A 55,251-nucleotide genomic window follows, 5' to 3' on the forward strand; every position below is an offset into this window, starting at 1 on the left:
CGCGAACTGCTTACGCACTTTCTGGAACTCCGCAAGCCGGCAACCCGAAGCCAGCTGCTGAAACTCGCCGCCGCCAACCCGTGCCCACCGGAGCGTGCCGCGCTGACCGCTCTGGCCGACGACCCGGAGGCACGCGCCCTGAACATCACCGATTGTCTGGCGGAGTTCCCGGCCACCAAGCTGAGCCGCGAAGAGTTGCTGGAACTCTTCGAGCCGATGTCGCCACGGCATTATTCGATCGCCACTTCGTCCCGCCGCCGGGTCCGGGAAGTCGAGCTGGTGGTCGGGGTGCTGGAAGGACCGGCCCGCTCGGGTTCCGGCGTGTTCCGCGGCGTCTCGTCCAGCTATCTCGCGGATGCTGTTCCGGGACAGCAGATTCGGATGCGGGTCGACCCGGCTCGGCAGGCGTTCCGGGCCGGCGCCGATCCGACCCGCAACGTCATCCTGGTCAGCGCCGGCACGGGCGTGGCTCCCTTCCGCGGATTCATCGGAGACCGGCTGGGCGCGCTGGAAGCGGGGGAGCCGTTCACCGCGGCGCTGTGCTTCTTCGGCGTGCGGCACCCCGATGTGGACTACCTGTTCCGCGACGAGGCCGAGGACGCCGAACGTCTCGGCATCGTGCGGATGCGGCCGGCGTTCTCGCGGGCCGGTGACGAGGTCAGGTATGTGCAGGACCGGATCGCCGCCGACGCCGACGAGGTCTGGGACATGCTCGGAAACCCCGACAACGACACCCATGTCTACGTGTGCGGCGACGGTGCCCGGATGGCGCCCGCCGTGCGCGGGGCATTCCAGGACATCTATCGCAGCCGGACCGGTGCCGACGACGACGCGGCCCGTGCCTGGCTGGCCGGCCTCGTCAGCACCGACCGCTACGTCGAGGACGTCTGGGCGGGCTGACGGGTCCCGCGGGCGGCGGTCAGCCCACGCATGCCGTGGTAGATCACCAGCGCCGCAACGGAACCGAGCGCGATACCGGTGAACGTCAACGGCCCGGCCTGCCAGGTGAAATTCGCGATACCGATGATCAGCGGGATGGCGGCGGTCATCTGGTTGATCGGCTGCGAGAAATCCACGTGGTTGGTCAGCCAGATCCGCACCCCGAGGATGCCGACCAGCCCGTAGAGCACGATCGTCGCCCCGCCCAGCACGCCGGGCGGAATGGCCGAGATGGCCGCACCGACCTTGGGACACAACGACAGAGCGACGGCCACGGCAGCGGCCACCCAGTACGCGGCGGTCGAGTAGATGCGCGTCGCGGCCATCACCCCGATGTTCTCGGCGTAGGTGGTGGTGGCCGAACCACCGCCCGCACCGGCCAGCACGGTGGCCACTCCGTCGGCCGCCAGCGCCCGGCCCATCAGCGGATCCAGGTCCCTGCCGGTCATCTGGCCCACTGATTTCACGTGTCCGATGTTCTCGGCGATCAGCGCGATCACCGCCGGCAGGAACATCGGCAGGACGGCCAGGCTGAACGACGGGCCGTGGAATTCGGGCAGCCCGATCCACGGAGCGGCAGCGATCGCCGCGGTGTCGACATCGCCGAGAGCCAGCGCCAGCAGGTAGCCGATGACCACGGCCAGGAAAATCGCCAGCCGGCCGATGATGCCGCGGAAGAACGCCAGCGTCGCGACCAGCAGCACCAGCGTCACGAGCCCGACGAGCGGCCCCTTCTCGAAATTGTTCTTCGCCGCCGGCGCCAGATTGAATCCGATCAGGGCGACAATCGCGCCGGTGACCACCGGCGGCAGCGTCACATCGAGCCAGTGCGTGCCGACCAGATGCACGACCCCGCCGACCAGGATCAGCAGCGCGCCCACGGCGATCAAACCGCCCAGGGCGCTACCGGTTCCGTGTGCGGCGACCGCGGCGGTGACCGGCGCGATCACCGAGAAGCTCGACCCGAGATAACTTGGCAGCCGGTTTCCGGTGATCAACAGGAACGCGATGGTGCCGATGCCGGAGAACAACAGCGTCGTGGCCGGCGGGAAGCCGGTGAGCACCGGCACCAGGAACGTCGCGCCGAACATCGCCACCACATGCTGGGCGCCGATGCCGATGGTGCGCGGCCAGCTGAGCCGTTCCTCGGGGGCGACGACAGCGGCGTCCGGCCCGACCGGCGTCCAGGAGAGCGGAATCATCCGGTCATATTGCCGGATGGCGATCACGTTCGCTGGTCGTCGCCGAAACCGCATTCCAGCAGAGAAAGTCCGAGAAGGGGCCTGCTGGAATGCCGTTTCGGCGGAAGGTTAGCCGAATTCGAGCAGCGTCATCGCCGGGCGCACCGGGTCGAACAGCGAAAACCGTTGTGCCGTTCGCATGATGGCGTTGAGTACCCGACTGCGGGTTGCGGGGGACTCGACGTCGTGGACCTGGCGAATTCCCGGAATGGTGTCGACCAGTCGCGCGGCCTGGCTTGCCGACAGGGTGAACGGCATGGGAGGCACCCGGTAGCGCAAGGACGTCCGCATTCCGCGCCCGACCAGCCGGGCGAACAGCGCGGGCGGCGAATCGAACATCATGCGTCCGCCCGGAAACCGCTTGGCGCACTCGGCGATCAGTCCCAAGGACTCCTCGGGCTGCAGGTACATCAGCAGGCCTTCGGCCGTGATGAAGACGCCTTTGGTGGCGTCAGCCTGGTCCATCCAGCTGTAGTCCAACGCCGACTGTGCACACACCGAAACCCGGTCCGCAGGGGGCAGCAGCTTGCTGCGGACCTCGATCATCGGCGGTAGATCAACTGTCAGCCAACGGCATCTGGTTCCGACATCGCTGGCCGAGATTCGATAGAACTGGTCTGCAGGCCCTCGGCCAGCGCCACCACGGTGGCCTCCGGGTGGTCCCGCAGATAGGCGAGGGTGGCGCGGTCGAACGCCAACGCGCGCATCGCCATGTCGGAGCGCCTCGAGTAGCCGAACTTGGCGAAATCGAAGTCGATGCGGTCCACCAGCTCGACCGCGACCGGATCTTCGATGATGCCGTCGGGTCGGCGCGCTTCGCTTGCCCGGACCTGCAGGGTCATCAGTGCGGTCTCCGATACGCCGGTCAGCGTGGAGCCGTCGATCTTCTGCGGTGAACTCATGGTTTCGAAGCTACCGAAGTTGGCACTCTCTCCGAGGAACCGCAGTTGCGCCTGGTCATAGTGGCGGACCGGCTGAGGTTATGAACTTTAAGTGACTTTAGGGAAAATGGCTAAACTACAGGTTTGGGAGTTTTGGAAGTTTAGGAAATCTGGCTAAACCATGGTGTATGGTCGTTAGGAAAGTTAGGGCGGTTTAGCCGCGGCGGCTAAACCGGTAGAGAGCAGGTCTTGGTTGGACCCCATACGCAACCCGTACACGCCGAACGCTGGTGCTCAGCCGACAACGCTCGTCGGTCGCAGCCCGCAGCTTGACTCCTTCGACTTGCTCCTGGGGCGACTCAAGCTTGGCCGTCCAGAGCAGTCGATGATCATTAAGGGGCTTCGTGGGGTCGGTAAGACCGTCCTGCTTGGCCAGTTCAGGCAGAAGGCACTCGAGGCGAATTGGGTCGTGCTTGAACTTGAGGTTCAGAAAAACGATGACACCGAGTTCCGGCGGACCATCGCTTCTCGGACTCGCACGGCTTTGCTCGAACTGTCACCGAAGGCCAGGTGGACTGAGCGGGCGACCGCAGCCGCAGCAGTTTTGAAGTCGTTCTCGCTGTCTATCGATCCCTCCGGAGCACTGCAGCTCGGGTTCGATGGTGCTCCGGCAGAAGGGCAAGCGGATCACGGTGAGCTGAGCCTCGACTTGACTGATCTTTTCGTGGCTGTCGGGGAAGCCGCTCAGTCGGCCGGCCGCGGCCTGGTTCTTCTGTTTGACGAAGTGCAATTCCTTACCAGATCTCAACTGGAAGCAGTGATTGCGGCGATGCACAAGACAGTGCAGCGGAAGCTTCCGATCACGATGGTGGGGGCGGGGCTACCTCAGGTGGCGGAGTTGGCGGGGGACGCGAAATCGTACGCAGAGCGCCTATTCAAGTTCCCGACGATCGGCAATCTTGAAGAGGATGACGCGCGAGAGGCGCTTGCTGGGCCGGCTCGAATCGAGGGTGTGGTGTTTCAACCTACGGCGCTTGACCTGGCCCTCGAAATCACCGGCAGCTACCCATATTTCCTGCAGGAATTGGGATACGCGGCCTGGGGCGTGGCGGAAGGTACCGCCATAAATCGGACCGATGTCCAGCAGGCTGAAGAGGTGTATCTCTCGAAACTTGATGAGTCGTTCTTTCGGGTGAGATTCGATCGGTGTACAGAACGGCAAAAGCAGTACTTGCGAGCGATGGCTGAACTCGGGTCAGGAAAACAAAAAGCGCAGGATGTGGCAGCGATCCTCGGCAAGCAGTCGCCGCAAGTTGCGCCGTTCCGGTCGGAACTTATTGCAATGGGCCTGCTCTACACTCCCGACCACGGTTACGCGGACTTCACGGTGCCGCACTTTGACCAGTACATGAAGCGCGTGATGCCTGAGCTGTCGGAAATGTCTTGATTTTCTCGTGAATTCATTGCCGGTCGGCGGATTTCTTGGCCGGCCGAACTCATGCGGCAGCCAGCACTTTCTCGACGGTCCGCAGATTGCGGGTGGTGGTGGACGACTTGTAGCGCTTCTTGCCCATGGTTTTGCTGATCGCACTGCCCAGGGTGTCGCCGCGGGCCACCTGCCAGTACAGGACTCCGTGACCGCGGCTGATCAATTCGTCGCCGACCGGTTCGAGCGCGGCGAGTTCGTCGAGCACATCGGGGTCGCTGACGAACGTGATGTATGAATGGTGGCCCTCGACCTCACGCTCGAACGGGTAGTCCGCCGAGATGGTCTTCAGTTCCGACATCGGGTACACCAGCACCCAGGCGTCGTACCCGAACGATTCCCGCAGCGCCGCTTCGGCTTTCGTGCGTACCGTCGCGGCCCTCGCCGCACTCGACAGCACGACGTTGCCACTGGCCAGCAGCGTCTTCACATCGTCGAAGCCGGCCTGTCGGAAGGTGGTCGCGACGTCGGCCATCTTGAGATTGACCCCGCCGACATTTACCCCGCGCAGAAATACCGCGTAGCGCGTCATACGAACTGCCTCATGACGCCCAATCGTAGGCAGTTGCACCGTACGCTGGGTGCCATGACCCGTCAGGTCTTCGAAGACAAGCTGCTCGCGCTGATCAGTGACAATTCGCTGGGCGTGCTGGCCACCATCAAGCGCGACGGACGACCACAGTTGTCGAACGTGTCCTACTACTTCGACCCACGGGCCGTCACCATCGGGGTGTCGGTCACCGAGCCCCGGGCCAAGACGCGCAATCTGCGGCGCGACGCCCGGGCATCGATCTACGTCCGATCCGATGACGGCTGGGCGTACGCGGTGGCCGAGGGCGACGCGGTGCTGAGCCCGCCCGCTGCAGCACCCGATGACGACACCGTCGAAGGGCTGATTGCCTTGTACCGCAACATCTCCGGTGAGCACCCCGACTGGGACGACTACCGGCGGGCAATGGTCGCCGACCGTCGGGTCCTGCTCACCATGCCGATAACCCACCTGTACGGGCTGCCGCCGGGCGTGCGCTGAACGCGCTAGTCTGCGTGCATGGCCGAGAACTCCGCCGAAGGTTCAGCATCGTCCGACGAGACCAAGCGTAAGTTCCGCGAGGCGCTCGAGCGTAAGAAGGCCGGTTCTGCCGGCGGCACCGCCCACCAGGACGGCGGGGCCAAGAACTCCAAGTCGCACGGCGCCGTTGGCGGTGGCCGTCGCGAGTTCCGCCGCAAGAGCGGCTAGTCCCGCCAGCAGACGTAAAACTGTCGTTTTGGGGACCAAAACGACAGTTTTACGTCTGCTCACGGTTAATCCCGGGCCAATGCCCTGGCCGCGACCAGCGCCACCAGCATCACCGAAACACACTGCAACCCGGTGTCTTTCAGGCCCCAGCCGACGGACGCCAGCGTCGCGCCGCCGGCGACGACCAACAGCGTCCCGACAGCCGCACTGCGCCAACCGGTTTCCGAAACGCGACCGCCGTCCCACAGTGGCAGCGGGTTGTTCTCCAGCGGACGCAGCAGCAGGAACAGCCCGGCGACCAGGGCCGCCATGATCGTCATCTGGTAGACGCTCAGCACCAGGAAATGCGGCTGGCCGGGGTAGCGGGGCAGACCCGCGAGATCGAAGGCCAGGTGCATGCCGAGCAGCGCGGGCATGTGCCACAGATACAGCGTCATGGCGCCGGTGTTGCCGATCACCGCGAGGCGCCAGACCTGCGGCCGGGCAGCCCAACGACTGATGGCGGGTGCGGCCGCAATGGCAAACGCGCACATCATGATTGCGTGACCGGCGAGCAATAGCGACGGCGGCGTCATGTTCTTGATGTGCTGGGTCTCGATGCCGACCAGGCTCAGCTCGTACGGCCCGACCCACACCAGAGCGATGTTGACCGCCAGCATGGCCAGCCCGACCCGCAACGCCGCCGCCGCACTCAGCAGCCCCCGCCGGTAAGCCGCACCGAACATGCCGGGGATCAGCCACACCACGAAGTTCACGTAACCCAACGCTGACCAGGCGTGGTCGTTGATGCGGATGGCATCGACCAGCGCGACCAGGGCGTAGGTACCGGCCACCGCAGCGATGAGCTGGCCACCCGTGGTGATCCGCACCAGCAGCGGCACCGCGGCCAGCACCAAGACGTAGGCGCCCAGGAACCACAGCAGCTGGATGCTGATGCCGGCGATGGGTTCGTAGACGTGAATGGGCAGCAGCGGCTTCAGGACCAACAACGCCGCGGCCCAGAACGCCAGGTAGTAGAACACCGGCCGGTACAGCCGGGTGCAGCGCTTGAGAAGCCAACCACCCCAGCTCATTCCGCTGCGATACGACGTGGCCGACGCCGCGACGCCGGCGAAGAAGAACAGCGGCATGATCTGGAAAATCCAGGTCAGCGCCTGGAACACCACCGACGTGGTGAGCAGGTTGCCCCAGCGGAAGACGTCGTTGTCGATGATGCTGGTCGCCATGACGGTGTGGCCGGCGACGACGCCGATCAACGAGACGATGCGGATGACGTCGATGGCGCGGTCACGGTCGGCCGGCGTGCGCTGCGCGATTTCGGCAGCAGAAGGAAAGACGCGGGTGGTCATGCCTTCGACCGTATGGGCCCGACCCCTAGGTAGTGCTACTCAAATTCACGCTGACCTGCGGCGTTCCTGCCGGAGGACGGCCGCCAGGCAGACGGCCGCCAACACCGCGATGATGACGGCGAAACTGACCCCGGCCTCCTGCAAGCCCCAGCGCTGGGCCGCGAAGCCGAGGCTGACGACCGGCAGCGAGATGGCCACGTAGGCCACGACGAAGTACGTCGAACTGACTTCGGCGCGACGCTCCGTCGCGGTGCCTTCGACGACGGCCGCGAGGCCGCGGCTGAAGCTGATGCCCTGCCCGATGCCGGCCACGACAGCGGCCGTCAGGAGCCCGGCCAGTGAGCAAAAGTGCAGTGCGGCAGCCAGAATCGTCATGCCCACGACCAGGATGGCGCAGCCCAGTGCGACGGCCCGCGGGGGATGGATGCGACGACCGGCCAACTGGGCGACGGCGGAGGCGACGAAGATCGACGCCGCCACCGCGCCGCCGACGGCATGATTGTCGATCCCGATGACACTGGCGACGAACGACGGCGCCACCGCAGTGAACAGGCCCATCACCGCGAAACCGGCGAAGGCGGCGGTTGCCGCGAGGACGAACGTCGCCCGGACCTCGGCGGGGACCGACAGGCGCTGGAAGCCGATCCGGCCGGTGCGGCTCGACGTTTCCGGGACCAGCCACACCGCGGCGATGGCCAGCGTGGCCAGCACGATGTGCACGAGGAACGGCAGCTGCAACGGATGCGGTGCGTACTGCACCAGCAGACCGGCCACGACCGGCCCGGCGCCCAGCCCGCCGATGTTGGCGATGGTGGCGCCTGCGGCGGCCTGCTCGCGCCGGTCCTCCGGCACGGATTCGACGACAGCGGCCGTCGCGGTGCCGGTGAAGATGCCCGCAGACAACCCGGACAGCAGCCGGCCCACCAGCAGCAACGGCACGCTGTCGGCGTAGAGGAAGACGACGGCGCTCGCGATGGCGGCGACCGCGCCCGCGATCAGCACCGGCCGTCGGCCGACCGCGTCGGACCAGCGGCCGAACAGCAGCAGCGCGGCCAGCACGCCGATGGCGTAGGCCGAGAAGATGACCGTCGTCGTCAGGACCGCGAAGTGCAGGTTGTGGCCGTACAGCGCGTAGATCGGCGTCGGCAGCGTGGTGCCCAGCATGATGGCGGCGAAGGCGTAGGCGAGCAGCGGGAAGCCGAGGCGCGAGGTCACGGTTCGAGTCTGGAGCACGGGTAGGGCAACACGCGCGGGACCCGCTGGCATTCCTCTCAGCGGCGCGGTGCGGGACACGTCACGACGATCACTTCGGCGGTCTCGTCGCCGACCTGGCGGAGCTTGTGCTGCGTGGCGGCGTCGAAATAGGCGCAGTCGCCCGCGGACAGTTCGACGAGGCGGCCGTCGTAGTTGAGTTCGACGGTCCCGGCGTGGACGAACACGAACTCCTGACCGGGATGCGTCGGGTGCGCATGGGCGGCGAACTGACGGCCCGGGCGGACGACGAACGGCGACATGGCCTTGCCGAGCATGCCCGCCGCGATCGCGTGATTGCGGGCGGCGCCGCGGTCGGCGGCGCGCTCGACGGCGAACGTGCTGACTTCCGGGTCATCGGAAAAGAGTTGCGCCACATCGACATCGAGGGTTCGTGAGATCTTCAGTGCGGCGGCGATCGACGGCACGCTCTGGCCGCGCTCGACCTTGGACAGGTAGCTCTTGGTCAACCCGGTGCCGGCTGCCAGCTCTTCCAGCGTCATTCCGCGTTGCTGGCGCACCGCACGCAACAAGCCACTCACGCCGCTCAGGATACCTCATTGACTGCATGACACCTTGTGTCCTACAGTCTGCAATGTGTCATCGAATGCGATTACGCACGAGGACGAGAGGAGTTCCGAATGACCGACACCATGCATGACTCCAAGAGCGAACTGATGCAGCGCGCCGAGGAGGGCTTGAACCGCCATATCGCCGAATCCGCCCTGACGGTCCGCGAGAAGCTGGCGCTGACCTGCCGGGCGCTGTTCGACGCCGGACATGATTCGGGCCTGGCCGGGCAGATCACCGCCCGCGCCGAGGAGCCGGGCACCTACTACACGCAGCGGCTCGGCCTGGGCTTCGACGAGATCACCGCGGGCAACCTGCTGCTCGTCGACGAGGACCTCAACGTCCTCGACGGTGGCGGAATGGCCAACCCCGCCAACCGTTTTCACTCGTGGATCTACCGCGCCCGGCCGGACGTGAACTGCATCGTGCACACGCACCCCTTCCACGTCGCGGCGCTGTCGATGCTCGAAGTGCCCCTGACGGTGTCACAGATGGACATCGCACCGCTGTACGACGACTGCGCTTTCCTGAAGGACTGGCCGGGCGTGCCGGTGGGCAACGAAGAAGGCGAGATCATCTCCGGCGCGCTGGGGGACAAGAAGGCGATCCTGCTGGCGCACCACGGTCAGGTGGTGGCCGGCGCCAGCGTCGAGGAAGCCTGCTCGCTGGCCATGCTCATCGAACGCGGGGCGAAGCTCCAGCTGGCCGCCATGGCTGCCGGCACCATCGCGCCGCTGCCCGACCGGCTGGCCCGCGAGGCCCACGACTGGACGCTGACGCCCAAACGCAGCGTCGCCAACTTCGCCTACTACGCGCGCCGTGCCCTGGTGCGCCACCCCGACGCCCTCGACCACTGACCGACAGTAGAAAGCAGACACCCATGACTGAGTCACCCAGGATCCACGGCATCATCGCCTACCCGATCACCCCGTTCACCGCTGACGGCGACAACGTCGACACCGAGACGCTGGCCGCCGTCGTCGAGCAACTGGTCAGCACCGGCGCCCACGCGATCGCGCCGCTGGGCAGCACCGGCGAATCGGCGTACCTCACCGAGGCCGAGTTCGACGCCGTCGTCGACACCACCGTGGCTACCGTCGGCGGCCGCGTCCCCGTCATCGTCGGAGCCTCGGATCTGACCACTGCCAACACCATTCGGCGCGCACGGTACGCACAGCAGGCCGGCGCCGACGCGGTGATGGTGCTGCCGATCTCATACTGGAAGCTGGACGAGCGGGAGATTTTCCAGCACTACGCCAGCATCTCGGCCGCCGTCGAGCTGCCGATCATGGTCTACAACAACCCCGCCACGAGCGGCATCGACATGGCGCCCGAACTGCTGGTGCGGATGTTCGACGACATCGACAACGTCCGCATGGTCAAGGAATCCACCGGTGACCTCACCCGGATGCTGCGCATCAAGGAGCTCTCCGGCGGCAAGCTGCCGTTCTACAACGGCAGCAACCCGCTGGTGCTCGACGCGCTGCTCGCCGGCGCATCCGGATGGTGCACGGCCGCACCGAATCTGCGCCCGCAGCCGTGCGTCGAGCTGTACGACGCGGTCCGCAGCGGTGATCGCGCACGGGCACAGGAGATCTACGACGACCTCGCGCCGCTGCTGCGCTTCATCGTCACCGGGGGCCTGCCGACGACCGTCAAGGCCGGCCTTGACCTGCTGGGGCGCAATGCCGGTGACCCGCGCCCGCCGCTGTTGCCACTCGACGAGGACGGCCGCGCCGAACTCAAAGGGCTGCTGGCCAGCGCGTGAGTGCGCCTACTGAACCGGGCAGGCGTACTTGCGGGCCACGTCCATCACGCGCTGCTGCGCGCCGGGGCCGATGACGCCCTGTGCGGCCAGCTCCAGATTGATGTAGCCGGGGATACCGCCGATGCACGCCTGGTGCGCCACGCGCCAGGCGGTGTCGGGGTTCAGGTTGTAGCCGTTGCGCTCCAGGCCCTGCAGGTACTGGTCGAACTCCGGCGTGCCCTGGTCCGGGATGGCGCTGGCCGCGCCGGCCAGCGCCACTGCGGCAGCCATCGCCGCGAAAAATGCCGCGACTGTATGTCTCATGTCCGTCCCCCTACAGGCATGTCCACCGGTTATCGGCTTACACGTTCGCACACAGCTCGGACACAGGAACTCTGAACCGTCGTAATCGGGGTGCGGCGATCGGGGTCCTAGACTGGCGTGATGTCGAAGCTGCAGCTGGTTCAGGAGCCGTCCGCCGACGCACTGCTCGAGTCCAACCCGTGCGCGCTGCTGGTCGGAATGCTTCTCGATCAACAGATTCCGATGGAAGTGGCGTTCGCCGGCCCGAAGAAACTCGAGGACCGGATGGGTGGCCTGGATGCCCGCCAGATCGCCGACTACAACCCGGACAAGTTCGCCGAGCTGTTCGCGCAAACCCCTGCGGTGCACCGCTTTCCGGGCTCCATGGCCAAGCGTGTGCAGGCGCTGTCCCAGGTGATCGTCGACGAGTACGACGGCAACGCCGCCGCGCTGTGGACCACCGGCGATCCCGACGGCAAAGAGGTGCTGCGACGGATCAAGGCGCTGCCCGGATTCGGGGAGCAGAAGGCCAAGATCTTCCTGGCGCTGCTCGGCAAGCAGTACGGCGTCACGCCGGAGGGCTGGCGCGCCGCGGCCGGCGACTACGGCAAGCAGGGCACGCACATGTCCGTCGCCGACGTCGTCGACAAGGGCTCACTGGACCAGGTTCGCGCCTACAAGAAGCAGATGAAAGCAGTGGCGAAGGCCGCCAAGGCCTGAGTGTTGATTCGAGCGTGGGGGATGACGAGGAGATTCTCGCGATTCCCCTCGTCAAGCCCCACGCTCGACGCGATCAGAGCGGCGGACCGTCGAACCGCTCGCGGGTGGTGAACTCCGAAACCGGACGCCGGGTCAGCTTCGTCACCTGCTTGACGGGCTTGCCCAGCGGCAGCATGCACGCGACGGCGTAGTTGTCCGGGATGCCGAGCAGCTCGCGCACCTTGGGCTCCTGCGCGACCACCATGGTCGTCAGCACGCCGCCGTAGCCCTCGTTGCGCGCGGCCAGCAGGATGTTCCAGACGAAGGGGTAGATCGACGCGCCGCTGATCACACCGATGCGGTCCAGGTGCTGATCGAACGCCGCTGCCACGCCGAGGTCCAGGCACACCACGAGCACGACCTCGGCGCCCAGCAGCGTCCCGGTGACCATGCCATCGGGTACCGGGGTCGCCGCCACGACCGCCGGATCAACCCCGCAGGGCTGCAACGGGTTCCACGGCCCTTCGCCGGCGGCCATCTGAGCGATGTACTGCCGGGCGCCCGGCTTGGACAGTTCGCCCAGCTTCTTGCGGGTTTCGACGTCACGGACCGCGATCACCCGCGCGCCCTGCCGGTTGCCGCCACTCGGGGCGAAGCGCGCGTTGTCGAGGATGCGCTCGAGCACGTCGTCGGGCAGGGGCTCGCCGCTGAACTTGCGGACAGCCCCGGTCGTGCGCATGACGTCGTAAATCTCCATACCGACCATCATGCGTATGGGAAGGTGATGTGTATGGCTAAGACACACTTGAATTGCCCCTGCGGCGAGGCGATTTCCGGCAGTGACGAGGACGATCTGGTCGAGAAGGCCCAGGCCCACCTCGCTGAGCAACACCCCGGTCGGGAGTACGACCGCGAGATGATTCTCTTCATGGCCTACTGAGCCATCAACCAAGGCGAGCGTGGCTGCCGTTGGGGGGTGGCCACGCTCGCTGTTGCGTAGTCGGGTCTGTCCGACCGTCATACTGGCGACCGTGACGCCGAGAAAGGCAGGGGAGCCGACTCCCGAGCGGGGCTGGCTGACGCCGAAGCAGCAGCGGGCCTGGGTCGCCTACATGCGGGTACAGCTTCGGATGAACTACGAGATGAACCGGCAGCTGCAAGCCGACTCGGGGCTCTCGCTCGCCGACTACGACGTGCTGGTCGCGCTCAGCGGCGACACCGGCGGCGGCCTGCGTGTCAGTGACCTGGCCGCGCAGATCGGCTGGGAACGCAGCCGGCTCTCGCACCAATTGCGTCGCATGGAACAACGCGGCTTGACCGAGCGCCGACCGAGCGCCGCGGATGGCCGCACCACCAATGTCGTGCTGACCGCCGACGGCCGGCGGGCGATCGCCGAGGCCGCACCCGGGCACGTCGACCTCGTGCGCAGTCTGTTCTTCGACCCGCTGCCGGAGAACCTGCTCGGACCGTTCACCGCGGCACTGGAGCACATTCACGTCAACCTCGATCACCACAGCTCGCTCCCGCCCGCGCCGGGTTAGAATTAGGTGATAAATCACCTATAGGGAGCGTCATGAGTGAAGTCATCACCCGCTTGATGGAAGCCAATCTGCTCGCCGTGTTCGATGAACGCGACCCACGGCTCCGTGCCGCCGCGATCGCGGAGACCTACTCGGACGATGTCACGTGGGTCGATGATGACGGCGTGACCGTCGGCCGCGACCGGTTGAATGCCAAGGTGGCTGAGCTGCAGGAAAAGCTGGCAGGCTTGCATTTCGTGAAGGCCGGCCCGGTGCGCCGGACCCGTGGCCTGGGCTTCCTGGCGTGGGAGGTACGTACTCCGGACGACGCCACGGTGGCGTCGGGTTTCGACGTCGCGGAGATCGTCGACGAGCGCATCGTTCGGCTGTGGACTGTGCTGAATGCCGCGGAATAGGTGACACATCACCTATGTTGTGACTGCCGAACGGCACACAACAGTGAGGACAACGATCATGGGACAGCTCGACGGCAAGACAGCACTGGTCACCGGGGGAACGTCGGGCATCGGCCTGGCGACCGCAAAGCGCCTCGCGGATGAGGGCGCGTACGTGTTCATCACCGGACGTGATCGCACGCGGCTCGATGAGGCGGCCGCAGCCATCGGCGCGCACGGTGTCCAGAGCGACATCAGCAAGCCAGAGGAGCTCGACGTCCTCGCCGCCGCGATCGCCGAGCACGGCGCGGGCCTCGACGTCGTCTTCGCCAATGCCGGCGGCGGCGACTTCGCCACCCTCGCCGATGTGACACCCCAGCACTACCGCGACAACTTCGACCGCAATGTGGCCGGCACGGTGTTCACCGTGCAGAAGACGCTGCCGCTGCTGAACGACGGCGCGTCGATCATCCTCGCCGGCTCCACCGCCGCGTCCGAAGGCGTTCCGGCGTTCGGGCTCTACGCCGCGTCCAAAGCTGCCATCCGGTCGCTCGGTCGCACGTGGGCAGCGGAGCTCGCCGACCGCAAGATCCGGGTCAACACCGTCGTCCCGGGACCGATCGAAACCCCTGGACTGACCGGCTTGGCACCGGCCGAGCAGAAGCAGGATTTCCTCGACGGCATGGCGGCGCAGGTGCCGCTGAAGCGGTTGGGACGCCCTGAGGAGATCGCGGCCGCGGTGCTGTTCCTGGCCTCGGACCAGAGCAGCTTCATGACCGGTGCCGAATTGGCCGTCGACGGCGGCCAGATCCAGCTCTGACCGCCACGTCGAGACGATGCCGTCGGCTGGTTGACCTCGGCATCGTCTCGACACCACGGCTGGTTTGATCGCCGGAGCACGCGGCTATGCCCCTGGGTATGCACGAGGTTCTGGAACGCGAAGGCAAGTGGGACGTCGATGACCGGTTTCGGTTGCCCGACCTACGCGGCATCGTCCCGGACGCCGACATCGAGCACGACACCGTCGACCTCACCAGCGACTACTACGACACCAGCGACCGCGACCTGCTGGCGCACCGCGTCCAGCTGCGCCGTCGCTCCGGCGACGGTGACACGGGGTGGCAGCTGAAGGTGCCGGCCGCCGATGGGCGCGTCGAACTGCACTGGGCGTTGACGGAGAAGTTGCCCGATGCGGCCGCTGAGCTCCTCGGCGGCATCAGCCTCGGCAAGCAACTGGCGAGCGTCGCCACGATCCACACCGTCCGGGATCGGTACCGGCTCGCCGAGCCCGGGTCCGGCGAACTCTATGCCGAGATTGCCGACGATTCGGTGCGGGCGTCGGCGAACGAGCGGCTACTCGCCTGGCGTGAGGTCGAAGTCGAACTGGGGCCGCACACCCCGTCGATGCCGAAGCGCCTCGTCCGCCGTCTGAAAGCCGCGGGCGCCCGGCCGTCGCGCTTTCCGTCGAAGCTCGCCCACGTCCTGCCGCAGATTCGGTCCGTCGAGCGCGTGTCGCCCGCGGCGCGTGCGTTGCTCGGGTACCTCAACGCCCAGATCGACCAGATCGTGTTGGGCGACATCGAATTACGGCGGGGACAGGACCCCATCCACGACACGCGGGTGGCGATCCGGCGGCTGCGGAGCACGCTGCGGGTGTTCGGCAAGCTGCTGGATCAGGCCGCTGTCGAAGAGCTCGATGAGGACCTGCGATGGTTCGCGGGGCTGCTCGGCGAGGTTCGTGATTGTCAGGTGCAGCAGTTCAGATTCACCGAAGCGCTCGAAGAGTTGCCGGAAGAATTGATCCTGGGTCCGGTCCGGGCCCGCATCCGCAATGACCTGCAGGCCGTCGAGCTGCCCGCGCGGGCGCGCATCACCGAGGCCATGGACTCGCCGCGTTACCGGGCGATGATGACGGTGCTGCGGTCATGGCGCACGGCGCCACCGGTCGATCTCGAGACGAGCACCGCCGCACTGGTCAAGCGGGCACGTAAGGCCCAACGGAAAGCTGACCGACGGCTCGTCGCAGCGCTCGGTGGCGATGACGTCGACGCCGCGCTGTTGCACCGCGCCCGCAAGGCCGCCAAGCGCGCCCGGTACGCGGCGGAGCTATGCCGCGATGTCGAGGGCTCGAAGCGAACGGTCAAGCATTACAAGCGATTTCAGTCGATCCTGGGCGATCACCAGGACACCGTGGTCGCATCTGACATCTTGCGCCGCCTGGCGCTGGCGAGTGGCACGACGGCCGGTGAGAACGGCTTCACCTTCGGCCTGCTGTACGGCCGCGAACAGCGGATAGCCGACGCGTGCCGACAGCAGGCCCGAGCGATGTTGTGATTACGGCACCACCGAGGAACCGATGGTGGGCATGAACTGGCACTGCTTCTCGGTCGTGGTCACCTGACCGAAGATGGTCGACATGATGCTGCCCGAGCCGGTGTCGACGATGGCGGTCAGCGTCGTCGGGCCCTGCGGGTTGATGTCGGCCTGCGGCTTGAGGGTCGCGCTGCCCGACTTGCCGGTCGTCAGGTTGACCCAGGTGACGTTCAGCGGCAGCTTCTGCTCGGCGGCCGGGCCGGGCGTGCCGACCGCGGTGAACACGTAGGCGGTCTGGCCGGGGCCGGGGCCCGGGGTCGGAATCTTCGCGGGGCCCGCCACGCTGATCGCAGTCGCCAGCACATTGCCGCCGTCAGCGCCGCAGCCGTTGCTGATCGACGGGTACATGAAGTCCTGCGTGATCGGCGTGCCCGGGCCGAACGCGCCGGCCGGCGCGGGGGCCGGCGCAGCGGCCGGGGCGGCTTCGGGGGCGGGGACCGTCGCCGCGGCCTGGGTGACCGGGGCAGCGGCCGGGGCGGCCTCAGGAGCCGGCGCCGGCGCAGGTGCCGGGGCAGGGGCGGGTGCCGGAGCAGGCGCTGCGGCGGGTGCGGGTGCGGCCTCGGGGGCCGGAGCCGGGGCAGCCTCCGGGGCCGGTGCCGGAGCGGCCTCGGCCACCGGGCCGACGGCGTGCACCGGGTCGACGCCGGCCGGCAGGTGGGCCTCGGCACCAGGAACGGCGCCCGGGGCGGGCACGTGGTTCGCGGCCGGGTCGGCGGCGAACTGGTTCACGGCGTTGGCCAGATTCTTCGAATCCGACGGTGCGGCCTTGCTGCCGGCGAACGCCCGGGCTGCTGCCATGAGCAGCTCCGCGGCGCCCGCCGGATCAGCGGCGGCCTGCTGGATCACCGGGGCGAGAGTCTGCATGGCCGGCAGGCCAGGAGCCTGAAGGCCATCGATGGGCAGCGGCAACGGCAGTGGCGACGACGCCGGATCAGCGTGGGCGACGGTGGCCGCGCCGATCGTGAGTGCGACGGACGCGCCAAGCGCGACGAACAGCTTCCTCGATTGCATGTCTCTCCCCGGTTTCGTATCGGTTATCTGGTTACGCTGCGAATCACGGCAAGCCGGAGGTGATGACCGGCGCCAAGCTGGTCAGGCTCATGAGCCCCGGCACGACGCCCGGGATGGCCTGTGCTGCCGGAGCAGCAGCCGCCACTGCGGCGGGTGCGGTGGCCAGCGGAGACGCTGCGGCCGGAGCGGCAGCCAACGGTGCGGCGAGCGGAGCCGTTGCGGCGGCCAGCGGTGCGGCGGCAGCCGGGGCAGCAGCGGCGAGCGGTGCGGCCAGCGGGGCGGTCGCGGCGGCGAGCGGTGCGGTGGCGGCAGCCAACGGTGAGGTGGCGGTCGTGGCGGCGGCAACCGGCGCGGCGACGGCCGGCTTCGGCAGCATGTTCGCCAGTGGGGTACCGGCCGGCAGCAGCGAGGTCAGGTCACCCGGGAAGGCGATCTGCTGCGGCAGCGGCAGCGGCGAGCCCGGAATCTGCGGCAGGTTGATGTTGGCCGACGGGATGATGCCCTGGGCCGGGGCAGCCGGAGCGGCGGCAAGGGGTGCCGCAGCGGCCGGTGCGGTGGCGCCGGGAACCAGGTTCTGCGGCAGGGTCACCGACGCGGTGGCGGCGGGAGCGGCGGGGGCGGCAGCCGGCGCGCCGGAGGTCAGGGCCTGCGTGACACCCGAGAGGGCCTGGACCGGAGCCTGGGCGAGTTCATTCACCAGCGGCGTGCCGGGAACGACGGGCGCCGGGTTCGCGGGGGCCGGGTCGGCGGCCGCGACCGCGCTCAGGGCGATCGCCATGGGGACTGCGCCGGCGGCGGCAATCATGCTGGTGGTCAATACTTTTCGAGCGGTGCGGTTGCGCATTTTGGGGGTCCTCCCGGTCCAGTCGTGGCGCGTCAGAACCGAAGGTATTCCGTTACTGGTGTTACTCAAGTGACACGTGTGGCATTTATAGATCCGTTACTGATCGGAAGGCGAAGGGTGACCGACCGTTACAGTCGTGCGATAAACACCGCCACGCGATCAGTCCTGCGCTGGGCGCCGCTGATGCTGGCGCTCAGCATCGCTGCGCGCTTCGCCTGGACCTATCTGGTGCCCAACGGGGCCAACTTCGTCGACCTCCACGTCTACGTCGGTGGCGCGTCGACCCTCGCCGGCGGCCACCCGCTGTACGACTACGTCTACGCCGACCAGACCCCGGACTTCCCGCTGCCGTTCACCTATCCACCGTTCGCGGCAGTGCTGTTCTATCCGCTGCACTTCGTGCCGTTCGGTTTGCTGGCGTTCTGCTGGCAGGTCGGCATCATCGCGGCGCTCTACGGTGTGGTGTGGATCAGCTTGCGGCTCATCGGGTTTCGGGGCGAGCGAAGCGACGGGAAATGTCCAGTCGATCCCTCGCATCGGCTGGCCATGGCGTGGACGGCCGTCGGCATCTGGACCGAGCCGCTGCGCAGCACCTTCGACTACGGGCAGATCAACGTCATCCTCGTGCTGGGCATGCTCTACGCCGTCTACAGCACCCGCTGGTGGTGGTCCGGTCTGCTGGTCGGACTGGCGGCCGCGGTGAAGCTGACGCCCGCAGTGACGGGGCTCTATTTCGTCGGCGTCCGGCGCTGGGGCGCCGCGGTGTTCGCGGCCGTCACCTTCGCCGGCACCGTGCTGGTGTCGTGGCTCGTGCTGCGCGATCAGGCGCTCTACTACTTCACCGACCTGCTGGGTGACGCCAACCGGATCGGTCCGGTCGCGACGTCGTTCAACCAGTCCTGGCGGGGAGCGATCTCGCGGATCGTCGGGCACGACGCCGGCTTCGAGCCGGCCGTGGTGATCGCGGTGCTGGTGACGGCCGTCGTGGCCGTGTTCGCCTGGCGCGCCGTCTACGGTCCCGACCGGCCCGACCGCCTCGGTGCCCTGCTCGTGGTGCAGTTGTTCGGGCTGCTGTTCTCGCCGATCTCGTGGACGCACCACTGGGTGTGGCTGATCCCGCTGATGATGTGGCTGTGGCACGGGCCGTTCGCGGCCCTCGGTTCGGCGCGGGTGCTGCGCTGGACCTGGCTGGTGCTGATGCTCGTCGGCGTGCCGTGGCTGCTGAGTTTCGCGCAGCCGACGATCTGGGTGATCAGCCGCCCGTGGTACCTGGCGTGGGCGGGGCTGATCTACCCGGTGATGACGCTGGTGACGCTCGGCTGGATGGCCCTGCGAACCAGGACTAGACGACCAGTCCGTTGATGTCCGTGGCCATCTCCACGTCCTTGTCGGTGATACCACCCTCGGAATGTGTGACCAGGGTGAAAGTAACTGTCCGCCAACGGATGTCGATGTCCGGATGATGATCCTTGGCTTCCGCGTGGATCGCCACTCGGCGGACGGCATCGATACCGTCGAGGAACGCCGGGAACTTCACGGACCTGCGTAGCGCGCCGTCGGCGCGTTCCCAGCCTTCGGGCAGTGCGGCGTCTACTTGTTCATCGGTGAGGACGGCCATGACCCCATTGTTGCGGCGAGAGTGGGGGATTACGAGGAATCGTTTGCGATTTTCCGCGTAAACCCCCACGCTCGACGGCCTGACCTGTGGATAACCGGGTCGCTGGGCGTCAGATTTGTCGCCCGTCCCGTCGAGGGTGACGTCATGGACCAACTCATCCTCGGGTCGCAGGCGCTGCGGACAGGACGCCTGACGGAGCATCAGTTGCGTACCCGGTATCGCATGGTTTATCGCAACGTGTACCTGGCCAAGGGCGTCGAGATGACGGCCGAGTTGAAGGCGCGCGCCGGTTGGCTGTTCGCAGGGCCGGATGCGGTGATTGCCGGGGTGTCTGCGGCTGCGGTGCACGGTACGAAGTGGCTCGACCCCGATGCGCCCGCGGTGGTGGTCCGGCCAGATCGCCATAGCCCACGAGGGCTGACGACTCATTCGTATGCCCTTGCTCCGCAAGACATTTGTGTGCGGCGCGGTATGCGTGTCACAACTGCCGCCCGCACGGCCTTCGACCTCGCGCGACTGCTGCCGCAGCACCGGGCCGTGCCGATAGTGGATGCGCTGATGAACGCAACCGATCTGAAACTCGTCGACATCGAACCGTTGATCGCGGCGAATCCAGGTACCCGCGGTGTGCATCGGGCGCAGTCTGCTCTGACGTTGGTGGACGGTGGTGCTGAATCGCCGCAGGAATCGCGGCTGCGGCTGGGGCTGGTCGCCGGCGGCCTTCCGTTTCCCGAGACGCAGATCCGCTTCTTCGACGATTACGGCGAGGCGTTCATCCGCGTCGACATGGGGTGGCGTCAGTGGAAGGTGGCAGTCGAGTACGACGGTGTCCAGCACTGGAACGACAGTCGGCAGCGGGCCTGGGATATCGAACGTCTCGCGATCCTGGAAGCCATGGGGTGGGTGGTCATCCGGGTCAGTGCGGCGATGTTGCGCGAGCCCGAAAAGCTGGTCGCGAGAGTGCGCGCGAAGCTGCGAGCCGCCGGATGCCCGGTCTGACGCCGAGCGTGGGGGTTTACGAGGTACTTCGGCCGAATATTCGCGTAAACCCCCACGTTCGACGAGCCAGTAGCCTGGCCGACGTGATCGTCGTCGCCGGAGCCCTTATCGCCGACGCCAGACTGCTGGTCGCTCAGCGCAATCGGCCGCCGGAACTCGCGGGCCTCTGGGAGCTGCCGGGTGGGAAGGTCGCGCCGGGGGAGACCGACGCGCAGGCGCTGGCCCGGGAACTCCACGAGGAACTTGGCGTCATCGTGACCGTCGGGGAAAAGGTGGGCGAGGACGTGCCGTTGTCCGACACCGTCACGTTGCGGGCGTACCGGGTGTCGACCGACGACGCGCCCCACGCCCACGATCACCATGCCGTGCGCTGGGTGGGTGCGGCCGAACTCGACGACCTGCCCTGGGTGCCGGCGGACCGCGCCTGGCTCGCGGAGTTGAAGGACGCGCTGACTCAGTAGTGCAGCTTGTCGCCGACGACGCGCGCCGACGCCATCGCCGTGCCGTGCTGCGCGGTGTACAGCGGGTGCAGCAGCGCGGGGTACTTGCAATGCGGGCAGTCGGTCTTCGGCTTGTTCACCGTGGAGAACGCCAAATGGTGACACGCAGCACACCGCACCACGAAGAATCCGCCGGCCCAATTGGCCAATCCGGCGAATATCGCGGCCGTTGCGCCGAGCGCCAGCACGAACCCGATGACTCCGGTCAACACTTCGTAGATGGTCATGATGGCGACCTCCTCGCGCTGGTTTCCCCGAACTGACGAGACGTTTCCACGGTACTCGCGAAACAGGCATAGAGGCAGGTCAATGCGTATATATCAGGCCTTGCGGGCGCGCTTGAAAACCTTCTCGAGGTCCTTGCCGTGGACCCCGTGGTGCGCCGCCTTCTGGACCTTGTGCAGCACCAGCGGACACCGCTTGCACCGGGGCTTGCTGCGGCAGCACTTCTTCTTCGGTTTCGCCCCGGCGAGCTTGCTGGCCTTCATCGATTAGCAGTTTTGCCAGGCCGTTCGCGGTTTCGCAAACCGACCCCCTCGCTGCGACAATCTTGGGCGTGAGTGAGCAGGCCAGTGCCGGATTCAGAAATGTCGCCATCGTCGCACACGTCGACCACGGCAAGACGACCCTCGTCGATGCCATGCTGCGGCAGTCCGGAGCCCTGGACCGGGGTGACGACTCCACCGAACGCATCATGGACTCGGGTGACCTGGAGAAGGAAAAGGGCATCACGATCCTGGCCAAGAACACCGCGGTGCACCGGCACAACGCCGACGGCACCGTGACGGTCATCAACGTGATCGACACCCCCGGCCACGCCGACTTCGGTGGCGAGGTCGAGCGCGGCCTCTCCATGGTCGACGGCGTCGTGCTGCTGGTCGACGCCTCTGAGGGCCCGCTGCCGCAGACCCGCTTCGTGCTGCGCAAGGCCCTGGCCGCGCACCTGCCCGTCATCCTCGTGGTCAACAAGACCGACCGGCCCGACGCCCGTATCGCCGAGGTCGTCGAGGAGAGCCACGACCTGCTGCTCGACGTCGCCTCCGACCTCGACGAAGAAGCCCAGGCCGCCGCCGAGAAGGCCCTGGACCTGCCGACCCTGTACGCCTCGGGCCGCGCCGGCGTCGCCTCGACCGTTCAGCCCGCCAACGGCGAGGTGCCCGACAGCGAGAACCTCGACCCGCTGTTCGACGTGCTGCTCGAGCACATCCCGGCGCCCAAGGGCAACCCGGATGCCCCGCTGCAGGCGCTGGTGACCAACCTCGACGCGTCGGCCTTCCTCGGTCGTCTGGCGCTGGTGCGCGTCTACAACGGCAAGATCAAGAAGGGCCAGCAGGTGGCCTGGATGCGTGAGGTAGACGGCGCGCCCGTCATCACCACCGGCAAGATCACCGAGCTGCTCGTCACCGTCGGTGTCGAGCGCACCCCGACCACCGAGGCCGTCGCCGGCGACATCGTCGCCGTCGCCGGTATGTCCGAGATCATGATCGGTGACACCCTCGCCGACCTCGAGCACGCGCACGCCCTGCCGCGCATCACCGTCGACGAGCCGGCCATCTCGGTGACCGTCGGCACCAACAGCTCGCCGCTGGCGGGCAAGGTTTCCGGTCACAAGCTGACCGCGCGAATGGTCAAGTCCCGCTTGGATTCCGAGCTGGTCGGTAACGTCTCGATCCGCGTCGTCGACATCGGCAGGCCGGATGCCTGGGAAGTCCAGGGCCGTGGTGAGCTGGCGCTGGCCATCCTCGTCGAGCAGATGCGCCGCGAGGGCTTCGAGCTGACGGTCGGCAAGCCTCAGGTGGTCACCCGGCAGATCGACGGCAAGCTGCACGAGCCGTTCGAAGCCATGACCATCGACTGTCCCGAAGAGTTCGTCGGCGCCATCACCCAGCTGATGGCCGCCCGCAAGGGCCGCATGGAAGAGATGACGAACCACGCCGCCGGCTGGGTCCGCATGGACTTCATCGTGCCGTCGCGTGGCCTGATCGGCTTCCGCACCGACTTCCTCACCCTGACGCGCGGTACCGGCATCGCCAACGCCGTGTTCGACGGCTACCGCCCGTGGGCCGGCGAGATCCGTGCCCGCCACACCGGCTCGCTGGTCTCCGACCGCAGCGGCTCGGTGACCCCGTTCGCGATGATCCAGCTGGCCGACCGCGGTCAGTTCTTCGTCGAGCCGGGCCAGGACACCTACGAGGGCCAGGTCGTGGGCATCAACCCGCGCGCCGAGGACCTCGACATCAACGTCACCCGTGAGAAGAAGCTGACCAACATGCGCAGCTCGACCGCCGACGTCATGGAGACGCTGGCGCGGCCGCTGGAGCTCGGCCTGGAGCAGGCCATGGAGTTCTGCGCCGAGGACGAGTGCGTCGAGGTCACCCCCGAGGTCGTGCGCGTGCGCAAGGTCGAGCTGACCGCCAGCCTGCGCGCTCGCGCCAAGGCCCGCGAGAAGGCCCGCAACTAACTCTCACCGAACCGAAAGGCCGGCCGGCGCACGCGTTTTCGCGAAGCGCTAGCCGGCCTTCTGGTTTTGGTCCAGCCAGGCGACACCCTCGTCGGCCGCCTTGATCAGCGCACCGCGCTCTCCGAAGTACGTGGACACCGCGCCGACCCACGGCAGCGCGCTCAGGCGCTGCCACCACTTGGTCGGCTGCGGCCGCTTGGCGATCTCGTCGAACGTCGCGCGCAGGATGCCCGCCAGCTGCCAGATGCTCTTGACGACGACGACCGGCAGCGACGACGTGACGGCCTCCAGGGGCTTCCAGCCGTCGGGCGGGGTGTCGGGCAGCGTCTCCGGCTCCGGGGCCTGCGGCACGGCCAGGTCGTCTAGCAAGTCCGCCGGCAGCTGGCGTCGGCACAACACCGCGGCGAGCAGCCGCACCTGCTCGCCCCGATCGGTGACGCCGTATTCGCGGGCCACCGCACACAGCACGATGGCGTGGTTGATGAAACCGGCCAATTCGCTGACCGGCAGTACCCGGGCCAGCACACCGAACGCCCCCGGCGTGGCCACCAGCACGGTGTTCAACGCGCCGACGCGGTGCACCCACCAGTGGATGCGCTCGTCCCGGCTCAGCCGCTCCCACGCGGCGGTACCCGGCAGGTCAGCGGCGTTCATCAGGTGGGCGCCCGCGTTCAGCGCCCGGTCCGCGGTGCTGGGGCTGCGGCCGGCCTCGGCACGCCGGTGCCCCACCCGCAGCCGACGGACCAGGCCGACCAAACCGCGCGGCGGGGTCAGGAGCCGGTGGGTGCGCCTGCGGAGCCCGATCGGATCGGCTTGCGACAGCACGTTGAGCAATGGGTTGATGACGGCGACGGCACGGCTCAGCGCGTCGGCGACGTCGGCATCGGACAGCGGGGTGTACGGCTTCGGCAGCAGGCCCATACCGGAGATTGTGGACCACATCAGGGGCGAGCGGCGCGACGGGGATTTGCGGCGGGGGCCTCGGATGGTGGCTCGGGCTCACCCGGCGGATACCCTGAACGGCGTGCCGACCGCCCGCCGCCAGCTGATGACGACAGGCGCACTGGTGTCGGTCCTGGCGCTTGCGGGCTGCACCGTCAGTCCGCCGCCGGCGCCGCGCAGCACCGAGACGACCAAGACCGTCGTCCCGCCGCCGCCCAAGATGAGCCAGATCATCATGGCCATCGACTGGATCGGGCCCGGGTTCAACCCGCATCTGCAGTCCGACCAGTCGCCGGTCAATGCGGCCATCTCGGCGCTGGTCCTGCCGAGCTCGTTCCGGCCCATCGCAAATCCGGCGTCGCCCTCGGGGTCACGCTGGGAACTCGACCCGTCGCTGCTGCTGTCGGCCGACGTGACCAATCAGAACCCGTTCACCGTCACGTACAAGATTCGTCCCGAGGCGCAGTGGACCGACAACGCGCCCATCGCCGCCGACGACTACTGGTACCAGTGGCGCCAGATGGTCAGCCAGCCCGGCGTCGTCGACCCCGCCGGCTACGACCTGGTGACCGGTGTCCAGTCGGTCGACGGCGGCAAGACGGCCGTCGTCACCTTCGCCCGGCCGTACCCGGCCTGGCGCGAACTGTTCAACAACATCCTGCCGGCGCACATCGTCAAGGACGTGCCGGGCGGTTTCGGTGCCGGGCTGGCGCGGGCCATGCCGGTGACGGGCGGCCAGTTCCGCGTCGAGAGCATCGACCCGCAGCGCGACGAAATCCTGCTGGCGCGCAACGACCGCTACTGGAGTGTGCCGTCGGTGCCCGACCAGGTGCTGTTCCGGCGCGGGGGATCGCCTGCGGCCCTTGCTGATTCGATCCGCAACCGGGATACCCAGGTGGCCCAGGTGCACGGCGGGCAGGCGACGTTCGCGCAACTCGCGGCCATCCCGGGCGTGCGGACCGCGCGGATCGTCACCCCGCGGGTCATGCAGTTGACGCTGCGCGCGCAGCGGCCCGCACTGACCGACGTCCAGGTGCGTAAGGCACTGCTGGGCCTGCTCGACGTCGGCCTGCTGGCCGCTGTCGGCGCGGGCAGCGACAACACCGTGACGCTGGCCCAGGCGCAGATCCGGACCCCGTCGGACCCGGGCTACGTGCCGACGGCGCCGCCGGCCCTCGACCGCAACGCCGCGATGGACCTGTTGGTGCGTGCCGGGTACAACATCGAGCCCGACGTCGCGCCGCCGTCGCCTCCCGGCATGCCACCGCCGCCCGGCCACGATCGGCTCGTCAAAGACGGCAAGCCGCTCGGGCTGGCCATCGGCGTCGCCGCCAACGACCCGACGTCGGTCGCGGTGGCGAACACGGCAGCCGACCAACTGCGCAGCGTCGGGATCGAGGCCACCGTGCTGGCCATGGATCCGGTGGCCCTGTACGCCGAGGGACTGGAGCGGGTAGACGCGATCGTCGGCTGGCGTCATGCCGGGGGCGACCTGGCGACGGTGCTGGCATCGCGCTACGGCTGCCCGGGATTGGATGCGACGGCGGTCTCCACCGCGACGCCCCCGGTGCCGCCCCAGCAGCCGACGTCGACGTCGACGTCGAAAACCGCTGTGCCGCAGCCATCGACGCCGACGGTGACGTCGACGGCGCCCACCCTCCCGCTGCCCAAGCCGCTCGGCGGAGACCAGTTGGTGCAGGCGCCCAGTAACTTGACCGGCATCTGCGACCACGCGATTCAGCCGAAGATCGACGCGGCGCTGGCCGGCACCGAGAAGATCGCCGACGTGCTCAACGAATTGGAGCCCAAGCTCTGGGCGATGGAGACGGTGCTGCCGATCCTGCAGGACACCACGATCGTCGCCGCGGGGCCGACGGTGCAGAACGTCAGCCTCACCGGCGCCGTCCCGGTCGGGATCGTCGGCGACGCCGGCAAGTGGGTCAAGGTTCCCTGAGCTTTTCGTGAACCGGCGACGCGACGGCGGCCGCCCGGGCCGCCGACTGCTCCCGCAGCAGCCGGATCCCGTGCGACGAGTACGCGGCCACCGCGAAAACCAGCAGCAGCCAGATCGGCGGATGCGCCAGCTCCCAGACGAACAACGCCGCGAACGCCGGCGCCCGCTGCGTGATGGCGAGGACGCCGGCCGCACATGTCAATGCCACCGCGGGTACGTGCAGGTGCGTACCGGCCAGACCGTTGAGGGCGAACGTCGCGACGGTGCCCGCGGCCGCGCCGGTGGCGAGCGCCGGCGTGATGAGGCCGCCGACCGCGCCGACCCGCAGATACAGCGCGGTGAGCAACGGCTTGAGTACCAGGAGAACCGCCGCGGTGGCGAGACTCAGTTGCGCGTCGACGCTGACGATCAGCACGCTGCGGCCGTTACCGGGCAACTCGGGCCGGTAGATCGAGCAGATGCCGGTCACCAGCCCGGCCAGCGCGACACCCGGGACGAGCACCCAGGACGTCAGCTGCGGCTTGGGCCCGGCGACCGCCATCAGCTTGTTGAAGACCAGGCCGATCACCACCGCAAGCGGTGCGATGGCCAGCGCCAGCATGGCGAATTGGTACGACAGTGCCGGATCCGGCCAGATGAGATCGCGCTCGAAATGCGTGACCGGATGCGACACCGCGACCGCCAGGCTCGACGTGATGAGCGCCGTGCCGACGACCTTGGGATGCCAGGTGCCCATCATGACGCGAGCCGCGAAGAACGCCCCACCCAGCGGCACGCTGTACACCGCGCCCAGGCCGGCGCCCGCGGCGCAGGACAGCAGAATCTCGCGGTCGCGGGCCGTCAGCGTCCCGAGCGTCGATGACGTGAGCCGCCCGAGCCACGTCGTCCCGTAACTGCTGAGCACCGCGGCCAATTGGCGCGGCGCCGTCTCGCGGCCGAGCGACGCACCGCTGCCGACGGCCACGGCCTGCAGCGCCGCGTCGGCCGCCATCGGCAGGTGCTGCATCGGCTTCTTCCCGGCGATGGTCGCCGACAGTGACGGAGTCCCGCTGCGGCGACGCAGGATCCACCAGCCGAGCCCCGCCAGCGCTCCGCCGATCGCCGGTGCCAGCGCGCGCCGAACCGGCGAACTGGCGCCGATGCCGTCGAGCAGCAGCCCGTACGAATAGTGGTAGGCGAGATGTTCGACGGCGTGCAGCAACGAGACCGTCAGTGCCCCGGCGACCCCGGCGAGCAGGCCGGTGAGCAGCACCGCACTGCCGAACTCCAGCGCACGTCGCGTCACCCGGTGAATGTATGCCAGCCTGGGGGATATGGAGACCCCACGGCTGCTGTTCGTCCATGCCCATCCGGATGACGAGACACTGACTACCGGAGCGACCATCGCGCACTACGCGGCCCGCGGCGCCGACGTGCGGGTGCTCACCTGCACCCTGGGCGAAGAGGGCGAGGTCATCGGTTCGCAGTGGGCACAGCTGGCGGTCGACGGAGCTGACCAGCTGGGCGGCTACCGGATCGGTGAATTGACCTCGGCGCTACGGGCATTGGGCGTCGACAGGCCGCGGTATCTGGGCGGGGCCGGGCATTGGCGGGACTCCGGTATGGAAGGCAGCCCGGCGCGGCACCGTCAGCGGTTCGCGGACGCCGACATGGACGAGGCCGTCGCCGAACTGGTGGCGGTGCTGCGGGACTTCCGCCCGCACGTCGTCGTCACCTACGACCCCAACGGCGGCTACGGGCACCCCGACCACATCCAGGCGCATCGGGTGACGACGGCTGCGGTCGCCGCGTCGGCGGGCGACGGCCATCCCGGTGAGCCGTGGCAGGTCCCGAAGTTCTACTGGACCGTGATGGACGGTGAGTCGATGGCCGAGGCCCTGGAGTCGATCAATGGGATCGAGCTGCCCGAGAGTTGGGTGCGGATCCCGGCCACGGCGCTGCCGTTCGATCTCGGCCACCGCATCGACGCCGTCATCGACGCGCAGGACAGCCTGCCGGCCAAGGTCGCCGCCATGCGGGCCCACCAGACGCAGGTGACGGTGGAGCCGAGCGGCCGGGTCTTTGCGCTGTCCAACAACATTGCACTGCCGATCAGTGCCGTCGAGCACTACGTGTTGGTCGACGGCACGGCCGGCGAACGCGACGCCCGTGGTGTGGAAACTGACCTACTCAGCGGGATAAACCTCGCGTGAGACCGGGAAGCGGGGGAGTAGGGTAGCCGCCATGGACTCGGATCTGGACCCCAACTTGCAGCACCTGCAGGGCCTCGGCGACAACTATCAGTGGGTCGTCGGCTCCCTCGTCGGTCTGCTCGACAGCATCCCGACCTGACGTCTGCCCCGGTGCGCGCCGACTCCGGTCGGGCGCGCGCATTGATGCTCGGTGTGCTGGCGTTCGATGGCGCCTTGTCGGCCATCGCCGGCGCACTGTTCCTGCCGCTCTACCTCGGCCCCGTGCCGTTCCCGATCAGTGGCCTGCTCAGTGGTCTCGTCAATGCGGCGCTGGTCTGGGCCGGCCTCCAGTGGACGTCCCATCCCCGCCTGGCCGCGCTGCCGATGTGGGCCTGGTTGACGACCGTCGTGCTCCTGCTGCTCGGTGGGCCAGGCGATGACATCGTGTTCGGCGGCGCCGGAATCATGCAGGCCTCACCGTTGATCTTCTTGCTGCTCGGGGCGACGCCGCCCGGCGTGGTGCTGTGGCGAAATGCCCAGCGGCGCGCGGCAGCGCCGGACTAGCGTCCGGTCTCCGGCATTTCCGCATCGACTCCGCACTGAGGGCGACAACTATCGAGTAGATGCCGCTGTGGCCGCAGGGTCGATCGCGGTGCCTGGTTGGTCCTGCGGTTGTGGCGGGAAAGGTCGAGTGCCTGACGCCGCTGACGCAGAGCCAACGACGGTGTCGGTGATTCTGCGGTCAGGGCGCGGCGATCGACGTGTGACAAGAGCAGGCGAACCTGGGCGCCTGGCTCAGCTATTGGCTGTGTGACTTCCCGAACCGGCCTTCTGGCCGCCGGCAGCGCCCTGCGACTGGCCGGCGCCCTTGTCGCCCTTGGCCTTGCCGCTTCCGGCTTTGTCGCCCTTGCCGGGCTTCGTCGCTCCGGTCGTGCCGGTCGGGTGATCCGTGCCGGCGTTGTTGTTGGTGGCCTCGGTCTTATCCCCGGCCTTCTTGCCGGGTTTCTTGACGGGCTTCGGTGCCTTGACCTCGTCCTGCTGCTTGGCCGGACCCTCGGCCTCGCCGGTCGCAGTGCCGGTCTTGGGTTCGGTCTTCGGATCGGCCTTGGGTTCGGTCTTCGGGTCGGTGGCTTTGGGGTCCGTCTTGGGCTGCTCCGCCTTGGGGTCCGTCTTGGGCTCGGCCTGCGGGTCGGTCGGCTGCTGGCCGGCCTCGGTGCCCGCGGGCTGCGTGCCCTTGTCGTCGGACTTGCCCTTGTCGTCCGCCTTCGCCGGCGTCACCGCTGGCGTCTCGGCAGGCTTCTCGGCCGGCTTGTCTGCCGGCTTGTCCGCCGGGGACTGCGCGGCGGTCGGCGCGAGCTTGCTCGCCGGGTCGGCGTCCGCGGCGGCGGCCTTCTCGGCGGCCTTGGCGGGGACCAGACCGGCGGCCAGGCTGGTCAGTGTGGTCTGCACCGTCTTGGCGATCGACTCGAGGGTGGTCTGCGTGGCGGCCAACGACCCGATGGGCGGCAGCGGCGGAATCGGCGGGATGATCCAACCGAAGAAGTAGTTGAACTCCGCGATGCCGAAGTTGATGACGTCATTGACCGAATAGCGGATCGCATTGCCGATGCCGTTGACCCACACGCCCAGGTTGAGCGGATCGTTCACGATCGGGACGACCGCCTGGTAGAAGATGTCGTCCGAGACGGGCCGGATCAGCGTCCAGTAGAAGATGTCGGTCTGGGCGGCGATCGTGCCGGTGAATGGCACGAACCAGTTCAGCCAATACAGAACGTCGGTGGCGTAGTCGACGCCCCAGTCGACCCATGCCTGAATGCCGGTGTACGCGTTGGTGAGCCAGTCACTGGCCGCGTTCTGTGGGGTGACGACGGGCCCGGTCACCGTGGGTGCGGCCGCCAGCGGGTTCGGCCCGACCTTGGGGACGACGCCCGCGGCGGGCAGCTTGGGCGGCACCGGCGGCGTCATGTTGCTTGCCGCGGCCAGCAGCTTGACCATGGCCTCGGTCAGGTGCGGTTGGGCTGTGGTCGAGTGCGCGGGGACCGCGACGTCGGCGGGAACCACCTGGATGGGGGTCAATGCGACAGCTGTGGCGGTCGCAGCGGCGGCGCCCGCCATGACATACGAGCGGACTGAAACGGACACCGTGGCTCCTCGAAATGATCGCGTCCCGACCCTCTGAACTTACGCGGTCGTCACCAAATTCGGCGAATAGTCTGCGCGTTTGCTGTGTGTGTCCGGGTATGGGGCCCGCGCCGCGCCGGCGAGCTGGCGCTACTGTGGCCGGTATGCCAGGCGCAGTGGTTTCAGAATGTGAGACGCGTGGATGAACGTCGACTTCAGCGGGGTTACACGGAAGTGGCTCTGAACCCCCAGAACGGCGCAGACCTGCCTCTTCCCGTGGTCCCACCGCTCGCCGCCCCCGCATCGTCGTCCGCCTTACGTCGCGTGCTGCGCCGCGCCCGTGATGGTGTGGCGCTGAATGTGGATGAGGCCGCGATCGCGATGACGGCCCGCGGCGACGACCTGGCCGACCTTTGTGCGAGCGCTGCCCGGGTGCGGGACGCCGGGCTGGAGGCCGCGGGACGGCGGGGTGCGACCGGTCGGTTGCCGGTGTCGTATTCGCGCAAGGTGTTCATCCCGGTCACGCATCTGTGCCGCGACACCTGCCATTACTGCACGTTCGTGACGGTGCCGGGCAAGCTGCGCGCGCAGGGTATGGGCATGTACATGGAGCCCGACGAGATTCTCGACGTGGCTCGTCGCGGTGCCGAGTTGGGTTGCCAGGAGGCGCTTTTCACCCTGGGTGACCGGCCGGAGGACCGTTGGGACGAGGCCAAGCAGTGGCTCGACGAGCGGGGCTATGACTCCACCCTCGACTATGTGCGGGCGATGGCGATCCGGGTGCTGGAGGAGACCGGTCTGCTGCCGCACCTGAATCCGGGTGTGATGAGCTGGTCGGAGCTGTCGCGGCTCAAGCCGGTGGCGCCGTCGATGGGCATGATGCTGGAGACGACGTCGCGGCGGCTGTTCGAGACCAAGGGCCTGGCGCATTACGGCAGCCCCGACAAGGATCCGGCGGTGCGGTTGCGCACGCTGGATGACGCGGGCCGGTTGTCGATCCCGTTCACCACGGGCCTGCTGGTCGGTATCGGTGAGAATCTCACCGAGCGGGCCGAGACCATGCATGCCATCCGCAAGTCGCACAAGGAATTCGGGCACGTGCAGGAAGTCATCGTGCAGAACTTCCGGGCCAAGGACCACACGGCCATGGCCGCGACTCCCGATGCCGGGATCGACGATTTCCTGGCCACCATCGCGGTGACCCGCCTGGTGCTGGGCCCGAAGATGCGGATTCAGGCGCCGCCGAATCTGGTGTCCCGTGAGGAATGCCTGGCGCTGATCGGCGCCGGCGTGGACGACTGGGGCGGGGTGTCCCCGCTGACCCCCGACCACGTCAACCCCGAACGGCCGTGGCCGGCGCTGGACGATCTGGCTGCGGTGACGGCCGAGGCGGGTTATGACCTGGTGCAGCGGTTGACGGCGCAGCCGTCGTACGTGCAGGCCGGGGCGGCGTGGATCGACCCGCGGGTGCGGGGCCACGTGGATGCGCTGGCCGACCCGGAGACCGGTTGGGCACGCGAGGTCAACCCTGTCGGCCTGCCGTGGCAGGAACCCGATGAGGCGTCAGAGTCGTTGGGCCGCACCGATCTGCACTCTGCGATCGACACCGAGGGCCGGCTGACCGAGACGCGCAGCGATCTGGGTAGTGCGTTCGGGGACTGGGAGTCCATCCGGGAGAAGGTTTCCGAGCTGGCGGCCCGGGCCCCCGAGCGCATCGACACCGACGTGCTGGCCGCGCTGCGGTCGGCCGAACGCAACCCGGGCGGCTGCTCCGACGACGAGTATCTGGCCCTGGCCACCGCTGACGGTCCGGCGCTGGATGCTGTTGCCGCGCTGGCTGATTCGCTACGGCGGGATGTCGTCGGTGATGACGTGACGTTCGTGGTGAACCGGAACATCAACTTCACCAACATCTGCTACACCGGTTGCCGGTTCTGCGCGTTCGCGCAGCGCAAGGGTGACGCTGATGCCTACTCGCTGTCGGTCGACGAGGTCGCCGACCGGGCGTGGGAGGCGCATGTCGCCGGGGCGACCGAGGTCTGCATGCAGGGCGGTATCGATCCGGAGTTGCCGGTGACGGGGTATGCCGATCTGGTGCGGGCGGTGAAGAATCGGGTGCCGTCGATGCACGTGCATGCCTTCTCGCCGATGGAGATCGCCAACGGCGTGACGCGCAGTGGGTTGTCGGTGCGCGAGTGGCTGACCTCGCTGCGGGAGGCCGGCCTGGACACGATCCCGGGCACCGCGGCCGAGATTCTCGATGACGAGGTCCGCTGGGTGCTGACCAAGGGCAAGTTGCCGACCGCCGAGTGGATCAATGTGGTGACCACGGCGCACGAGGTGGGTCTGCGGTCGTCGTCGACGATGATGTACGGGCACGTGGACACCCCGAAGCATTGGGTGGGGCACCTGAACGTGCTGCGCGGAATCCAGGACCGCACAGGTGGTTTCACCGAGTTCGTGCCGTTGCCGTTCGTGCATCAGTCCTCGCCGCTGTATCTGGCCGGTGGGGCACGCCCGGGGCCGACGCACCGCGACAACCGCGCGGTGCACGCGCTGGCGCGGATCATGCTGCACGGCCGGATTCCGAGCATCCAGACCTCGTGGGTCAAGCTCGGCGTCGAGCGCACGCAGGTGATGCTGCAGGGCGGTGCCAACGATCTCGGTGGCACGTTGATGGAGGAGACCATCTCGCGCATGGCCGGTTCGGAGAACGGCTCGGCCAAGACCGTCGCCGAGCTGGTCGCCATCGCCGAAGGCATCGGCCGCCCCGCCCGCCAACGCAGCACCGACTACTCGCCCCTGGCCGCCTAGCCCCATCTCCCGCGAGCCGGGGCGCACCACCACCTCCCGCGAGCCGGCCTGGGGGCACCACCCGCTTGCGGGGGAGTTTGTACGGGCTTTCGCGGTGTGTCGCGTGCATTTTGCGCACGCTCGTCGGCGGCGAGTGTCACGCTGTGATGCGTGAACACGATCGGTGACCTGCCCGCCCACCCATTGCTGGTGCACGCGATCATCGTCCTGACGCCGCTGACGGCGGTCCTGACGATCATGTGCGCCGTATGGACGGCCGCCCGGGAGCGGCTCGTGTGGCTGACGCTGGCGCTGTCCGTGGCGACGGTCATTCTGACACCGTTCGCCATCGAGGCCGGCGAGGCGCTGATCAAGCAGCTCCCCGACAACCCGGTGCTGCGTGAGCACGCCGAACTCGGCGATACCGCAGTCTTTTTCGTCATCGGTCTGCTCGTGGTGTCGCTGGCCGTGGCTTTCCTGCACCGCTGGGGTGCACGACTGGGGGACAAGGAGACGCTGGCCCGCGTCATAGTGGCGGTGCTGGCTGTGGTCGTCGGCGTGGCCACGATCTACCAGATCGTGCGGATCGGGCACACCGGGGCCCGAGCCGTCTGGGGCGGCTTCAGTCTGTAGCCCGAACCCGACAAGGCGGCCGTCCTACGCCGAGCGTGGCGCTTGGTGGTGACGACACGCCGCACGGAGCGCGGCAACGCCCACGCTCGACGTAGGGCCGTGGCCGGGACAGCGGCCGACTAGAGCTTGGCCGCCAACTCGGTGCCCTGGCGGATGGCGCGCTTGGCGTCGAGCTCGGCGGCCACCGCTGCACCGCCGATGACGTGTGGGGTGATCCCGTTGCGCCGCAGGCCTTCCTCGAGGTCACGCACCGACTCCTGGCCGGCGCAGATCACCACGTTGTCGACCTCGAGGATGCGGGCATCGGACCGGTCGGGGCCGAAGCTGATGTGCAGGCCGGCGTCATCGATCTTCTCGTAGTTCACGCCGGAAAGCTGCTGGACGCCTTTGGCTTTGACCGATGCCCGGTGCACCCAGCCCGTAGTTTTGCCGAGCCCGCGTCCCTGGGCGCCCTTGGTGCGCTGCAGCAGGTACACCTCGCGGGCCGGTGGCAGCGGGATCGGCGTGGCCAACCCGCCGCGGGAGTCGCCGCCGTCGGCGATGCCCCACTCGGCGCGCCATTCCTTGAGGTTCAAGGTGGGCGATTCGTCGACGGTGAGGAACTCGCTGACGTCGAAACCGATTCCGCCGGCGCCGATCACCGCCACGCGCTTGCCGACCGCTGCGCCCGTGAGGGCCTCCGCGTACGACAGCACCATCGGATGATCGATGCCCGGGATCGCAGGCATGCGCGGCGCGACGCCGGTGGCGAGCACGACGTCGTCGTAGCCGGACAGTTCGTCGGCCGACGCCCGGGTGTTCAGCCGGACATCCACGCGGTGCTTGGCCAGCATCGTGGTGTAGTAGCGGAGGGTCTCGTTGAACTCCTCTTTGCCGGGAATCCTTCGGGCCAAATCGAATTGGCCGCCGATGTGGTCGCCGGCCTCGAACAGTGTCACATCGTGGCCGCGCTCGGCGGCGGTGACGGCGGCGGCCAGGCCGGCGGGGCCGGCGCCGACGACTGCGACGCGCTTCGTCACCCGAGTCTTGCCCAGTACCAACGTGGTTTCGTGCCCGGCCCGCGGATTCAGCAGGCATGACACGGTCTTGTGCACGAACGCGTGGTCCAGGCAGGCCTGGTTGCAGGCGATGCAGGTGTTGATCTCGTCGGCGGCATCGCGCTGTGCCTTGCGGACCCAATCCGGGTCGCTCAGCAGCGGTCGCGCCATCGAGATCAGTTGCACCGCACCGTCGGCCAGGATCTGTTCGGCGGACTGGGGCATGTTGATCCGGTTGGACGCGACCACCGGGATGGTGACGTGTTGCGCCACCGCGTTGCTGATGTCCGCGAACGCGCTGTTGGGGACCGACGTGACGATGGTGGGTACGCGCGCTTCGTGCCAACCGATGCCGGTGTTGATGATCGTCGCCCCAGCGGCTTCGATTTCCGTTGCCAGCGTGAGGATTTCCTCCCACGTCTGGCCGTCCTCGACGTAGTCGGCCATCGACAGCCGGTAGCAGATGATGAAGTCGTGGCCGACGGCCTCGCGCGTGCGGCGGACGATCTCGACCGGGAAGCGGCGGCGCTTCTCGGGTGTGCCGCCCCAGGCGTCGGTGCGCTTGTTGGTGCGCGGCGCCAGGAACTGGTTCAGCAGATAGCCTTCGCTGCCCATGATCTCGACGCCGTCGTACCCGGCTTCGCGGGCCAGCAGCGCGCACCGCACGAAGTCATTGATGGTGCCCTCGACATCGCGCAGGGCCCGCGGCCGGAATGGGTTGATGGGGGCCTTGATCGACGACGCGCTGACCGAAAGCGGGTGGTACGCATAGCGTCCCGCGTGCAGTACCTGCAGCAGAATCTTGCCGCCTTCGGCGTGCACCGCGCCTGTGATCCGGCGGTGCCGGCGGGCGTCGCTCGACGACAGCATCTCGGCGGCGAACGGCAGCAGCCAGCCGGTGCGGTTGGGGGCGTAGCCGCCGGTGATGATCAGGCCGACACGGCCGCGGGCCCGCTCGGCGAAGTACTCGGCCAGCTTTCCGGTGTCGCGGGCGCGGTCTTCGAGGCCGGTGTGCATCGAGCCCATGATCACTCGATTGCGCAGCGTGGTGAAGCCAAGGTCCAACGGCGACAACAGGTTCGGATAGGGGTTGGTCATGGTGTTCCTTCTAGGGCGAACAGGATTTCGTCCAACCAGTCCACCGATCCCTGCTCGGCGCGGATACCGCCGCGCAGCACCAGGTATTGGTGCAGCGCGCTGGCGGTCAGTGCGGAGGGATCGGGGAACTGACGTTTTTCGTAGCCGCGATAGGTGTCGAGCAGCGCGGCGCGTTCGGCGCGCAGCGCGCGAATCTGCTCGCGCAGGGCGGCGGTGCTGTTCGCGGAGCCGTACGTCGCGCCGCGCAGCTTAACCGCGAGTTCGCGGGTGCGAGCGTCGGTCACGGAACTACCACGGCCGGTGAGCGGTTCGGCGATCCAGCGTTCGAGTTCGGCCCGGCCGGCGTCGGTCACCGAATAGACCTTCTTGTCCGGACGGCCGTGCTGCGCGACGACCTCGACACTGACCCAGCCTTCGGTGTCCATGGTGCGCAGCGTCTTGTAGATCTGCTGGTGAGTGGCGGCCCAGAAGTAGCCGATCGATCGGTCGAACCGGCTGGCCAGTTCGTAACCGGAACCGGCTTGTTCGCACAACGCCACGAGGATGGCGTGGGGGAGGGCCACGGCATGAGCGTAGGTGCTACCGACGGTCCTATGCAACAAATTGCAAAGCCAAAAATGACACGCGTAAAAAGCTGTGGTGGGAACTAGTCGGACGGTATGTGCAACGTCTAGTATCAGTAACCACGCGCCACCCTTCCCGGGCGGCGCGTAAAGTTAGGTAACACTGAGCCAGACGCTTCGGTACGGGCGCACCATACTGACGTCTGCTCGTTGTAATCCTGACGAGCCAGCAGCCCACTGGAACAGGAGAACTACCGGTGACGTACGTCATTGCCGAACCCTGCGTCGACGTCAAAGACAAGGCATGTATCGAAGAATGCCCGGTCGATTGCATCTACGAGGGTGCACGCATGCTGTACATCCACCCCGATGAGTGCGTGGACTGCGGCGCGTGCGAGCCCGTCTGCCCCGTCGAGGCCATCTACTACGAGGACGACGTCCCCGATCAGTGGAGCGGGTACACCCAGAACAATGCCGACTTCTTCGCCGAGCTCGGCTCGCCGGGTGGTGCGTCGAAGGTCGGCCAGACCGACAACGACCCGCAGGCGGTCAAGGATCTCGCGCCGCAGGGCGAGTGACCCTGTCCGCTAGAGCCAAGGTCTCGGCCGCATTGCCGGTGTTCCCCTGGGACACCCTGGCGGAGGCGACCGCGACCGCTCGTGCCCACCCGGACGGCATCGTCGATCTGTCCGTCGGCACGCCGGTGGATCCGGTCGCCGATGTCATCCGGGACGCGCTGGCCGCTGCCAGTGCCTCACCGGGTTACCCGACGACGGCCGGTACGCCGGCCGTGCGCGCGTCGGCGGTGGCTGCCCTGCAGCGCCGTTACGGCATCACCGGCCTGCCGGAGCAGGCGGTACTGCCCGTCATCGGCACCAAAGAGGTCATCGCCTGGCTGCCGACGCTGCTCGGTTTGGGAGCCGCCGACACCGTCGTGGTGCCCGAGCTGGCCTACCCGACGTACGACGTCGGCGCGCGGCTGGCCGGCGCACAGGTACTGCGGGCCGATTCGCTGACCCAGGTCGGGCCCCAGGTGCCCGGACTGGTCTACCTCAACTCGCCCAGTAACCCGACCGGCAAGGTGCTGGGTATCGACCACCTGCGCAAGGTCGTGGGCTGGGCGCGCGAGCGCGGTGTCGTCATCGCGTCCGACGAGTGCTACCTCGGTCTGGCGTGGGACGCGCAGCCGTTGTCGGTGCTTCACCCCGACGTCTGCGACGGTGACCACACCGGACTGCTGGCCGTGCACTCGCTGTCCAAGACATCGTCGCTGGCGGGCTACCGCGCCGGTTTCGTCGCGGGTGACCCGGCCTTGGTCGCCGAACTGCTGGAGGTGCGCAAGCACGCCGGGATGATCGTCCCGACGCCGGTGCAGGCCGCCATGGTCGCCGCCCTCGACGACGACGAACACGAACGCATCCAGCGCGACCGGTACGCCAAGCGGCGCGACGCGCTGCTGACGGCGGTCCGCGGCGCGGGCTTCACCGTCGAGCACTCCGAGGCCGGCCTCTACCTGTGGGCCACCCGCGGCGAGTCCGGCCGTGCGACGGTCGCGTGGCTGGCCGAGCGCGGCATCCTCGTCGCCCCCGGTGAGTTCTACGGGCCGGCCGGCGAGGAGTTCGTACGCATCGCGCTGACCGCGACCGACGAGCGCATCGCCGCCGCGGTCGCGCGGCTCGCCTGAATTCCGCGAGACGAAAAACTGTCCCTTCCAAGAGAAAGGGACAGTTCTACGTATCGCGAGGTGCTCAGTACTGGCGATAGCGCCGCTGGACGTGCTCCTGCCGGATCCGGATCTGTTCACGACGCTCGTCGGCGCTGACGGTGCGGGTGGACTCGGGCAGGTGCTTACGTACCTCATTGCGGCCGACCACCGTCACGGTTGCGGTCGGTAACTCCGCCGGTGGCCCGCTGTACGTCCACCGGACGGTGAGGAACCCTTGCGAATGTCCGGCGGTGTCAAGCCAATTCGGCACCTGCGGGTCGACGCCGGTGATGACGTAGCGCAGCCGGCCGTCCAGGTCAGGCTCGGTCTGAAATCCGTTGAGGCTGCTGACATGATTGGCGTAGTCGAGCGATTCGCCCCACAGATTCGACAGGTGGAAGCCCAGATATGCCGGTGGCACAGGCACATTGAGCTCGACCAGTAGCGCGTCGTCAGGCCCGAGGTCATAGGTGCCGCCCGAATAGACGTTGGTGCACTGGCCGCCGCCGGTCGCGAGGTTGGCGGGCATGGGTGCGTTGAGCGCGTTGCGGGGCATGAAGGTGATGCCGTCACCGTTCTTGTCGCCGTGGGCTTCGAGGACGACGTCGTAGAACTCATTCCAGAACTTCATCTGATTCTCGACGAGGTCACCGATGCGCCGTAGCCGGGCTGCCGTGGACGACGGTGTCAGCGCTGGCGGATGCGTGCCCTCGGCGCCGATCTGCGCGATGTGCAGATCGGGGCAGCTTTCGTGCTCCCAGTCGTGAAAGAGCATGCGCGCGATGACATATCCGGCACGAGCCCCGTCGGCGGACGCCGTGGCGATGAAATTGCCGGTGTGGCCGGCCGGCCGCTCCGGGGCCAGCAGGATCTCGAACCGGCCGTCGTCGTCGATGCGAAGCTTTGCGGAGTCGAGCATCCCGGTGACGACCCGTCCGCCCGGCCCGAGCTCGGCCAGCGAGCCGGTGTCGCCGGCGTACACCGTGTGCGCCTCAAAGATGAGGTAGTGCGGTGCATCTGGTCCCAATGATCCGCGGATCAGGTAATTGTGGGCGCCGTCGATCGCCGCCGACAGGTACAGCGCGTCGGCGTTGTCGATGGTGGCTTTGTCGACGGGCTGGATGGCGCGGCGGAAATAGGGGAACGCGGGGTCTTCGTGGAAGGCGCGTTCGATGGCGCTGAACGCGAAACCCATGAGGTACCGGTAGCCTTCGGCGACCCCGAGGGCTGTCACGGGTGGTGCGTGCAGGTCGGGGGAGTCGACGGCATCGCGCGCGCGGTTCAGCGCGGCCATCATGTCGGTCCACGCCGCGCGCATCGTTTCGAGTTCAGCTGACATGAGCGTTGCTTTCTCCTTTGTCCTCTACCAGGGTGGCCCACTGGTATTCGTCAAACAGGCCGGCCAGTCGCCGGTGGATGTCATTCGGATCGAGCCCGAACTCGGCCAGGCTGTACCGGTGCGTCGTCTCGTGACCGGGTCGGCGTTCGGCGGCAATGAAGGCCTGCTCTGCTTCTGCGCCGACGTCGAGGTCGAGGTCGGCATAGACGCGGCGCATGGTCGCGGACGGCGCGCCGACGAGTTCGCGGTAGTCGACGACGCTCGCCCGCACCTCGGGATGGCGCGCCAGCACTTCGAGCGGATGCAGGTAGGTGTCGACCGATTGGTCGGCGAGTACGCGCAGCGAGCCGGCGACGAGCTGGTCATCGCGCCCGCGAAGCGACCATTCGGTCTGCATCAGTTTCAGCAGGCTCGGAATGGTCTCGTACGGATTGCGCATCGGCACAATGATTCTCGCGTCGGGGAAGGTCTCGATCAGGGTCTCCACGCGGCCGCAGAAGGTCGGGTTCTTGCTCAGGTGGGTGCCGCCGCCGTTCAGGGCGATCTGGCGCCGCACGCATTCCTTGTAGAACGCCATCATGCGGCGCCGCTTCGCCGCGGGCCAGCGGTCGACGTGATAGAAGTCCAACTCGCCCATGTAGGGGAACGCCACGATCCAGAATCCGGAACTCAGCGACCACGTCAGGAACGCGTCGTCCTCTTCGGGCACGAAGAAACCGGTCTTGTGGATGTCCTCGGTCGGCGCGAAAGCCCGCTCCTCGATCTCGTCGAGCCGGCGACGCAACCTCCCGCCGGTCGCCGCGTCGACACGAAACAACAAGCGCAGCAGCTTCTTTTCCAGTAGCGACGGGAAGAACAGCTCATACATCAGGGCGTAGCTGAACTGCTGGTCCTGTGCCATCAAGCGGTGCAGGTACGTCGTGCCGCTGCGCGCGTGCCCGATACAGAACGTGGGGGCGCGAACCTCGGTGCGGCGCAATGACGGAAACAGGAGCGGGTCGAGTGCGAAGCACAGCGCATGCAGGCCGGCCATCAGTGGTACCCCGGCGGCGAATCGCACGAAGGGCGCCCACCGGCGCTGTGAACGGGCGTCACGGCGCAGCAGACGCAGCATCGTGAAGTAGTTGGACCAGTCGAAGTAGAAACGCGACACAGGTGTTCCTCGAGCGTGGAGTCGGAATGGGAGCGGCCACAACGTAAGTAGCTTTAGTTGACATTGTCAATCAATTGACAATGTCAACCAAGCTGGCTAGCGTCCTGGCGTATGCAGGTATTCGCCGCCATGTCGCCTGAGCTGCCGCTGACCCAGGTGCCGGCCTACGCACGCCGGATCGAGCGACTTGGCTTCGACGGCCTGCACATCGCCGAGACGACGCATGACTCGCTAGCCGTGGCACTACTGGCCGCCGAACACACCGAGCGGCTGACCATCCGCACGGCCGTCACCCTGGCTTTCGTCCGCAGCCCCATGCTCACCGCCTACGCGGCCTGGGACCTGCAGACCTTCTCGGGTGGGCGCTTCGAATTGGGCCTGGGCACCCAGATCCGCCAGAACATCGAAGACCGCTTCGGCATGCCCTGGAGCGAACCGCGGGCCCGGATGGCCGAATACGTCGGTGCCCTCAAGGCGATCTTCGAAGCGTTCCGCACTGGCGAGCCCGTCCGGCACGAGGGCGACGCCTACCGCATCACCCGGCTCCAGCCGTACTTCAACCCGGGGCCGAATGACCTCGCGCCACCACGCATCTGGCTGGGCGCAGTCAACGGACGCATGTGTGAACTGGCCGGCGGGGTGGCGGACGGCGTCGTCACCCATTCCACCAATTCCGACCCGGACTACCTCAGAGACGTTGTCCGCCCGGCACTTCAGCGTGGGGCCGCGGCGGCGGGTCGCGCGGAACTGCCGGCGCTCGTGGCATCGACCGCGGTCGCCACCGGCAGCACCGACCTGCTGGTCGCGCAGGACCGCGAGCGCCAACGCCGGATGCTGGCCTTCCTGCTCTCGACCCCCGCCTACGCGGCGACACTGAAACGAAAAGGCTGGCACGCCTTGGCCGACGACCTTCGCGCCCTCATCAAACAGCAACGGTGGGAAGACCTGCCCGCCGTCCTCGACGACGCCGTACTCGATCAGCTCGTGACCGCCGGGCGATACGATCAGCTACCGGATCTGCTGCGTGCCAAGTACGACGGCATCGCGGACGGGGTGGTACTACCGCCGGTCCGTGCGGACGAGAACGAGGATCAACCCGTGCGGGCCTGCGTCCGGGACCTGCAGAACGGAGCGCGCCATGGTCTCGATTAGGGCGTCGAAACGCAAGATGGAGTCGGTGGATTCGATCAGCGCCGCCCTCGCCCAGGTGGTGCGGTTGAGCTTGAGCCGTGCGGCCTTCAAGCGGCAGGCCGCCAGTGCCGACACCGAACTGTCGCAGCCGTCGTACGCGCTGCTGCGGGTGCTGATCGATGACGGGCCGCAGCCCGTCGGGCAGTTGGCGACCACCGCGCACATGGACGTCGGCATGACCACGCGGCGGGTGCAGGCCCTGGTCGACGCCGGGCACGTGACCCGGCACGCCGACGGCAATGACGGTCGCGTGTCCATCGTGCAGGTCACCGCGGCGGGGCAGCGGGCGGCCGACGCACTGCAGGAAGTGCGCCGCGAACACCTGGCGCGTGCGCTCGCGGACTGGAGCGCCGACGATCTGCGTCAGCTCGACGTGCTGCTGAACAGGTTCGTCAACGACACCAAGGAAACCCCGATTTAGGGCGTTCAGTCGACATCGAGCTGCGCGGGCACGGCCGAAGCCAGTGCGGCCCGGCACGCCACGATGGCCGGCGTCTTGCTGATGGCGGTCCGCGTCGCCGTGAACACCACGCGCCGACGCGGATCGACGTCGATGACGCGGACATCGGGACGGCGCCGGACGCGCATCAGGTCGGGCAGGATGGCGACGGCGTTGCCGTTCTCGATCAGGGCGATCTGGGCTTCGAGATCGTCGGTCTCGAAGCGGACGTCGGGCTCGAAACCTGCTTTCCGGCAGAGCTGTTCGGCCCAGTGCCGGGAAGCGGTGCCTTCGGGCTCCATCGTCCACGGCAGGTCGGCGGCATCCTCGACCGACGAGATGCGGTCCCAGGGGTCTCCGCTCGGTGGGACGGCCAGCCGCAGCAGGTCGGTGGTCAGCGGTGCCCGGTGCAGATCGGGATACGCGCGCGCGGCGTGCCCCGGATACTCCTCGGCGATCACGAGATCGAACTCGCGCAGCCAGGTCTCGTAGAGCGCCTGCTCCGGTTCGCGCTGCGACATGGTCACGCGCAGCCGCGGATGGCGGGTCGCCAGCTCCGTCAACATCTGCGGCATGAAGGCCGAGGCCGCCGATTGGAAGACGGCCAGCCGAACGGTGCCGGACGCCTCGTCGCTCTGCACCGCGACATCGGAGGCGGCCTGCTCGAGCCGCGCCAAGATGACCGCGGTGTGTTCGACGAGCACCTCGGCGGCGGGCGTGAGCCGCAGCCGGCGCCCGACCTTTTCGAGCAGCGGCACGCCGACTTCGCGTTCGAGCTGGCTCAGCGCCTGCGATATCGACGACGGGCTTTGGTGCAGTGCCTCGGCGACCTCGGACAACGTGCCACGCAGGCTCAGCTCGTGCAGCAGACGCAGCCGTCGGGTGTCGAGCAGATCAGCGCGCTGATGTTTCATTTCTGCTTAATCTTTTCTGTCAGAAATCATCGCTTTATTTTAAGTGTCTGACGAGCTCATGATGGGCAGATGACCCAGCTAGGCAGTGACGAAGATCTGCTGACCGATGTCGTGAGTCAGGTCCGGTCCTGGCTCGACGACGCCGCCCGCCTGCCTGTCGCCCCGGCCGGCAGACGGTTGGCCGACGTCCTGCGCGATCCGCACGGCCTGGATTTCACCGTCGGCTTCGTCGACCGGGTGATCCGGCCCGAAGACCATCGCGTCGCGGCGGCCAACCTCCGGGCCCTCGCGCGCAACGCGCCTGCCTTCCTGCCGCTGCACGAACGGCTGTTGATCAAGCTCGGCGCCCTGGTGTCGGTGATCGCGCCCGGCCTGGTCATCCCAGTCGCCCGGAAGGCGTTGCGCCAGATGGTCGGTCACCTTCTCGTCGACGCAACCGATGCCCGTCTCGGACGATCCATCGCACGGATCCGCAGCCGTGGTGTCGGACTCAACATCAACCTGCTCGGTGAGGCCGTGCTCGGCCAGGCCGAGGCGGCCCGACGGCTGCAGGGCACCGAACGGCTGCTCGCCCGCCCCGACGTCGACTACGTGTCGATCAAGGTCTCGGCCACCGTGCCACCGCACTCGCCGTGGGCGTTCGATGAAGCCGTCGACCACATCGCGCAGAACCTGCTGCCGTTGTTCACGCAGGCGGCGACCGCGCCGACGAAGAAGTTCATCAACCTCGACATGGAGGAGTACCGCGACCTGGAGTTGACGATCGCGGTGTTCACCAAGCTGCTCGACCGGGCCGATCTGCTGGACCTCGAAGCCGGGATCGTGCTGCAGGCCTACCTGCCCGATGCGCTGAGCGCGATGATGCGCCTGCAGGACTGGGCTCGCGCGCGCCGCGAGCGGGGCGGCGCGGGCATCAAGGTCCGGTTGGTCAAGGGCGCCAACCTGCCCATGGAACACGTGGAGGCCTCGCTGCACGGCTGGCCCGTGGCGACCCTGCCGACCAAACGGGACACGGACACCAATTACAAACGGGTGCTGGATTACGCGCTGCGGCCCGAACACACGGCGAACGTGCGGATCGGTGTCGCCGGGCACAACCTCTTCGACATCGCGTACGCGTGGACGCTCGCGGGGCGTCGCGGCGTCCGGGACCGGGTGGAGTTCGAGATGCTGCTGGGGATGGCGGAGGCCCAGGCCGAAGCCGTCCGGCGCACCGTCGGCGGTCTATTGCTGTACGTACCGGTGGTGCACCCCAAGGACTTTGACGTCGCGATCGCCTACCTCGTGCGGCGGTTGGAGGAAGGTGCCAGCCAGGACAACTTCATGTCGGCGGTGTTCGAGCTGCACGACGACCAGTCGCTGTTCCAGCGCGAGAAGGACCGGTTCATCGCGTCGCTCGCGGATCTCGTGGGGGAGACTGTCATTCCGGTGCCCAACCGTCGTCAGGATCGCCGTACCGACGATCCGCGCGCGGCAATGTGCCCGGCCGGCCGGTTCGCGAATGTCGCCGACACCGATCCGGCGCTGCCCGGAAATCGGTTGTGGGGGCGGGCGATCACCGAGCGGATCGCCGCGTCGTCGACCGGTGTGGAGCTGGTGGCCGAGCACACCGTGACGAGCACGGCCGCGCTCGACGGAATCATCGCCGAGGCCGTCACCGCGGGTGCGGTGTGGGCGAAGCGGACCGGTGCCGAACGGGCAGCGGTCCTTCGGCGTGCGGCCGCGACGTTGCAGGCGGGGCGGGCGGTACTGCTGGAGGTCATGGCGTCCGAGTGCGGCAAGACGCTCGATCAGGGTGATCCCGAGGTCTCCGAGGCCATCGACTTCGCGAATTACTATGCGGCGCAAGCGGAAAACCTCGACATTGTCGACGGTGCCGTCGCGGCACCGGCGGGATTGACCGTCGTCACACCGCCCTGGAACTTCCCGGTGGCGATCCCCGCCGGATCGGTCCTGGCCGCGCTGGCCGCGGGCAGCCCCGTCATCATCAAGCCCGCCACCCAGGCCAGGCGGTGCGGATCCGTTATGGTGCAAGCGCTCTGGGACGCCGGCGTGCCGCGCGACGTGCTGCAGTTGGTGCACCTCGACGAGGGCGAGCTCGGGACGCAATTGGTATCCGACCCGCGGGTCGCCCGCCTGATCCTCACGGGCGGGTTCGAGACCGCGGAACTGTTCCGCAGCTTCCGGCCCGACCTGCCGCTGCTGGCCGAGACCAGCGGCAAGAACTCCATCATCGTCACCCCGCATGCCGATCTCGATCTCGCGGTCAAAGACCTGGTGTACTCGGCCTTCGGGCATGCCGGACAGAAGTGTTCGGCGGCGTCGCTCGGCATTCTGGTGGGCTCGGTTGCCCGCTCCGCGCGGTTCCGCGACCAGCTCGTCGACGCCGTCACGTCGCTGAAGGTCGGCTACCCGTCAGACCCGACCGCGCAGGTGGGACCCATCATCGAACCCGCCCACGGCAAGCTGCTGCGGGCCCTCACGCAGCTCGCACCGGGTGAGCAGTGGCTGGTGGAGCCGCGCCGACTCGACGACAGCGGACGGCTCTGGTCACCGGGAGTGAAGACCGGCGTGCGGCGCGGCTCGGAGTTCCACCTCACCGAATACTTCGGTCCGGTCCTGGGCCTCATCGCCGCCGATGACCTCGACGAGGCGATGGCCATTCAGAATGAGGTCGACTACGGCCTGACGGCGGGCCTGCACAGCCTGGACCGCGATGAGATCGAACGTTGGCTCGACCGCGTCGAGGCCGGCAATGCCTATGTGAACCGTTCGACCGTCGGGGCGATCGTGCGGCGGCAGCCCTTCGGCGGGTGGAAGAAGTCGGCGGTCGGTGCGGGCGCGAAGGCCGGTGGTCCGAATTACCTGATCGGGCTGAGTGATTGGCGTTCCGCGCCGGCGACCCGGACGGCCGCCATCTCACCGTCGGTGCGCACGATCCTCGACGCCGCAAAGACTTTCGCGCCGGACCCGGGGGCACTGGACTTCCTCGAGCGGTCCTTCGGATCCGACGCACATGCCTGGGCGACGGAGTTCGGCATCGCGCGCGATGTGTCCGCCCTGATGGCGGAGAAGAACGTCTTCCGCTACCTGCCGGTGCCGGTGACGGTACGCGCCGAGAATGCTGATCCGGCGGCCGTGCTGCGGGTCGTCGGGGCGGGAATCCTCGCGGGTTCCCGCGTGACCCTCTCCACCCCGGTTCCGCTCGACCCGTCGGTTGCCGACACGCTGGCCACCGCGGGCGTCGTCTGCCGGGCGGAAGATGCCCCGTCGTGGCGGAACGCCCTGCGGGACAACGCGCCCGGCCGCGTTCGCCTGCTCGGCGGCAGCCGCGAACAGTTCGCTCGCGACAGCGCCGGCAATGTCGGGATCGCGCTCTACGCGGGGCCGGTTGTCGAAGCGGGGCGCGTCGAGCTGCTGACGTTCCTGCACGAGCAGGCGATCGCGGTGACGGCGCACCGATTCGGCTCTCCGACGCCGTTGTCGGAGAATCTCTTCCGGTGACGTCGAGTCCTCAGAGCGCGTAGGCCAGTTTGAACTTGTCGAGCAGATACGGCCCCGACACCACCGGTTCATAGCGCGGCGGGTTGTCGGCTGTCGCGCAGGTGGGGATGCACTCGATGACGGCATCGAAGTTGGGTTGGTGGAAGAACGGCAGGCTGAACCGCTCTCCGCCGGCACCGTTGCTCACCACGCGGTGCACGGTGCTGACCCAGCGGTCGTTGGTCCACCGCGCGAGCAGGTCGCCGATGTTGATGACGAACGCGCCGGGAACCACAGGCACATCGAGCCATTCGCCGTGGTTATTGAGAACCTGCAGCCCGCGCTGAGATTCGTCCTGCAACAGGATCGTGAGATTGCCCCAGTCACTGTGCTGGCTCAGCCGGATTTCGCCCGCCGGCCGATTGTCGGCCGGGTAGTAGTTGGCCATCAGGTTGGAGTTGTGCCGGTCGATCGACGCGTCGAACCAATCCTCGCGCAGGCCAAGGGCGAGTGCGAAGAGCCGGGACAGCTCGGTCGCCAGTAGTTCCATTTCGGCGTAGTAGCGCTCGTAGGCGCCGCGGAAGCCCGGGAGTTCGGGCCACCGCTCGGCGACGGCCACCCGCTCATCGGTCCAACCGTCGCCGCCCAGGCCCTCGGGGTTGCCGAGCGGAAAGTGGACGAACTTCTCGACGCGGTCCGGCGCCTGGTGCTCGGCCTCGACGTCCGCGCCGTCGTTGGTGGCCGAAAGCTTGCCCGCACTGCTGAATCCACGGGCCAGTGGGTCGCCGGGCAGTGCCCGGACCCGGTCCTTCTCTCCCTGTGGCAGGGCGAAGAACTCACGGAGGGCACGGTTGACGTCGCTGATGGCCTTGTAGGGCACGCCATGGCCCACGAGGAGCAGGAAGCCGCTCGTCTCGCAGCAGCGGCCGATCGCGTCGGCCACCGCCTGGCGGTGCGCCGGGTCGCCGGTGCGTGCGCTGCTGATGTCTATCACTGGGACGAAGCCGTCCTGCAGGACGACACGGTCGACTATCACTTCTGGTTGGGTCATGCGTTCGACGCTAGAACCTCAACCTAAGTTGAGATCAAGTGTGAAAACTCTTATCGCGCAACATCGTCGGTCGAGGCGCCCATCACTGGCTCTGGTGCACCGTGGTGTCGACGCGCGGCGCCTGGGCGTGCGGCTGGATGTCCTGGAGCCACTGCAGTTGATCGATACCGTGGTTGTTGTGTGCTGCCACAACGGTTTCCGGTAAGGCCTTCTGCGTGTCCTCGGCGAATGACCACACGATCGGGGACACCAGGACTCCGACTCCGAGTGCGCCTGCGAGAACGTAGCGGCCCAACGCTTGCCGTGTACTACTGGTCATCGTTTTCATGCTGTTGCCTCCTGCTGGGTGCCATGCCCAGATCAACAGGCGCCCGAATCGGCGTCATCCCAGGTGGCGCGATGTTTACCCGAGTTGGCAGGATCGCCTTACCGCGTCGTGTGCAACCGCAGCAGTGTCCACGCCGCCAACGATTGCGCATCGGTGATGTCGCCGCGCCGGATCATGTTCTCGATCTCCTCAGCGGTGAACCACTCGCTGTGCATGTCCTGCTCTTCGTGCTCACGCTCGTGTTCACCCTCGGTGATGCCGGTCGCGAGGTAGGCCCAGCCGCGTTGGCTGCACATCCCGGGTGCGACATCCAACTGGCCCAGCACTTCCCACGTCTCGGCGCGCAGCCCGGTCTCCTCACGGAGTTCCTGGGCAGCCAGATCGGCGGGCGCGGGCTCGTTGCCGCCCAACGTGCCCGGCGCGGTGCCCTGCACAAACTCCCAGCGCCGCAACCCGATTGGGTAGCGGAACTGCTCCACCATCCGGTAGCGGTCGCCGTCGCGGGCAATCACCAGCGCATAGGTGGGTTTGTCCACCACCCCGTAGATGCCGGTGGTGCCGTCGGGGCGGCGGATGTCGTCTTCGCGCACCGACATCCAGGCGTTGCGGTAGACCTCACGGGAGCCGACGCGTTCGATCACAGCTCCAGTATCCCGGAGTGCCGCTATTCGACTGGGTATGGGCCGTCGGCGAAGACCTCCGAGTGGTATCCCTTCGAGCCGACCGACCGCGCGAGGGGACTGCGGAACTCGCGATCCTGCTCGAGTCGTTCGATCAGCTCGGCGAAGGTGTGACGCGGCTGCCAACCCAGCTCGCTCCTGGCGCGGTCGTTGACATAGACCCGATCGATCGTCGGGAACATGGTCCAGCCGCGGCGCCGGTATTCGTCCACGTACCGCGGCACGTAATGCGCCACCATCGCTGGCGCGTCCAGCCGCAGCTGCGGCAGATCGGCCACGGTGAAGGGCGAGGTCGCGCTGATGATGTAACGCCCGAACCCGATATCCGGGGCGCGCTCGATGGCACGCAAGTGGGCTTCGACGACATCTTCGAGATCGACACGGCGGTAGAGGAACTCGTTGACCTTTGCGTTGGCGTCGGCGTAGCTGTCACGAATGTCCTTGCTGTCATCGGCTTCCGGAAAGAACCGCGAGGTCCGCAACACCACGCAGGGAAGTCCGCGTCGGCGCGCAAAGAGTTCGCACAAGTCTTCGGCGGCCGCCTTGGTGACGCCGTAGATGTTCTTGGGTCTGTCCGCGACGTCCTCGGTGATCCATGCGGCGGGTTCGTGCGGACGCGGGATCAGTGCGTCCCCGAATGCGCTCGTGGTGCTCGTGTAGACGAATCTCGTCACTCCGGCCGCGACCGAGTTTTCGAGCAGGTTCAGGGTGCCGGTGATGTTCGTATCGACGAATTCCTGCCGGGTATGCGTCGCGACGTGCGGCTTGTGCAGCGTCGCGGTGTGCACAACGGCGTCCACGCCACGGATCGCTTCGGCCACGGCGGCGGGGTCGGCGACCGATGCCTGGTGGCGGGTGAAGATGGATGGCGTCAAATCGAGACCGATTACTTCGTGGTTCGTCTGCCGCAAGCGACGTACCAGTGCTTCGCCCAGGTGGCCGGAACTGCCGGTCACAAGGATCTTCATTGCGGCCGGTCCGAGGTTGTCTTCCTGAATCCACCGCGTTGCACCGTCACGGCACCGAACATATTTGGCGTCGACGGTCATCCGCGAGTCATTTAATTGCGCGGGACGGTCGGTGCATCTGGATGAGGCGAGTAGCCTCGCGATGTGCTGCTGACCTCTCTGAACCCCGCCGCCGTGGCCGCCGGACACGACCTCGAAGACGCGGTACGCATCGACGGCGCGGTCCTTTCACGCAGCGATCTGGTCGGGGCCGCGACGTCGGTGGCCGAGCGGGTCGCGGGCGCATCGCTCGTGGCAGTGCTGGCCCGGCCCACCGCCAAGACGGTGCTGGCCATCGCCGGCTGCCTCATCGCAGGGGTGCCGGTGGTTCCGGTGCCGGCCGATGTCGGTGCTGCCGAACGCCGGCACATGATCACCGACTCCGGGGCGCAGGCGTGGCTGGGCGAGACGCCCGACGAGACCGAAGGACTACCGGTCATACCGGTGCGGTTGCACGCCCGGTCCTGGCACCGCTACGCCGAGCCCTCGCCGGATTCGACGGCGCTCATCATGTACACCTCAGGCACGACGGGACTACCCAAAGGCGTCGTGATCAGCCGCCGCGCCATCGCGGCCGACATTGACGCGCTTGCCAAAGCCTGGGCCTGGACACCCGCCGATACCCTGGTGCACGGTCTGCCGTTGTTCCATGTGCACGGCCTGATTCTCGGCTTGCTGGGTTCGCTGCGCATCGGAAACCGCTTCGTGCACACCGGAAAACCCACACCGGCCGCGTACGCCGCGGCGGGTGGCTCGCTGTACTTCGGGGTGCCGACGGTCTGGTCCCGGGTGGTGGCCGATGCCGCGGCCGCTGAAGCGTTGCGAGGTGTCCGACTGCTGGTGTCGGGCAGCGCGGCCCTGCCGGTGCCGGTGTTCGACGACCTCGTGCGGCTCACCGGACACGCCCCGGTGGAGCGCTACGGCAGCACCGAATCGCTGATCACCCTGTCGACCCGGGTCGACGGTGACCGCAGGCCCGGCTGGGTCGGGTTGCCGCTCGACGGCGTGCAGACCCGCCTGGTCGCCGAGGACGGGTCGCCCGTGCCGCACGACGGGGAAACCATTGGCCGCCTGGAGGTTTCCGCGCCGACGCTGTTCAGCGGGTACCTCAACCGGCCCGAGGCGACGGCCGAGGTGCTGGGAGACGACGGCTGGTACCGCACCGGCGACGTCGCCGTCGTCGACGCCGCAGGCATGCATCGCATCGTCGGGCGTGAGTCGGTGGACCTGATCAAGTCCGGTGGTTTCCGGGTCGGCGCCGGGGAGATCGAGACGGTCCTGCTGGGCCACCCGGGCGTGTCCGAGGCCGCGGTGGTCGGCGTGCCCGACGACGACCTGGGCCAGCGGATCGTCGCGTTCGTGGTCGGCTCCGCATCGTCACAGGAACTCATCGACTTTGTCGCGCAACAGCTTTCGGTGCACAAGCGGCCGCGCGAGGTGCGCCTCGTCGACAACCTGCCCCGCAACGCGATGGGCAAGGTGCAGAAGAAGCTCCTCGTCTAGCGGCTAGGGCAGCCGGCTGGCCGGTCCGTTCTCGGTCTCCGGCTGGATCAGCCGGAAGTGAGATTCGCTGCGCTGCATGTGCCGTCGCTGGTAGTCGCCCTCGATGTGCTTGCCGTCGACCGTGCCGGTCAACATCAGCCGGTCGGGACCGTCCAGGCGAAAGTTCAGCACGGTGGGCGGATCCGATTCGTGCTTCTTGATCTCCAGTCGGTCGCCGCGAATCTCGAACTGGTAGACGGTCACGTAGCCCGCCGGGACCTGGGTGACGAAGCTCGTGTAGTCGCCGACCCGGTCGGCGATCGCGACATTCGTCCACGGCGCCGGCGAGGTCTGCTGCAGCGTCGCCTGTTGGCCTTCCACCGTGAATGACGTTGCGCGCCAGACCCCGTCGATGTCCGATTCCCTGTGCCGAATTTGCTGGTAGGTAACGACGCCGAACGTCGCGACCAGCACGGTGACGACGCCCGCGATGGTGAACTTCGCCACGGTGCCGGTCCGGCGCAACCACCGCCTGTCCGAACCCAACGCCGGCCACAGCACGACCGGTTCGGAAGTGCCACGCTGGAATACCGTTTGAGCCAGGCTCTGCCAGTACGGCGTGGTGATCGCGACGGCGATGAACAACAGCGCGCCCGACACCAGCTTCACCGGGACGTCGTAGAAGAGGTTGAGCAGGAACACCTGGCCCATGGCCACGATGGCGATCAGCGCGCCCAGCAGCCACGTTCGCCGCCACAGCAAGAGGACACCGGCGACGAACTCGACCAGACCGGTGGCCATCGAGTAGGGGTCCGAGGCGCCCATGAAGCCCCACAAGGTGTTCATCATGGTGACGTCGCCGACCATCTGGATCTGGTAGCCGGGCAGCATCATGTAGGCCATCTGCGTCGGAATGAGCTTGGCCAGACCGTAGAGCAGCATCGAGACGGCCAGCCCGAACCGGGCGAACACCAGCAGCAGTGCGGCGAGGCTGCGGTAGTTGGGCCGTTGCCGGTCCAGCGCAGTCCACACCGCGGTGATCACCAGTGCCACCAGGATCCAGCCGAGGTGCAGGCACCACTCCGCCATCGAATCAGCGCCACCGTTGATGTTCAGGTACGCGCCCTCGCCGCGGGTGACGAAACTGCCCAGGTTTGCGAGCCCTTGAAGAAGCGGGGCCATCAAGACGCTCAGGCCCAGATTGCCGTAGACCGAGAGGATCAGGATTCCGCCGCCGATGGTGAAAAACAGCCGGAAAGCCAGCTTCTGTGCGCCGGTCCATTCGGGCGCCGAGGTCTCGTCGGAGTCGGTGGGTGCCAAGGTGTCCGCGTCGCCGGTCGTCGTGCTCACCGGATTGACGCTAGCGATGAATGTGCGCCGATGTCCCTGGGGGAAAACCTCCAACTTCCCGGCGGGAATGCCGCACGTCTTCACGGCCTTGTAGATCGCATGCAACTCACAGACGAAGCCCGCGCCCTGATCGGGGATGGGGCCAACGCGACGCTGGTGACTCTGAATGCCGATGGCAGCCCGCAGGTTTCGGTGGTGTGGGTCGAACTGCAAGGTGACGAGCTGGTCAGCGCGCACCTCGCCGACTACAAGAAGCTGCGCAACATGCGTCGCGACCCCAGGGTCGCGGTCACCATCGTCGGCACCGACCGCGGCGCCGCATCGGTGAACCCCTACCTCGCGATCAGTGGCACTGCCCGCATCGTCGAGGGCGGGGCACCCGAGGTGCTGACCCGGCTGACCAACGTGATGGCGCCGGACTTCAACGGCCAGTTCCCACCGGCCGGCGCGCCACCCGGGTACCTCACCCGCATCACCATCGAGAAGGTGACGGGCGTCGGCCCCTGGGCCTGAAAAAGCCGAGCCTGAGCCGGTACACCGGCTCAGGCTCGGCTGGCAGAACTAGTTGGCGTGCAGCGCCTCGTTGAGCGTGATGCCGGTGCCGTCGCGCTTGACGACCTCGACCGCGCCGCTGACCGAGTTCCGGCGGAACAGCAGGTTGTTCGAGCCGGAGAGCTCCTTGGCCTTGACGGTCTGGCCGTCGGCGGTGGTCACCTTGGTGCCGCCGGTGACGTACAGGCCGGCCTCGATGACGCAGTCGTCGCCGAGTGAGATGCCCAGGCCGGCGTTGGCGCCCAGCAGGCAGCGCTTGCCCACCGAGATGACTTCCTTGCCGCCGCCGGACAGCGTGCCCATGATCGACGCGCCGCCGCCGACGTCGGAGCCGTCATCGACGACGACGCCCGCGGAGATGCGGCCCTCGACCATCGAGGTGCCCAACGTGCCGGCATTGAAGTTGACGAAGCCTTCGTGCATGACGGTGGTGCCCGACGCCAGGTGCGCGCCCAGGCGGACGCGGTCGGCGTCGGCGATGCGCACGCCGGTCGGCAGCACGTAGTCGACCATGCGGGGGAACTTGTCGACGCCGAACACGGTGACGGTGCCACGACGACGCAGCTTGGCGCGGACGGTCTCGAAGCCCTCGACCGCGCAGGGGCCGAAGTTGGTCCACACCACGTTGGTCAGCAGGCCGAAGATGCCGTCCATGTTGGCGCCGTGGGGCGCGACGAGACAGTGCGACAGCAGGTGCAGCCGCAGGTAGGCGTCGTGCGCGTCGGCGGGCTTGTCGTCGAGCGAGGCGATGGTGGTGCGCACGATCTCGGTGCGCACGCCGCGGTCCTCATCGGTGCCGACGAGGGCTTCCAGCTCAGCGGGGACCGGGCCGGCCGCGGCGTCGGCGTTCAGTTCGGGTGCCGGGAACCAGGTGTCGAGGACGGTTCCGTCGGCGGTGATGGTGGCGATGCCGATGCCAGATGCAGAAGTCACGTTGGCCAAGGTTACTGAACCAGCGCTGAGCTGGGGTCACCACCCACAAGCGGGAGGTGACCCCAGCTCAGTGGGGGAGCCGGCTCACTGCAGGTGATGGACCTCCTGCAGGCCGTAGACCGGTGTCGGGATGCCCTCGTACCGGGCCTTGAGCTGCAGCGCCAGGTACAGCGAGTAGTGCCGCGACTGGTGCAGGTTGCCGCCGTGGAACCACAGGTTCTCCTGCTGCGTCGGCTTCCACATGTTGCGCTGCTCGCCCTCCCACGGGCCGGGGTCTTTGGCGGTCCCGCTGCCCAGGCCCCACACCTTGCCGACGCGGTCGGCGATCTCCTGGCCCATCAGGTCGGCGGCCCAGCCGTTCATCGAGCCGTAGCCTGTCGCATAGACGACGACGTCGGCCGGCAGTTCGGTGCCGTCGGCCAGCACCACCGCGTTCTCGGTCAGGTGCGACACCTGGCCGTGCGCCAGCTTGATCTTCCCGTCGGCCACCAGCTCGCACGCGCCGACGTCGATGTAGTAGCCCGAGCCGCGGCGCAGGTACTTCATGAACAGCCCGGAGTCGTCGTCGCCGAAGTCCAGCTCGAACCCGGCGGCCTCCAGCCGGTCGTAGAAGTCCTTGTCCCGCACCCGGATTGCGTCGTAGATCGGCCGCTGGAAGTCGGCCATGATGGCGTACGGCAGCGACGCGAACGTCAGGTCGGCCTTCTCGGTCGTCATGCCCGCGGCCACCGCGCGCTCCGAGTACAGGTCGCCGAGACCGAGCTCCATCAGTGAATCCGACTTGACGATGTGCGTCGACGAGCGCTGCAGCATCGTCACGTCGACGCCGTTCTCGTACAGCGCTTTACAGATGTCGTGTGCTGAGTTGTTGGAACCCACCACCACGACCTTCTTGCCGACGTAGCGGT

The 55,251-nt window shown here is 67.7% G+C and carries 55 protein-coding genes and 1 pseudogene (2 of these 56 running past the window's edge); 28 read left to right on the forward strand and 28 right to left on the reverse strand.

What is annotated here, in order from left to right:
• On the forward strand, positions 1-900 hold the final stretch of the coding sequence (locus ACZ5IQ_RS05835; RefSeq protein WP_064859952.1) for a bifunctional cytochrome P450/NADPH--P450 reductase. Its footprint begins 2,244 nt before the window's first position; the window shows 900 of its 3,144 coding nt (coding positions 2,245-3,144); the start codon falls outside the window, past its left edge; the stop codon is at positions 898-900.
• Here the strand turns inward: ACZ5IQ_RS05835 and ACZ5IQ_RS05840 are convergent.
• Entirely contained in the window at positions 873-2,141 is a 1,269-nt protein-coding gene (locus tag ACZ5IQ_RS05840) for a uracil-xanthine permease family protein (protein ID WP_135357099.1), read from the reverse strand. The two genes, ACZ5IQ_RS05835 and ACZ5IQ_RS05840, sit on opposite strands and share 28 nt — an antisense overlap.
• Positions 2,142-2,249: 108 nt before the next feature.
• Positions 2,250-3,082: pseudogene (locus ACZ5IQ_RS05845) on the reverse strand (class I SAM-dependent methyltransferase).
• A 232-nt stretch (positions 3,083-3,314) separates the two neighbouring features.
• Here ACZ5IQ_RS05845 and ACZ5IQ_RS05850 point away from each other — a divergent pair.
• Positions 3,315-4,508 (forward strand): ATP-binding protein, encoded by a 1,194-nt coding sequence (locus tag ACZ5IQ_RS05850; RefSeq protein ID WP_064859951.1) that lies wholly within the window; start codon positions 3,315-3,317, stop codon positions 4,506-4,508.
• A gap of 49 nt (positions 4,509-4,557) precedes the next feature.
• On the opposite strand, the gene ACZ5IQ_RS05855 is transcribed toward ACZ5IQ_RS05850, so the two are convergent.
• Positions 4,558-5,079, reverse strand: a complete 522-nt coding sequence (locus ACZ5IQ_RS05855) for a DUF1697 domain-containing protein (RefSeq protein WP_064859950.1) — start codon at positions 5,077-5,079, stop codon at positions 4,558-4,560.
• A 54-nt stretch (positions 5,080-5,133) separates the two neighbouring features.
• On the opposite strand from ACZ5IQ_RS05855, the gene ACZ5IQ_RS05860 reads away from it, so the two are divergent.
• Together ACZ5IQ_RS05860 and ACZ5IQ_RS05865 are read left to right on the forward strand one after the other, a co-directional pair.
• Positions 5,134-5,577 carry a PPOX class F420-dependent oxidoreductase gene (locus ACZ5IQ_RS05860; RefSeq protein WP_061003919.1) on the forward strand — a complete coding sequence of 148 codons (444 nt, stop codon included), beginning with the start codon at positions 5,134-5,136 and terminating at the stop codon, positions 5,575-5,577.
• An 18-nt stretch (positions 5,578-5,595) separates the two neighbouring features.
• Complete coding sequence (locus ACZ5IQ_RS05865; protein WP_061003916.1) at positions 5,596-5,784, forward strand: DUF5302 domain-containing protein; 189 nt, start codon at positions 5,596-5,598, stop codon at positions 5,782-5,784.
• A 65-nt stretch (positions 5,785-5,849) separates the two neighbouring features.
• On the opposite strand, the gene ACZ5IQ_RS05870 is transcribed toward ACZ5IQ_RS05865, so the two are convergent.
• The 3 genes from ACZ5IQ_RS05870 to ACZ5IQ_RS05880 are packed head-to-tail and all read right to left on the reverse strand — an operon-like array spanning position 5,850 to position 8,926.
• Positions 5,850-7,133, reverse strand: coding sequence for an acyltransferase family protein (locus tag ACZ5IQ_RS05870; protein WP_064859948.1), 1,284 nt, complete (start codon positions 7,131-7,133; stop codon positions 5,850-5,852).
• A gap of 45 nt (positions 7,134-7,178) precedes the next feature.
• Entirely contained in the window at positions 7,179-8,399 is a 1,221-nt protein-coding gene (locus ACZ5IQ_RS05875) for an MFS transporter (RefSeq protein WP_371824520.1), read from the reverse strand.
• Positions 8,400-8,404: 5 nt separating this feature from the next.
• Positions 8,405-8,926 (reverse strand): helix-turn-helix domain-containing protein, encoded by a 522-nt coding sequence (locus ACZ5IQ_RS05880; protein ID WP_064859946.1) that lies wholly within the window; start codon positions 8,924-8,926, stop codon positions 8,405-8,407.
• Positions 8,927-9,025: 99 nt separating this feature from the next.
• On the opposite strand from ACZ5IQ_RS05880, the gene ACZ5IQ_RS05885 reads away from it, so the two are divergent.
• Positions 9,026-9,811: an aldolase gene (locus ACZ5IQ_RS05885; protein WP_064859945.1), complete on the forward strand. Its 786-nt coding sequence runs from the start codon at positions 9,026-9,028 to the stop codon at positions 9,809-9,811.
• Positions 9,812-9,834: 23 nt separating this feature from the next.
• Positions 9,835-10,722, forward strand: a complete 888-nt coding sequence (locus ACZ5IQ_RS05890; protein ID WP_064859944.1) for a dihydrodipicolinate synthase family protein — start codon at positions 9,835-9,837, stop codon at positions 10,720-10,722.
• 6 nt (positions 10,723-10,728) lie between these two features.
• Here ACZ5IQ_RS05890 and ACZ5IQ_RS05895 read toward each other — a convergent pair whose 3' ends face one another.
• Complete coding sequence (locus tag ACZ5IQ_RS05895; protein WP_064859943.1) at positions 10,729-11,025, reverse strand: hypothetical protein; 297 nt, start codon at positions 11,023-11,025, stop codon at positions 10,729-10,731.
• A gap of 120 nt (positions 11,026-11,145) precedes the next feature.
• Between ACZ5IQ_RS05895 and ACZ5IQ_RS05900 the strand changes: the two genes are divergently transcribed.
• Positions 11,146-11,724, forward strand: a complete 579-nt coding sequence (locus ACZ5IQ_RS05900) for an HhH-GPD-type base excision DNA repair protein (RefSeq protein WP_464480964.1) — start codon at positions 11,146-11,148, stop codon at positions 11,722-11,724.
• Positions 11,725-11,797: 73 nt separating this feature from the next.
• On the opposite strand, the gene ACZ5IQ_RS05905 is transcribed toward ACZ5IQ_RS05900, so the two are convergent.
• On the reverse strand, positions 11,798-12,460 hold the full coding sequence (locus ACZ5IQ_RS05905; RefSeq protein WP_406775579.1) for a nitroreductase family protein: 663 nt from the start codon (positions 12,458-12,460) through the stop codon (positions 11,798-11,800).
• A 33-nt stretch (positions 12,461-12,493) separates the two neighbouring features.
• Between ACZ5IQ_RS05905 and ACZ5IQ_RS05910 the strand changes: the two genes are divergently transcribed.
• The 5 genes from ACZ5IQ_RS05910 (at position 12,494) to ACZ5IQ_RS05930 (ending at position 15,952) form a co-directional block, all read left to right on the forward strand.
• On the forward strand, positions 12,494-12,643 hold the full coding sequence (locus ACZ5IQ_RS05910) for a DUF1059 domain-containing protein (protein ID WP_064859942.1): 150 nt from the start codon (positions 12,494-12,496) through the stop codon (positions 12,641-12,643).
• A gap of 172 nt (positions 12,644-12,815) precedes the next feature.
• On the forward strand, positions 12,816-13,244 hold the full coding sequence (locus tag ACZ5IQ_RS05915) for a MarR family winged helix-turn-helix transcriptional regulator (RefSeq protein ID WP_406775621.1): 429 nt from the start codon (positions 12,816-12,818) through the stop codon (positions 13,242-13,244).
• A gap of 32 nt (positions 13,245-13,276) precedes the next feature.
• Positions 13,277-13,639, forward strand: a complete 363-nt coding sequence (locus ACZ5IQ_RS05920; protein ID WP_406775580.1) for a nuclear transport factor 2 family protein — start codon at positions 13,277-13,279, stop codon at positions 13,637-13,639.
• A 58-nt stretch (positions 13,640-13,697) separates the two neighbouring features.
• A complete protein-coding gene (locus tag ACZ5IQ_RS05925; RefSeq protein WP_464480965.1) occupies positions 13,698-14,438 on the forward strand; it encodes an SDR family NAD(P)-dependent oxidoreductase in 741 nt (246 codons plus the stop codon).
• Positions 14,439-14,536: 98 nt separating this feature from the next.
• A complete protein-coding gene (locus ACZ5IQ_RS05930) occupies positions 14,537-15,952 on the forward strand; it encodes a CYTH and CHAD domain-containing protein (protein ID WP_406775622.1) in 1,416 nt (471 codons plus the stop codon).
• On the opposite strand, the gene ACZ5IQ_RS05935 is transcribed toward ACZ5IQ_RS05930, so the two are convergent.
• Together ACZ5IQ_RS05935 and ACZ5IQ_RS05940 are read right to left on the reverse strand one after the other, a co-directional pair.
• Entirely contained in the window at positions 15,953-17,002 is a 1,050-nt protein-coding gene (locus ACZ5IQ_RS05935; protein ID WP_464480966.1) for an Rv1157c family protein, read from the reverse strand.
• Positions 17,003-17,045: 43 nt separating this feature from the next.
• On the reverse strand, positions 17,046-17,846 hold the full coding sequence (locus tag ACZ5IQ_RS05940; protein ID WP_464480967.1) for a hypothetical protein: 801 nt from the start codon (positions 17,844-17,846) through the stop codon (positions 17,046-17,048).
• 183 nt (positions 17,847-18,029) lie between these two features.
• On the opposite strand from ACZ5IQ_RS05940, the gene ACZ5IQ_RS05945 reads away from it, so the two are divergent.
• On the forward strand, positions 18,030-19,208 hold the full coding sequence (locus ACZ5IQ_RS05945) for a mannosyltransferase (protein WP_464481426.1): 1,179 nt from the start codon (positions 18,030-18,032) through the stop codon (positions 19,206-19,208).
• Here ACZ5IQ_RS05945 and ACZ5IQ_RS05950 read toward each other — a convergent pair.
• Positions 19,189-19,464: a 4a-hydroxytetrahydrobiopterin dehydratase gene (locus ACZ5IQ_RS05950; RefSeq protein ID WP_064979105.1), complete on the reverse strand. Its 276-nt coding sequence runs from the start codon at positions 19,462-19,464 to the stop codon at positions 19,189-19,191. The genes ACZ5IQ_RS05945 and ACZ5IQ_RS05950 overlap by 20 nt on opposite strands.
• Positions 19,465-19,608: 144 nt before the next feature.
• Between ACZ5IQ_RS05950 and ACZ5IQ_RS05955 the strand changes: the two genes are divergently transcribed.
• Positions 19,609-20,463 carry a DUF559 domain-containing protein gene (locus ACZ5IQ_RS05955; RefSeq protein ID WP_318986231.1) on the forward strand — a complete coding sequence of 285 codons (855 nt, stop codon included), beginning with the start codon at positions 19,609-19,611 and terminating at the stop codon, positions 20,461-20,463.
• 74 nt (positions 20,464-20,537) lie between these two features.
• Positions 20,538-20,924, forward strand: coding sequence for a (deoxy)nucleoside triphosphate pyrophosphohydrolase (locus ACZ5IQ_RS05960; protein WP_318986279.1), 387 nt, complete (start codon positions 20,538-20,540; stop codon positions 20,922-20,924).
• Here the strand turns inward: ACZ5IQ_RS05960 and ACZ5IQ_RS05965 are convergent.
• Positions 20,918-21,190, reverse strand: coding sequence for a hypothetical protein (locus ACZ5IQ_RS05965; RefSeq protein WP_073698499.1), 273 nt, complete (start codon positions 21,188-21,190; stop codon positions 20,918-20,920). The genes ACZ5IQ_RS05960 and ACZ5IQ_RS05965 overlap by 7 nt on opposite strands.
• Before the next feature lie 93 nt (positions 21,191-21,283).
• Positions 21,284-21,451, reverse strand: a complete 168-nt coding sequence (locus tag ACZ5IQ_RS05970) for a hypothetical protein (protein ID WP_165605901.1) — start codon at positions 21,449-21,451, stop codon at positions 21,284-21,286.
• Between the two features lie 68 nt (positions 21,452-21,519).
• On the opposite strand from ACZ5IQ_RS05970, the gene typA reads away from it, so the two are divergent.
• A complete protein-coding gene (gene typA / locus ACZ5IQ_RS05975; RefSeq protein ID WP_061001920.1) occupies positions 21,520-23,424 on the forward strand; it encodes a translational GTPase TypA in 1,905 nt (634 codons plus the stop codon).
• A gap of 48 nt (positions 23,425-23,472) precedes the next feature.
• Here typA and ACZ5IQ_RS05980 read toward each other — a convergent pair whose 3' ends face one another.
• On the reverse strand, positions 23,473-24,345 hold the full coding sequence (locus tag ACZ5IQ_RS05980; RefSeq protein WP_061001922.1) for a hypothetical protein: 873 nt from the start codon (positions 24,343-24,345) through the stop codon (positions 23,473-23,475).
• A gap of 64 nt (positions 24,346-24,409) precedes the next feature.
• Between ACZ5IQ_RS05980 and ACZ5IQ_RS05985 the strand changes: the two genes are divergently transcribed.
• Positions 24,410-26,320: an ABC transporter family substrate-binding protein gene (locus tag ACZ5IQ_RS05985; protein WP_464480968.1), complete on the forward strand. Its 1,911-nt coding sequence runs from the start codon at positions 24,410-24,412 to the stop codon at positions 26,318-26,320.
• Here the strand turns inward: ACZ5IQ_RS05985 and ACZ5IQ_RS05990 are convergent.
• Positions 26,307-27,605 (reverse strand): chloride channel protein, encoded by a 1,299-nt coding sequence (locus tag ACZ5IQ_RS05990; protein WP_406775582.1) that lies wholly within the window; start codon positions 27,603-27,605, stop codon positions 26,307-26,309. The two genes, ACZ5IQ_RS05985 and ACZ5IQ_RS05990, sit on opposite strands and share 14 nt — an antisense overlap.
• Before the next feature lie 28 nt (positions 27,606-27,633).
• Between ACZ5IQ_RS05990 and mshB the strand changes: the two genes are divergently transcribed.
• Positions 27,634-28,512 (forward strand): N-acetyl-1-D-myo-inositol-2-amino-2-deoxy-alpha-D-glucopyranoside deacetylase, encoded by an 879-nt coding sequence (mshB, locus tag ACZ5IQ_RS05995; RefSeq protein WP_133425568.1) that lies wholly within the window; start codon positions 27,634-27,636, stop codon positions 28,510-28,512.
• Between the two features lie 90 nt (positions 28,513-28,602).
• Complete coding sequence (locus tag ACZ5IQ_RS06000; protein WP_406775583.1) at positions 28,603-29,055, forward strand: hypothetical protein; 453 nt, start codon at positions 28,603-28,605, stop codon at positions 29,053-29,055.
• 231 nt (positions 29,056-29,286) lie between these two features.
• On the opposite strand, the gene ACZ5IQ_RS06005 is transcribed toward ACZ5IQ_RS06000, so the two are convergent.
• Positions 29,287-30,633: a hypothetical protein gene (locus ACZ5IQ_RS06005; RefSeq protein ID WP_406775584.1), complete on the reverse strand. Its 1,347-nt coding sequence runs from the start codon at positions 30,631-30,633 to the stop codon at positions 29,287-29,289.
• 213 nt (positions 30,634-30,846) lie between these two features.
• On the opposite strand from ACZ5IQ_RS06005, the gene ACZ5IQ_RS06010 reads away from it, so the two are divergent.
• Both ACZ5IQ_RS06010 and ACZ5IQ_RS06015 read left to right on the forward strand, forming a co-directional pair.
• Entirely contained in the window at positions 30,847-33,426 is a 2,580-nt protein-coding gene (locus tag ACZ5IQ_RS06010) for a bifunctional FO biosynthesis protein CofGH (protein ID WP_318986224.1), read from the forward strand.
• 150 nt (positions 33,427-33,576) lie between these two features.
• Positions 33,577-34,038 carry a DUF2231 domain-containing protein gene (locus tag ACZ5IQ_RS06015; protein WP_406775585.1) on the forward strand — a complete coding sequence of 154 codons (462 nt, stop codon included), beginning with the start codon at positions 33,577-33,579 and terminating at the stop codon, positions 34,036-34,038.
• Positions 34,039-34,157: 119 nt separating this feature from the next.
• On the opposite strand, the gene ACZ5IQ_RS06020 is transcribed toward ACZ5IQ_RS06015, so the two are convergent.
• Positions 34,158-36,173: an FAD-dependent oxidoreductase gene (locus ACZ5IQ_RS06020; protein ID WP_406775586.1), complete on the reverse strand. Its 2,016-nt coding sequence runs from the start codon at positions 36,171-36,173 to the stop codon at positions 34,158-34,160.
• On the reverse strand, positions 36,170-36,736 hold the full coding sequence (locus tag ACZ5IQ_RS06025; RefSeq protein WP_406775587.1) for a PadR family transcriptional regulator: 567 nt from the start codon (positions 36,734-36,736) through the stop codon (positions 36,170-36,172). The genes ACZ5IQ_RS06020 and ACZ5IQ_RS06025 overlap by 4 nt, the downstream gene beginning before the upstream one ends.
• A gap of 257 nt (positions 36,737-36,993) precedes the next feature.
• Between ACZ5IQ_RS06025 and fdxA the strand changes: the two genes are divergently transcribed.
• Positions 36,994-37,314, forward strand: a complete 321-nt coding sequence (gene fdxA, locus ACZ5IQ_RS06030) for a ferredoxin (protein ID WP_029121628.1) — start codon at positions 36,994-36,996, stop codon at positions 37,312-37,314.
• Between the two features lie 2 nt (positions 37,315-37,316).
• Positions 37,317-38,420, forward strand: a complete 1,104-nt coding sequence (gene dapC / locus ACZ5IQ_RS06035; protein WP_464481427.1) for a succinyldiaminopimelate transaminase — start codon at positions 37,317-37,319, stop codon at positions 38,418-38,420.
• 64 nt (positions 38,421-38,484) lie between these two features.
• Here the strand turns inward: dapC and ACZ5IQ_RS06040 are convergent, their stop codons facing one another.
• Together ACZ5IQ_RS06040 and ACZ5IQ_RS06045 are read right to left on the reverse strand one after the other, a co-directional pair.
• Entirely contained in the window at positions 38,485-39,780 is a 1,296-nt protein-coding gene (locus tag ACZ5IQ_RS06040; protein ID WP_464480969.1) for a hypothetical protein, read from the reverse strand.
• The gene (locus ACZ5IQ_RS06045; RefSeq protein ID WP_464481428.1) at positions 39,770-40,894 is read right to left on the reverse strand and encodes a sulfotransferase; all 1,125 of its coding nucleotides are present in this window, start codon (positions 40,892-40,894) and stop codon (positions 39,770-39,772) included. The genes ACZ5IQ_RS06040 and ACZ5IQ_RS06045 overlap by 11 nt, the downstream gene beginning before the upstream one ends.
• 150 nt (positions 40,895-41,044) lie before the next feature.
• On the opposite strand from ACZ5IQ_RS06045, the gene ACZ5IQ_RS06050 reads away from it, so the two are divergent.
• Together ACZ5IQ_RS06050 and ACZ5IQ_RS06055 are read left to right on the forward strand one after the other, a co-directional pair.
• Entirely contained in the window at positions 41,045-42,085 is a 1,041-nt protein-coding gene (locus ACZ5IQ_RS06050) for a TIGR03617 family F420-dependent LLM class oxidoreductase (protein WP_318986220.1), read from the forward strand.
• A gap of 16 nt (positions 42,086-42,101) precedes the next feature.
• Positions 42,102-42,545, forward strand: a complete 444-nt coding sequence (locus ACZ5IQ_RS06055) for a MarR family winged helix-turn-helix transcriptional regulator (RefSeq protein ID WP_464481429.1) — start codon at positions 42,102-42,104, stop codon at positions 42,543-42,545.
• Positions 42,546-42,550: 5 nt separating this feature from the next.
• Here the strand turns inward: ACZ5IQ_RS06055 and ACZ5IQ_RS06060 are convergent, their stop codons facing one another.
• Positions 42,551-43,477 (reverse strand): LysR family transcriptional regulator, encoded by a 927-nt coding sequence (locus ACZ5IQ_RS06060; protein ID WP_318986218.1) that lies wholly within the window; start codon positions 43,475-43,477, stop codon positions 42,551-42,553.
• 69 nt (positions 43,478-43,546) lie between these two features.
• On the opposite strand from ACZ5IQ_RS06060, the gene ACZ5IQ_RS06065 reads away from it, so the two are divergent.
• Positions 43,547-46,981: a bifunctional proline dehydrogenase/L-glutamate gamma-semialdehyde dehydrogenase gene (locus tag ACZ5IQ_RS06065; protein ID WP_464480970.1), complete on the forward strand. Its 3,435-nt coding sequence runs from the start codon at positions 43,547-43,549 to the stop codon at positions 46,979-46,981.
• A 10-nt stretch (positions 46,982-46,991) separates the two neighbouring features.
• Here the strand turns inward: ACZ5IQ_RS06065 and ACZ5IQ_RS06070 are convergent, their stop codons facing one another.
• From ACZ5IQ_RS06070 to ACZ5IQ_RS06085, 4 genes are all read right to left on the reverse strand, one after another.
• The gene (locus ACZ5IQ_RS06070) at positions 46,992-48,011 is read right to left on the reverse strand and encodes an isopenicillin N synthase family dioxygenase (RefSeq protein WP_212812657.1); all 1,020 of its coding nucleotides are present in this window, start codon (positions 48,009-48,011) and stop codon (positions 46,992-46,994) included.
• Positions 48,012-48,093: 82 nt separating this feature from the next.
• The gene (locus tag ACZ5IQ_RS06075; protein ID WP_212812656.1) at positions 48,094-48,330 is read right to left on the reverse strand and encodes a hypothetical protein; all 237 of its coding nucleotides are present in this window, start codon (positions 48,328-48,330) and stop codon (positions 48,094-48,096) included.
• A 107-nt stretch (positions 48,331-48,437) separates the two neighbouring features.
• Positions 48,438-48,935 (reverse strand): NUDIX domain-containing protein, encoded by a 498-nt coding sequence (locus tag ACZ5IQ_RS06080; protein ID WP_064860514.1) that lies wholly within the window; start codon positions 48,933-48,935, stop codon positions 48,438-48,440.
• Between the two features lie 68 nt (positions 48,936-49,003).
• Positions 49,004-49,987, reverse strand: a complete 984-nt coding sequence (locus ACZ5IQ_RS06085) for an NAD-dependent epimerase/dehydratase family protein (protein WP_212814940.1) — start codon at positions 49,985-49,987, stop codon at positions 49,004-49,006.
• Positions 49,988-50,131: 144 nt separating this feature from the next.
• Between ACZ5IQ_RS06085 and ACZ5IQ_RS06090 the strand changes: the two genes are divergently transcribed.
• The gene (locus tag ACZ5IQ_RS06090) at positions 50,132-51,529 is read left to right on the forward strand and encodes an acyl-CoA synthetase (RefSeq protein WP_212812655.1); all 1,398 of its coding nucleotides are present in this window, start codon (positions 50,132-50,134) and stop codon (positions 51,527-51,529) included.
• Positions 51,530-51,532: 3 nt separating this feature from the next.
• Here ACZ5IQ_RS06090 and ACZ5IQ_RS06095 read toward each other — a convergent pair whose 3' ends face one another.
• A complete protein-coding gene (locus ACZ5IQ_RS06095) occupies positions 51,533-52,858 on the reverse strand; it encodes a hypothetical protein (RefSeq protein ID WP_212812654.1) in 1,326 nt (441 codons plus the stop codon).
• Between the two features lie 99 nt (positions 52,859-52,957).
• On the opposite strand from ACZ5IQ_RS06095, the gene ACZ5IQ_RS06100 reads away from it, so the two are divergent.
• Entirely contained in the window at positions 52,958-53,371 is a 414-nt protein-coding gene (locus tag ACZ5IQ_RS06100; RefSeq protein ID WP_212812653.1) for a PPOX class F420-dependent oxidoreductase, read from the forward strand.
• Positions 53,372-53,419: 48 nt separating this feature from the next.
• On the opposite strand, the gene dapD is transcribed toward ACZ5IQ_RS06100, so the two are convergent.
• Positions 53,420-54,352: a 2,3,4,5-tetrahydropyridine-2,6-dicarboxylate N-succinyltransferase gene (gene dapD, locus ACZ5IQ_RS06105; RefSeq protein ID WP_464480971.1), complete on the reverse strand. Its 933-nt coding sequence runs from the start codon at positions 54,350-54,352 to the stop codon at positions 53,420-53,422.
• Positions 54,353-54,427: 75 nt separating this feature from the next.
• Positions 54,428-55,251, reverse strand: partial view of an NAD(P)/FAD-dependent oxidoreductase gene (locus ACZ5IQ_RS06110; protein WP_212812651.1) — the 3' end only. Its footprint extends 991 nt past the window's final position; only the last 824 of its 1,815 coding nucleotides appear in the window; its start codon lies beyond the right edge, outside the window; the stop codon is at positions 54,428-54,430.

It is taken from the genome of Mycobacterium toneyamaense (assembly GCF_055384815.1).

Bases quoted from the DNA above. Each gene is read 5' to 3' on its own strand.
- ACZ5IQ_RS05840 (WP_135357099.1), bottom strand. From the start codon at position 2,141: ATGATTCCGCTCTCCTGGACGCCGGTCGGGCCGGACGCCGCTGTCGTC.
- ACZ5IQ_RS05855 (WP_064859950.1), bottom strand. From the start codon at position 5,079: ATGACGCGCTACGCGGTATTTCTGCGCGGGGTAAATGTCGGCGGGGTC.
- ACZ5IQ_RS05860 (WP_061003919.1), top strand. From the start codon at position 5,134: ATGACCCGTCAGGTCTTCGAAGACAAGCTGCTCGCGCTGATCAGTGAC.
- ACZ5IQ_RS05865 (WP_061003916.1), top strand. From the start codon at position 5,596: ATGGCCGAGAACTCCGCCGAAGGTTCAGCATCGTCCGACGAGACCAAG.
- ACZ5IQ_RS05870 (WP_064859948.1), bottom strand. From the start codon at position 7,133: ATGACCACCCGCGTCTTTCCTTCTGCTGCCGAAATCGCGCAGCGCACG.
- ACZ5IQ_RS05875 (WP_371824520.1), bottom strand. From the start codon at position 8,399: ATGCCAGCGGGTCCCGCGCGTGTTGCCCTACCCGTGCTCCAGACTCGA.
- ACZ5IQ_RS05885 (WP_064859945.1), top strand. From the start codon at position 9,026: ATGACCGACACCATGCATGACTCCAAGAGCGAACTGATGCAGCGCGCC.
- ACZ5IQ_RS05890 (WP_064859944.1), top strand. From the start codon at position 9,835: ATGACTGAGTCACCCAGGATCCACGGCATCATCGCCTACCCGATCACC.
- ACZ5IQ_RS05895 (WP_064859943.1), bottom strand. From the start codon at position 11,025: ATGAGACATACAGTCGCGGCATTTTTCGCGGCGATGGCTGCCGCAGTG.
- ACZ5IQ_RS05900 (WP_464480964.1), top strand. From the start codon at position 11,146: ATGTCGAAGCTGCAGCTGGTTCAGGAGCCGTCCGCCGACGCACTGCTC.
- ACZ5IQ_RS05905 (WP_406775579.1), bottom strand. From the start codon at position 12,460: ATGGAGATTTACGACGTCATGCGCACGACCGGGGCTGTCCGCAAGTTC.
- ACZ5IQ_RS05910 (WP_064859942.1), top strand. From the start codon at position 12,494: ATGGCTAAGACACACTTGAATTGCCCCTGCGGCGAGGCGATTTCCGGC.
- ACZ5IQ_RS05915 (WP_406775621.1), top strand. From the start codon at position 12,816: ATGCGGGTACAGCTTCGGATGAACTACGAGATGAACCGGCAGCTGCAA.
- ACZ5IQ_RS05920 (WP_406775580.1), top strand. From the start codon at position 13,277: ATGAGTGAAGTCATCACCCGCTTGATGGAAGCCAATCTGCTCGCCGTG.
- ACZ5IQ_RS05925 (WP_464480965.1), top strand. From the start codon at position 13,698: ATGGGACAGCTCGACGGCAAGACAGCACTGGTCACCGGGGGAACGTCG.
- ACZ5IQ_RS05930 (WP_406775622.1), top strand. From the start codon at position 14,537: ATGCACGAGGTTCTGGAACGCGAAGGCAAGTGGGACGTCGATGACCGG.
- ACZ5IQ_RS05935 (WP_464480966.1), bottom strand. From the start codon at position 17,002: ATGCAATCGAGGAAGCTGTTCGTCGCGCTTGGCGCGTCCGTCGCACTC.
- ACZ5IQ_RS05940 (WP_464480967.1), bottom strand. From the start codon at position 17,846: ATGCGCAACCGCACCGCTCGAAAAGTATTGACCACCAGCATGATTGCC.
- ACZ5IQ_RS05945 (WP_464481426.1), top strand. From the start codon at position 18,030: ATGCTGGCGCTCAGCATCGCTGCGCGCTTCGCCTGGACCTATCTGGTG.
- ACZ5IQ_RS05950 (WP_064979105.1), bottom strand. From the start codon at position 19,464: ATGGCCGTCCTCACCGATGAACAAGTAGACGCCGCACTGCCCGAAGGC.
- ACZ5IQ_RS05955 (WP_318986231.1), top strand. From the start codon at position 19,609: ATGGACCAACTCATCCTCGGGTCGCAGGCGCTGCGGACAGGACGCCTG.
- ACZ5IQ_RS05965 (WP_073698499.1), bottom strand. From the start codon at position 21,190: ATGACCATCTACGAAGTGTTGACCGGAGTCATCGGGTTCGTGCTGGCG.
- ACZ5IQ_RS05970 (WP_165605901.1), bottom strand. From the start codon at position 21,451: ATGAAGGCCAGCAAGCTCGCCGGGGCGAAACCGAAGAAGAAGTGCTGC.
- ACZ5IQ_RS05980 (WP_061001922.1), bottom strand. From the start codon at position 24,345: ATGGGCCTGCTGCCGAAGCCGTACACCCCGCTGTCCGATGCCGACGTC.
- ACZ5IQ_RS05985 (WP_464480968.1), top strand. From the start codon at position 24,410: ATGGTGGCTCGGGCTCACCCGGCGGATACCCTGAACGGCGTGCCGACC.
- mshB (WP_133425568.1), top strand. From the start codon at position 27,634: ATGGAGACCCCACGGCTGCTGTTCGTCCATGCCCATCCGGATGACGAG.
- ACZ5IQ_RS06020 (WP_406775586.1), bottom strand. From the start codon at position 36,173: ATGACCAACCCCTATCCGAACCTGTTGTCGCCGTTGGACCTTGGCTTC.
- ACZ5IQ_RS06040 (WP_464480969.1), bottom strand. From the start codon at position 39,780: ATGTCAGCTGAACTCGAAACGATGCGCGCGGCGTGGACCGACATGATG.
- ACZ5IQ_RS06045 (WP_464481428.1), bottom strand. From the start codon at position 40,894: ATGCTGCGTCTGCTGCGCCGTGACGCCCGTTCACAGCGCCGGTGGGCG.
- ACZ5IQ_RS06050 (WP_318986220.1), top strand. From the start codon at position 41,045: ATGCAGGTATTCGCCGCCATGTCGCCTGAGCTGCCGCTGACCCAGGTG.
- ACZ5IQ_RS06055 (WP_464481429.1), top strand. From the start codon at position 42,102: ATGGAGTCGGTGGATTCGATCAGCGCCGCCCTCGCCCAGGTGGTGCGG.
- ACZ5IQ_RS06060 (WP_318986218.1), bottom strand. From the start codon at position 43,477: ATGAAACATCAGCGCGCTGATCTGCTCGACACCCGACGGCTGCGTCTG.
- ACZ5IQ_RS06065 (WP_464480970.1), top strand. From the start codon at position 43,547: ATGACCCAGCTAGGCAGTGACGAAGATCTGCTGACCGATGTCGTGAGT.
- ACZ5IQ_RS06070 (WP_212812657.1), bottom strand. From the start codon at position 48,011: ATGACCCAACCAGAAGTGATAGTCGACCGTGTCGTCCTGCAGGACGGC.
- ACZ5IQ_RS06075 (WP_212812656.1), bottom strand. From the start codon at position 48,330: ATGACCAGTAGTACACGGCAAGCGTTGGGCCGCTACGTTCTCGCAGGC.
- ACZ5IQ_RS06080 (WP_064860514.1), bottom strand. From the start codon at position 48,935: ATGTCGGTGCGCGAAGACGACATCCGCCGCCCCGACGGCACCACCGGC.
- ACZ5IQ_RS06085 (WP_212814940.1), bottom strand. From the start codon at position 49,987: ATGAAGATCCTTGTGACCGGCAGTTCCGGCCACCTGGGCGAAGCACTG.
- ACZ5IQ_RS06100 (WP_212812653.1), top strand. From the start codon at position 52,958: ATGCAACTCACAGACGAAGCCCGCGCCCTGATCGGGGATGGGGCCAAC.